Annotated in this window: 61 protein-coding genes and 2 pseudogenes (1 of these 63 only partly in view); 10 read left to right on the top strand and 53 right to left on the bottom strand. The window is 43.3% G+C overall.

All coding sequences use genetic code 11. The features are described 5' to 3' along the window. Positions 1-115 carry the 5' portion of a hypothetical protein gene (locus ACQRCC_RS07915; protein ID WP_427850271.1) on the bottom strand. 83 nt of this gene lie to the left of the window's left edge, so the window shows 115 of its 198 coding nt (coding positions 1-115); its start codon is at positions 113-115; the stop codon falls past the left edge of the window. A gap of 213 nt (positions 116-328) precedes the next feature. Between ACQRCC_RS07915 and ACQRCC_RS07910 the strand changes: the two genes are divergently transcribed. Then, positions 329-1,087 carry an IclR family transcriptional regulator gene (locus tag ACQRCC_RS07910; protein ID WP_427850270.1) on the top strand — a complete coding sequence of 253 codons (759 nt, stop codon included), beginning with the start codon at positions 329-331 and terminating at the stop codon, positions 1,085-1,087. A 76-nt stretch (positions 1,088-1,163) separates the two neighbouring features. Here the strand turns inward: ACQRCC_RS07910 and ACQRCC_RS07905 are convergent, their stop codons facing one another. The 10 genes from ACQRCC_RS07905 to rhaB all read right to left on the bottom strand — a co-directional run bounded on the left by ACQRCC_RS07905 (position 1,164) and on the right by rhaB (position 11,034). Then, complete coding sequence (locus ACQRCC_RS07905) at positions 1,164-2,597, bottom strand: aldehyde dehydrogenase family protein (RefSeq protein WP_427850269.1); 1,434 nt, start codon at positions 2,595-2,597, stop codon at positions 1,164-1,166. A 28-nt stretch (positions 2,598-2,625) separates the two neighbouring features. Further along, positions 2,626-3,792, bottom strand: coding sequence for an FIST signal transduction protein (locus ACQRCC_RS07900; protein ID WP_427850268.1), 1,167 nt, complete (start codon positions 3,790-3,792; stop codon positions 2,626-2,628). A 152-nt stretch (positions 3,793-3,944) separates the two neighbouring features. Next, entirely contained in the window at positions 3,945-4,724 is a 780-nt protein-coding gene (udp, locus tag ACQRCC_RS07895) for a uridine phosphorylase (protein WP_427850267.1), read from the bottom strand. Positions 4,725-4,802: 78 nt separating this feature from the next. Continuing rightward, a complete protein-coding gene (locus tag ACQRCC_RS07890) occupies positions 4,803-5,423 on the bottom strand; it encodes a peptidase C39 (RefSeq protein ID WP_427850266.1) in 621 nt (206 codons plus the stop codon). Positions 5,424-5,439: 16 nt separating this feature from the next. After that, positions 5,440-5,886 carry an RrF2 family transcriptional regulator gene (locus ACQRCC_RS07885; RefSeq protein WP_427850265.1) on the bottom strand — a complete coding sequence of 149 codons (447 nt, stop codon included), beginning with the start codon at positions 5,884-5,886 and terminating at the stop codon, positions 5,440-5,442. A gap of 41 nt (positions 5,887-5,927) precedes the next feature. Next, positions 5,928-6,860: a cysteine synthase A gene (gene cysK, locus ACQRCC_RS07880; protein WP_427850264.1), complete on the bottom strand. Its 933-nt coding sequence runs from the start codon at positions 6,858-6,860 to the stop codon at positions 5,928-5,930. Between the two features lie 96 nt (positions 6,861-6,956). After that, complete coding sequence (locus ACQRCC_RS07875) at positions 6,957-7,367, bottom strand: RrF2 family transcriptional regulator (RefSeq protein ID WP_427850263.1); 411 nt, start codon at positions 7,365-7,367, stop codon at positions 6,957-6,959. Between the two features lie 125 nt (positions 7,368-7,492). Beyond that, positions 7,493-8,320: a rhamnulose-1-phosphate aldolase gene (gene rhaD, locus ACQRCC_RS07870; protein ID WP_427850262.1), complete on the bottom strand. Its 828-nt coding sequence runs from the start codon at positions 8,318-8,320 to the stop codon at positions 7,493-7,495. 25 nt (positions 8,321-8,345) lie between these two features. After that, entirely contained in the window at positions 8,346-9,602 is a 1,257-nt protein-coding gene (locus tag ACQRCC_RS07865; protein ID WP_427850261.1) for an L-rhamnose isomerase, read from the bottom strand. A 22-nt stretch (positions 9,603-9,624) separates the two neighbouring features. Further along, a complete protein-coding gene (gene rhaB / locus ACQRCC_RS07860) occupies positions 9,625-11,034 on the bottom strand; it encodes a rhamnulokinase (protein ID WP_427850260.1) in 1,410 nt (469 codons plus the stop codon). Positions 11,035-11,198: 164 nt separating this feature from the next. On the opposite strand from rhaB, the gene ACQRCC_RS07855 reads away from it, so the two are divergent. Then, positions 11,199-12,155 (top strand): AraC family transcriptional regulator, encoded by a 957-nt coding sequence (locus ACQRCC_RS07855; protein ID WP_427850259.1) that lies wholly within the window; start codon positions 11,199-11,201, stop codon positions 12,153-12,155. Between the two features lie 16 nt (positions 12,156-12,171). Here ACQRCC_RS07855 and ACQRCC_RS07850 read toward each other — a convergent pair whose 3' ends face one another. From ACQRCC_RS07850 to ACQRCC_RS07815, 8 genes and pseudogenes are all read right to left on the bottom strand, one after another. After that, a complete protein-coding gene (locus tag ACQRCC_RS07850; protein ID WP_427850258.1) occupies positions 12,172-13,179 on the bottom strand; it encodes an alpha/beta hydrolase in 1,008 nt (335 codons plus the stop codon). Between the two features lie 37 nt (positions 13,180-13,216). After that, entirely contained in the window at positions 13,217-14,911 is a 1,695-nt protein-coding gene (locus ACQRCC_RS07845; protein WP_427850257.1) for an AAA family ATPase, read from the bottom strand. A 23-nt stretch (positions 14,912-14,934) separates the two neighbouring features. Next, positions 14,935-15,348: a hypothetical protein gene (locus ACQRCC_RS07840; RefSeq protein ID WP_427850256.1), complete on the bottom strand. Its 414-nt coding sequence runs from the start codon at positions 15,346-15,348 to the stop codon at positions 14,935-14,937. Between the two features lie 81 nt (positions 15,349-15,429). After that, positions 15,430-16,098 carry a hypothetical protein gene (locus tag ACQRCC_RS07835; RefSeq protein WP_427850255.1) on the bottom strand — a complete coding sequence of 223 codons (669 nt, stop codon included), beginning with the start codon at positions 16,096-16,098 and terminating at the stop codon, positions 15,430-15,432. Beyond that, positions 16,061-16,372, bottom strand: a complete 312-nt coding sequence (locus tag ACQRCC_RS07830) for an AAA family ATPase (protein ID WP_427850254.1) — start codon at positions 16,370-16,372, stop codon at positions 16,061-16,063. Before ACQRCC_RS07830 ends, ACQRCC_RS07835 begins: the two co-directional genes overlap by 38 nt. 90 nt (positions 16,373-16,462) lie before the next feature. Then, positions 16,463-17,911 (bottom strand): annotated as a pseudogene (locus tag ACQRCC_RS07825) (MFS transporter). 1 nt (position 17,912) lies between these two features. Then, entirely contained in the window at positions 17,913-20,477 is a 2,565-nt protein-coding gene (locus ACQRCC_RS07820; protein ID WP_427850253.1) for a family 78 glycoside hydrolase catalytic domain, read from the bottom strand. A 50-nt stretch (positions 20,478-20,527) separates the two neighbouring features. Continuing rightward, on the bottom strand, positions 20,528-22,885 hold the full coding sequence (locus ACQRCC_RS07815) for a glycoside hydrolase family 3 C-terminal domain-containing protein (protein ID WP_427850252.1): 2,358 nt from the start codon (positions 22,883-22,885) through the stop codon (positions 20,528-20,530). A gap of 128 nt (positions 22,886-23,013) precedes the next feature. Here ACQRCC_RS07815 and ACQRCC_RS07810 point away from each other — a divergent pair, with 128 nt between their 5' ends. Further along, positions 23,014-24,219 (top strand): helix-turn-helix domain-containing protein, encoded by a 1,206-nt coding sequence (locus tag ACQRCC_RS07810; protein ID WP_427850251.1) that lies wholly within the window; start codon positions 23,014-23,016, stop codon positions 24,217-24,219. A gap of 11 nt (positions 24,220-24,230) precedes the next feature. On the opposite strand, the gene ACQRCC_RS07805 is transcribed toward ACQRCC_RS07810, so the two are convergent. The 3 genes from ACQRCC_RS07805 to ACQRCC_RS07795 form a co-directional block, all read right to left on the bottom strand. Beyond that, the gene (locus ACQRCC_RS07805; RefSeq protein WP_427850250.1) at positions 24,231-24,803 is read right to left on the bottom strand and encodes a chromate transporter; all 573 of its coding nucleotides are present in this window, start codon (positions 24,801-24,803) and stop codon (positions 24,231-24,233) included. Next, complete coding sequence (locus tag ACQRCC_RS07800; protein WP_427850249.1) at positions 24,800-25,399, bottom strand: chromate transporter; 600 nt, start codon at positions 25,397-25,399, stop codon at positions 24,800-24,802. Before ACQRCC_RS07800 ends, ACQRCC_RS07805 begins: the two co-directional genes overlap by 4 nt. A gap of 133 nt (positions 25,400-25,532) precedes the next feature. Next, entirely contained in the window at positions 25,533-25,724 is a 192-nt protein-coding gene (locus ACQRCC_RS07795; protein ID WP_427850248.1) for a hypothetical protein, read from the bottom strand. 176 nt (positions 25,725-25,900) lie between these two features. Here ACQRCC_RS07795 and ACQRCC_RS07790 point away from each other — a divergent pair, with 176 nt between their 5' ends. After that, positions 25,901-26,065: a hypothetical protein gene (locus tag ACQRCC_RS07790; RefSeq protein WP_320813286.1), complete on the top strand. Its 165-nt coding sequence runs from the start codon at positions 25,901-25,903 to the stop codon at positions 26,063-26,065. A gap of 95 nt (positions 26,066-26,160) precedes the next feature. On the opposite strand, the gene ACQRCC_RS07785 is transcribed toward ACQRCC_RS07790, so the two are convergent. Both ACQRCC_RS07785 and ACQRCC_RS07780 read right to left on the bottom strand, forming a co-directional pair. Further along, on the bottom strand, positions 26,161-27,867 hold the full coding sequence (locus ACQRCC_RS07785) for an AAA family ATPase (protein ID WP_427850247.1): 1,707 nt from the start codon (positions 27,865-27,867) through the stop codon (positions 26,161-26,163). A 90-nt stretch (positions 27,868-27,957) separates the two neighbouring features. Continuing rightward, the gene (locus ACQRCC_RS07780) at positions 27,958-30,015 is read right to left on the bottom strand and encodes a glycoside hydrolase family 31 protein (protein ID WP_427850246.1); all 2,058 of its coding nucleotides are present in this window, start codon (positions 30,013-30,015) and stop codon (positions 27,958-27,960) included. 180 nt (positions 30,016-30,195) lie between these two features. Between ACQRCC_RS07780 and ACQRCC_RS07775 the strand changes: the two genes are divergently transcribed. After that, complete coding sequence (locus tag ACQRCC_RS07775; RefSeq protein ID WP_427850245.1) at positions 30,196-31,122, top strand: AraC family transcriptional regulator; 927 nt, start codon at positions 30,196-30,198, stop codon at positions 31,120-31,122. Between the two features lie 47 nt (positions 31,123-31,169). On the opposite strand, the gene ACQRCC_RS07770 is transcribed toward ACQRCC_RS07775, so the two are convergent. The 16 genes from ACQRCC_RS07770 to ACQRCC_RS07695 all read right to left on the bottom strand — a co-directional run bounded on the left by ACQRCC_RS07770 (position 31,170) and on the right by ACQRCC_RS07695 (position 46,798). Next, on the bottom strand, positions 31,170-32,183 hold the full coding sequence (locus ACQRCC_RS07770; protein WP_427850244.1) for a hypothetical protein: 1,014 nt from the start codon (positions 32,181-32,183) through the stop codon (positions 31,170-31,172). Between the two features lie 201 nt (positions 32,184-32,384). Continuing rightward, on the bottom strand, positions 32,385-32,966 hold the full coding sequence (locus tag ACQRCC_RS07765) for a nucleotidyltransferase family protein (protein ID WP_427850243.1): 582 nt from the start codon (positions 32,964-32,966) through the stop codon (positions 32,385-32,387). Then, positions 32,959-35,250 (bottom strand): xanthine dehydrogenase family protein molybdopterin-binding subunit, encoded by a 2,292-nt coding sequence (locus ACQRCC_RS07760; protein ID WP_427850242.1) that lies wholly within the window; start codon positions 35,248-35,250, stop codon positions 32,959-32,961. Before ACQRCC_RS07760 ends, ACQRCC_RS07765 begins: the two co-directional genes overlap by 8 nt. Positions 35,251-35,253: 3 nt before the next feature. After that, complete coding sequence (locus tag ACQRCC_RS07755) at positions 35,254-35,712, bottom strand: (2Fe-2S)-binding protein (RefSeq protein WP_427850241.1); 459 nt, start codon at positions 35,710-35,712, stop codon at positions 35,254-35,256. Then, positions 35,709-36,509, bottom strand: a complete 801-nt coding sequence (locus tag ACQRCC_RS07750; protein ID WP_427850240.1) for an FAD binding domain-containing protein — start codon at positions 36,507-36,509, stop codon at positions 35,709-35,711. The genes ACQRCC_RS07755 and ACQRCC_RS07750 overlap by 4 nt, the downstream gene beginning before the upstream one ends. Positions 36,510-36,543: 34 nt before the next feature. Continuing rightward, a complete protein-coding gene (locus tag ACQRCC_RS07745; RefSeq protein ID WP_427850239.1) occupies positions 36,544-37,944 on the bottom strand; it encodes a uracil-xanthine permease family protein in 1,401 nt (466 codons plus the stop codon). 85 nt (positions 37,945-38,029) lie between these two features. Then, complete coding sequence (gene yqeC / locus ACQRCC_RS07740) at positions 38,030-38,725, bottom strand: selenium cofactor biosynthesis protein YqeC (protein ID WP_427850238.1); 696 nt, start codon at positions 38,723-38,725, stop codon at positions 38,030-38,032. Between the two features lie 132 nt (positions 38,726-38,857). After that, a complete protein-coding gene (locus tag ACQRCC_RS07735) occupies positions 38,858-39,436 on the bottom strand; it encodes a xanthine phosphoribosyltransferase (RefSeq protein ID WP_427850237.1) in 579 nt (192 codons plus the stop codon). A 68-nt stretch (positions 39,437-39,504) separates the two neighbouring features. Then, positions 39,505-40,566 (bottom strand): sulfate/molybdate ABC transporter ATP-binding protein, encoded by a 1,062-nt coding sequence (locus tag ACQRCC_RS07730; RefSeq protein WP_427850236.1) that lies wholly within the window; start codon positions 40,564-40,566, stop codon positions 39,505-39,507. A gap of 13 nt (positions 40,567-40,579) precedes the next feature. Beyond that, positions 40,580-41,275, bottom strand: a complete 696-nt coding sequence (modB, locus tag ACQRCC_RS07725) for a molybdate ABC transporter permease subunit (RefSeq protein WP_427850235.1) — start codon at positions 41,273-41,275, stop codon at positions 40,580-40,582. 39 nt (positions 41,276-41,314) lie between these two features. Further along, the gene (modA, locus tag ACQRCC_RS07720) at positions 41,315-42,196 is read right to left on the bottom strand and encodes a molybdate ABC transporter substrate-binding protein (RefSeq protein WP_427850234.1); all 882 of its coding nucleotides are present in this window, start codon (positions 42,194-42,196) and stop codon (positions 41,315-41,317) included. A gap of 32 nt (positions 42,197-42,228) precedes the next feature. Further along, the gene (locus ACQRCC_RS07715) at positions 42,229-43,281 is read right to left on the bottom strand and encodes an XdhC family protein (RefSeq protein ID WP_427850233.1); all 1,053 of its coding nucleotides are present in this window, start codon (positions 43,279-43,281) and stop codon (positions 42,229-42,231) included. 15 nt (positions 43,282-43,296) lie between these two features. Then, entirely contained in the window at positions 43,297-44,319 is a 1,023-nt protein-coding gene (locus tag ACQRCC_RS07710) for a molybdopterin-binding protein (protein WP_427850232.1), read from the bottom strand. A gap of 126 nt (positions 44,320-44,445) precedes the next feature. Continuing rightward, positions 44,446-45,120, bottom strand: a complete 675-nt coding sequence (locus ACQRCC_RS07705) for a Crp/Fnr family transcriptional regulator (protein WP_427850231.1) — start codon at positions 45,118-45,120, stop codon at positions 44,446-44,448. 29 nt (positions 45,121-45,149) lie between these two features. Continuing rightward, positions 45,150-46,070: a LysR family transcriptional regulator gene (locus tag ACQRCC_RS07700; RefSeq protein WP_427850230.1), complete on the bottom strand. Its 921-nt coding sequence runs from the start codon at positions 46,068-46,070 to the stop codon at positions 45,150-45,152. 11 nt (positions 46,071-46,081) lie between these two features. After that, positions 46,082-46,798 carry a Type 1 glutamine amidotransferase-like domain-containing protein gene (locus tag ACQRCC_RS07695; RefSeq protein WP_427850229.1) on the bottom strand — a complete coding sequence of 239 codons (717 nt, stop codon included), beginning with the start codon at positions 46,796-46,798 and terminating at the stop codon, positions 46,082-46,084. A 288-nt stretch (positions 46,799-47,086) separates the two neighbouring features. Between ACQRCC_RS07695 and ACQRCC_RS07690 the strand changes: the two genes are divergently transcribed. Then, positions 47,087-47,527 (top strand): Hsp20/alpha crystallin family protein, encoded by a 441-nt coding sequence (locus ACQRCC_RS07690; protein ID WP_427850228.1) that lies wholly within the window; start codon positions 47,087-47,089, stop codon positions 47,525-47,527. A 124-nt stretch (positions 47,528-47,651) separates the two neighbouring features. Here the strand turns inward: ACQRCC_RS07690 and ACQRCC_RS07685 are convergent, their stop codons facing one another. The 13 genes and pseudogenes from ACQRCC_RS07685 to ACQRCC_RS07625 form a co-directional block, all read right to left on the bottom strand. Further along, entirely contained in the window at positions 47,652-48,257 is a 606-nt protein-coding gene (locus ACQRCC_RS07685; protein WP_427850227.1) for a helix-turn-helix domain-containing protein, read from the bottom strand. 150 nt (positions 48,258-48,407) lie between these two features. Continuing rightward, the gene (locus ACQRCC_RS07680; protein WP_427850226.1) at positions 48,408-49,070 is read right to left on the bottom strand and encodes a pentapeptide repeat-containing protein; all 663 of its coding nucleotides are present in this window, start codon (positions 49,068-49,070) and stop codon (positions 48,408-48,410) included. 443 nt (positions 49,071-49,513) lie between these two features. Further along, on the bottom strand, positions 49,514-49,726 hold the full coding sequence (locus tag ACQRCC_RS07675; RefSeq protein WP_427850225.1) for a helix-turn-helix transcriptional regulator: 213 nt from the start codon (positions 49,724-49,726) through the stop codon (positions 49,514-49,516). 2 nt (positions 49,727-49,728) lie between these two features. After that, positions 49,729-50,133, bottom strand: coding sequence for a hypothetical protein (locus tag ACQRCC_RS07670; RefSeq protein WP_427850224.1), 405 nt, complete (start codon positions 50,131-50,133; stop codon positions 49,729-49,731). Between the two features lie 238 nt (positions 50,134-50,371). After that, positions 50,372-50,788 (bottom strand): helix-turn-helix domain-containing protein, encoded by a 417-nt coding sequence (locus tag ACQRCC_RS07665; RefSeq protein ID WP_427850223.1) that lies wholly within the window; start codon positions 50,786-50,788, stop codon positions 50,372-50,374. Between the two features lie 310 nt (positions 50,789-51,098). Next, positions 51,099-51,320 (bottom strand): hypothetical protein, encoded by a 222-nt coding sequence (locus ACQRCC_RS07660; RefSeq protein ID WP_427850222.1) that lies wholly within the window; start codon positions 51,318-51,320, stop codon positions 51,099-51,101. Between the two features lie 124 nt (positions 51,321-51,444). Further along, positions 51,445-52,032: pseudogene (locus ACQRCC_RS07655) on the bottom strand (TCP-1/cpn60 chaperonin family protein); the annotation flags it as partial. A gap of 25 nt (positions 52,033-52,057) precedes the next feature. Then, entirely contained in the window at positions 52,058-52,342 is a 285-nt protein-coding gene (locus ACQRCC_RS07650) for a co-chaperone GroES (protein ID WP_427850221.1), read from the bottom strand. Between the two features lie 211 nt (positions 52,343-52,553). Continuing rightward, complete coding sequence (locus ACQRCC_RS07645) at positions 52,554-52,895, bottom strand: MarR family winged helix-turn-helix transcriptional regulator (protein WP_427850220.1); 342 nt, start codon at positions 52,893-52,895, stop codon at positions 52,554-52,556. Between the two features lie 267 nt (positions 52,896-53,162). Then, positions 53,163-53,927 carry an arginase family protein gene (locus tag ACQRCC_RS07640; RefSeq protein WP_427850219.1) on the bottom strand — a complete coding sequence of 255 codons (765 nt, stop codon included), beginning with the start codon at positions 53,925-53,927 and terminating at the stop codon, positions 53,163-53,165. Between the two features lie 64 nt (positions 53,928-53,991). Continuing rightward, positions 53,992-54,120, bottom strand: a complete 129-nt coding sequence (locus ACQRCC_RS07635; protein WP_427850335.1) for a TfoX/Sxy family DNA transformation protein — start codon at positions 54,118-54,120, stop codon at positions 53,992-53,994. Positions 54,121-54,320: 200 nt separating this feature from the next. Further along, on the bottom strand, positions 54,321-54,731 hold the full coding sequence (locus ACQRCC_RS07630; protein ID WP_427850218.1) for a peptide deformylase: 411 nt from the start codon (positions 54,729-54,731) through the stop codon (positions 54,321-54,323). Between the two features lie 21 nt (positions 54,732-54,752). After that, positions 54,753-54,935 (bottom strand): hypothetical protein, encoded by a 183-nt coding sequence (locus ACQRCC_RS07625; protein WP_427850217.1) that lies wholly within the window; start codon positions 54,933-54,935, stop codon positions 54,753-54,755. Between the two features lie 447 nt (positions 54,936-55,382). Between ACQRCC_RS07625 and ACQRCC_RS07620 the strand changes: the two genes are divergently transcribed. From ACQRCC_RS07620 to ACQRCC_RS07605, 4 genes are read left to right on the top strand one after another with little or no spacing between them, the layout of a single operon-like run. Further along, entirely contained in the window at positions 55,383-55,769 is a 387-nt protein-coding gene (locus tag ACQRCC_RS07620; RefSeq protein WP_427850216.1) for a plasmid mobilization protein, read from the top strand. Then, positions 55,747-56,265, top strand: a complete 519-nt coding sequence (locus ACQRCC_RS07615) for a relaxase/mobilization nuclease domain-containing protein (RefSeq protein WP_427850215.1) — start codon at positions 55,747-55,749, stop codon at positions 56,263-56,265. Before ACQRCC_RS07620 ends, ACQRCC_RS07615 begins: the two co-directional genes overlap by 23 nt. Positions 56,266-56,291: 26 nt before the next feature. Continuing rightward, positions 56,292-56,630 carry a hypothetical protein gene (locus tag ACQRCC_RS07610; RefSeq protein WP_427850214.1) on the top strand — a complete coding sequence of 113 codons (339 nt, stop codon included), beginning with the start codon at positions 56,292-56,294 and terminating at the stop codon, positions 56,628-56,630. A 5-nt stretch (positions 56,631-56,635) separates the two neighbouring features. Next, on the top strand, positions 56,636-56,830 hold the full coding sequence (locus ACQRCC_RS07605) for a hypothetical protein (RefSeq protein WP_427850213.1): 195 nt from the start codon (positions 56,636-56,638) through the stop codon (positions 56,828-56,830). Positions 56,831-57,111 lie beyond the last annotated feature (281 nt).

Here is a 57,111-nt window from a genome sequence, read left to right as displayed (position 1 = left end):
GTCCGTTGTTTCCCATATCTATCAGTCCAAAACAATCTGTAGCTGACAGAAAACTGGCAATAACTCCTATGACCCCTACTACTATAAATATGATTCCTACTGTCTTATAACTCATATTTTTCCCTCACTTTCTTTTCCTTCGTATTGTTTATCTATTATAGCACAGCTTTTCGCCTCACGCCAGTAGAACCGAAACATCTGATTGTCATCACATTTAAATGCCGGGAATTTTTCGCCCCGGTCAGATAATGATAGCCTGTCAGACACCTGCGTGCTATAATAATCTATGTATTCAAACTGTTTTTTACAATCGAAACGAGGGATTTATATGGAAGAAAATGTTAGAGTCGTTGACCGTGTATTTGATATTATCGAGCAGCTTGCCGCCTCCCATTCACCTATGGGACTGTCAGATATTGCAAAAGCTACCGGCATGAGCAAAAGTACGGTTCACAGACTGCTCTCCTCCATGTGTGCCCGCCATTATGTAGAGAAAAATGCAGACAACACCTACTCCATTGGTTATAAATTAATGGAAACGGTCAGTCTGCACATCAACAATCTGGAGCTTCTGACGGAAGCCAAACCATTTCTGACTGAAATCATGCGCGACTTACATCTGACTGCACATATGGGTATTCTGGATGGATGTGATGTGGTCTATCTTGAAAAACTTGACATTTATCCCAATACCAGGCTCTATACTCAGGTGGGTTTTCGTTCCCCGGCATACTGCTCTTCTATGGGAAAATGTCTCCTTTCCTGTCTGTCCGGCGATGAACTGGATGATGCGCTGTACGGATGTGATTTTAAACGCTATACCCCGAATACTATCACCGATATCCGGGAATTCAAACGTTATTTAAAGGTTGTCCGCCGTCAGGGGTGGGCTATGGACAATGAGGAGTATCAGGCCGGTCACCGCTGCGTAGGGGCTCCTGTGTATGACTACCGGGGCACTCCCGTAGCCGCTATCAGTGCCAGCGGCTCCATTACCCAGCTGTCAGACCAGAATCTGGAATCTGTCATAAAGGAAGTAAAAAAAGCCGCCGAAAGCCTGTCCCGGAAAATGGGATACGTAGGATAAATGGTCACACTTCAAAAAGACGAAGAGGTTTTCAGCCCCTTCGTCTTTTCTGACATTTTTTTGTTTCTTTTTACACTTAAATAATATTTTTCAATACAATAGTTTTTGTTCTTGTAACTTCGTCAAATGTTGACATGACACCCTCTGTTCCGATTCCGGAATATTTGTATCCGCCAAATGGCATCTCAAAGCTTCTGAAGAAACTTGCTCCATTAATAACAGTACCGCCGCACTCCAATGCATTGCAGACTTTCATAGCCGTCTTCATATTCTCTGTAAATACACATCCGCACAATCCAAACTTGGAGCCATTTGCAATCTCAATAGCTTCGTCTACTGTATCAAATGTAATGATCGGAACTACGGGTCCGAATATCTCCATATCGCCTGCCACATCTGCTGTCTTAGGAACATCACCAATTACAGTCGGTGTGATAAATGCTCCATCTCTGGTTCCGCCTAACAGAATCTTACCACCCTGTTCTACGGTCAGATTGATCTGGCGCTCTACTTCGATTGCTGCCTTTTCACTGATCAGGCATCCGATCTGTGTACTTTCATCAGAAGGCATTCCCTGCTTAAGCTGTTTGATTCTGGCAATTGCTTTCTCCGTAAATTCTTCCACACGATTCTTCTGAATCAGGAAACGCTTAGATGCACAGCATACCTGTCCTGTATTATACATACGTCCCCAGATGAGTTCTTCTACTGCAAGATCCACATCTCCGTCTTCCAATACAATAAATGCATCATTTCCTCCAAGCTCCAGAGCGATATGTGCCAGATGATCAGCAGCTGTTTTTGCCGTTTCAATACCGACCTCTGTAGAACCTGTAAGTGTAATAGCATGTACATCCTTATTTGCACACAGCCAGCTTCCGACTTTGGATCCGCGTCCGGTTACAATCTCGATTGCACCCGGTGTGACACCTGCCTCGCCCAGCATTGCAGTCAGTTTGCAAAGAGTCAGCGGATTATCGGTAGATGGTTTCACGATTGCAGCATTTCCTGCAAGAAGTGTAGGTGCCACCTTCTGATCAAAAAGATCACACGGGAAGTTGAATGGAATGACACATGCGATCACGCCGATCGGCTCTCTCTTTGTAATAAGCACATTTTTATCCTGACCTGCCTCCATTCCGGCCGGAATTGTCTCTCCGTAAAGATGTTTTGCTCTCTCTGAAAATGCCTTAAAAGCAATCGGAATATTTCCGATCTCTGCTCTTGCCTCTACAATAGGTTTTCCGGTTTCTGCGGATAATGTCTGAGCCAGATCCTCTTTTCTCTCCTCAACCAGTTCCAGGAACTTATACATAATCTCCACTTTTTCATAAACCGGTACATCTTTCCATATTTTCTGTGCAGCTTTCGCTTTCTCCACTGCAAGGTCTACGTCCTCCTTCGTTGCGGAAGGAATGGTATCTACTACGGCACCAGTTGCCGGATTTATAACATCGATAGTCTGTCCGTCAGAAGCGTCTGTTGCCAGACCATTTATAAACATCTTCATACTGCAAATCTCCTTTCCGTATCCATCCTTATGCTTCAAATGCTGTAAATGAAAGCATCAGTCCACCACAGGTATTCAGTCCATCTGCCTCAAATCCATATTCTCCAAAGGTAAATTCTGCGATAAACGGTACATCTCCCGCCTCTTTCTTAAGCTGTTCTGCAACTTCACCGATCCGCGCATCGATTCCGGCTCTTCTTCCTCCGCAGTGTACCAGATGATATGCTCCTGCCTGTGCCGGCATCTTCTCTTTCAGTTCTGCCAGTGTCTTTCCGGTAGAATCAACGAGCTCATCCACCGTTCCTTCCATACGGATGACAGCTGTCCCCTCTGCCAGATTATTTCCTATATTCATAGTCAGATCATCATTTCCATTCATCGGATGACGGATAGCAACCAGGTCGCCCAGACGATCCTTTACGCCGAGAGGAGATGTGATTGTCTCAGCCAGAAGTGCTCCGCCTTTCACTGCCTCGATATCCATGCCTCTCCACTCTGCATATTTCTGCAGTGCCGGTACTCCATCAATCTCTGCAAGTACACGATTATCGATTACTTTGGTAATAATACCCATGTCTTTCGTCTCACGGTAAGCGCCTGTGAATTTGTTGGTCATTTTCTTGTCTGTGTAGAAGAATGCCACGGCTACACCATCTGCAAATGCACCCTTGTCCGTATATAATTTCCACTTTCCTTCAATACTGTTGTCAGCAGCACTTCCTCCATAAAAAGGAACTCTTCCGATTACCTTCGTAATTCCTTTTACATAGAATTCCTCCAGTCCCGGAGGTGCTACCATATAATAATAATCCGGAGGCGTTGTCTTACCGGCTCTCTCCATGGCAAGCTTAGCTGCCGCCTCACCTGCATCTACCGGGCAATCTGTTCTCTCAACTGCAGCCACACCAACTGCCATATCCGGATCTGATACAGCCATAATGCCGACAAATCCGTCTTCTGAGCTTATATAACCTTCCGGAGTGATAACACCTGTAAATGAGGTATTTCCAATTACCGGAACTCCCGGAAGCTCTTCTGCAATTCCTGCCAGCATTGCATCCAGATCATAATCACAACTTGCATACACATATGCCATACTCACGGAATCCAGGCCTGCTTTAGCCTTTGCAGCTGCTTCTGCTCCCGCAATCTTCGGGTTACCGTTTATACTGGAACCAGTATTTCCTTTCATCATTTTTATTCCTCCTTTTTGTCTAAAACGAACAATTATTTGATTAATTCTAATTATAATTTATTCATTTTCACAAACAATATACCTATCCCATCAAACGGAACGGGCGTTCCACCAGGTGGAACGCCCGTTTACAAACATGCTATATAAAATATTTACTCTTTTTCCCGGTCTGCACGGATCAGATTACGGATTGCCTGCACAGCCACCCGGATAGCCATATCCGTATCATGAACCACCGGATTATCCAGTCCCTCCTTCTCCCTCTCCTGATTGGCCATTACCAGAAAACAGGAACCGGCTCTTACCCGCAGACTACTGGCCACAATATACAGTGCGGCAGATTCCATTTCAGAAGCAAGACACCCCATCCTCTTCCATGCTTCCCACTTGTTGAGCAATTCATAACTGACTGATTTAGTTTCCGGTGAATGCTGTCCGTAAAATGAATCCTTGCTCTGCACCACTCCCACGTGGTAATTCTGCTTCAGCTCTCCCGCCGCGGCCATCAGTGCATTCGTAACTTCCATATTGGCAATCGCAGGAAACTCAATAGGCGCATACTCTCTGCTCGTGCCTTCCATGCGGATCGCCCCGCTGGCAATCACAATATCGCCGCTCAGAACATCCGTCTGCATTCCGCCACAGGTGCCAATACGGATAAAGGTATCCGCTCCCGCCATCACAAGCTCCTCCATGGCAATCGCGGCTGAGGGGCCTCCGATACCGGTCGAGGTCATACTGACCTTCACTCCATCCAGATACCCTGTATAGGTGACGAACTCTCTGTTATCCGCAATCAGTCTGGCATCCTCCAGATATTGTGCGATCTTCGGGCAGCGCTTGGGATCACCCGGTAAAATCACATATCTTCCCACATCTCCCGGTCCCACCTGAATATGATACTGCTTGTCTGAATTTTCTGAATATTTCATCTGCTTCACCCCGCCTTCCTTACTTTTTATTCTATTCCATTTCGGGATTTTTAGCAAATAAAAGCGCTGCGGTTCCTGCTAAATAAAATATTCTATCGTCCTTTCTGCCGTTTTCTTCGTATTTTCATTAAAAATAATAACTGCCTCTCTGTCCTGTACCGGACCCAGGGCATACAGTTCCATCGTTTCTCTGTTGAAACACTTCTCATCTACAATCCGGTTATACCGGAATGGCTGATCTTCTGCCATAGTGATTCCCGACTCTTCGAAAGGCTCTTTCACATAATAGGGATCGAACATCAGGACTTTTCTCCCCTGTATCCCGGTCAACAGCACATAATGAGCGCAGTCGAAATACAGGCGTACTACCACTGCACCTCCCCGGCAAAGTGCATCATTGATCACACTTTCCCTTCCGATCCAGACACTTTCTCCCGAAATATATTTGCTGGAAACCGGCAGTTGACCAATTTTACCAAATCCATTCAGCCAGTTGCTAAGAAACATCATAGCCGCCCTGGATGTCCCACTCTTTCCCATGACACCTTCACAGTTATAACAATCAAGACAATACAGCATAATATTTCGAATGACCACCGGAGAGATCTCCTCCCGCTCAAAAAGAAAACTGATGGCATTCAGCATCGATGTTGGTCCGCAATCGTATTCTGATTGCTGATAATGCAGTGGATTTTTCATAATGATTTCCTGTTCTCTAAATATAATACATATCCTGATCATATTCTTTATTATCTAAATAGCTCTTTCTCAAATCGTCCAGCGTAATATCCGTCAGTATCTGCTGAAGTTCTTCATTTAGCCGGTCAATAACCAGCTTCTGTATACTTACCGCAACCCCGCGTCCATGGATGTCTTCCGGAACTTCCTCTTCCTCGATCTGATAATTTCCATCCAGAGTCTCTATGATCTCCGATACTGTAAGCTTCTTTGGATCCACATTCAAACGGTATCCGCCCTGAGAACCTTTGATCCCTTTTACGATCCCTGCCCTTCTTAATGCCGCAAATACCTGCTCCAGATACTGTGGAGAGATGCCATTTCGTTCTGCTATACTTCCCAGCACCATGTATTCATTTTCCGCATTTGCCGACAAATCAATCAGAGCTCTGAGACCATATCTGCATTTTTTTGAAATCTTCATACCTGCCTCCACATTGAATACTCAAGACTCGCCCCGGCATTCTACTCTGTAAATAATGGTGTGGAATAGTATCTGTCTCCGGTATCCGGAAGCAGTGCTACAATTGTTTTTCCTTCATTTTCCGGACGCTTTGCCAGCTCGATTGCCGCATATAATGCTGCTCCGGAAGATATTCCCACCAGTACTCCTTCTTTCTTCGCAAGAAGCTTGCCGGTTGCAAATGCATCGTCATTTTCCACTTTGATAATCTCATCATAAATCTCTGTATTTAATACATCCGGAACAAATCCTGCACCAATACCCTGAATCTTATGCGGACCGCCTTTTCCTTCGGAAAGAACCGGAGAACTTGCCGGCTCTACTGCCACAACCTTCACATCCGCATTCTGGGATTTCAGATATTCTCCTGTACCGGTCAACGTACCGCCGGTTCCTACACCCGCTACAAAGATATCGACTTTTCCGTCTGTGTCATTCCAGATTTCCGGTCCCGTTGTCGCTTTATGAATGGCCGGGTTAGCCGGATTCACAAACTGTCCGGGGATAAATCCACCCGGAATCTCCTTTGCCAGTTCTTCCGCTTTTGCGATGGCACCCTTCATACCTTTTGCTCCTTCTGTGAGGACCAGCTCTGCTCCGTATGCTTTCAGGATATTTCTTCTCTCGACGCTCATGGTCTCCGGCATGGTAAGAATGATCCGATATCCTTTTACTGCTGCGATGGACGCAAGACCAATTCCGGTGTTTCCTGATGTGGGCTCGATAATAACAGAACCTTCTTTGAGGATTCCCTTCTCCTCTGCATCCTCAATCATCGCTTTTGCAATTCTGTCTTTTACGCTTCCTGCCGGGTTAAAGTACTCAAGCTTCACCAAAACAGTAGCCTTAAGTCCCAACTCCTTCTCCACATTTGCCACCTCTACAAGTGGAGTATTTCCGATCAGTCCAAGTGTTCCTTTATAAATATTAGCCATTGCTTTCTCCTTTCCTACTAAGTAGATATGTTTTATATGTTTATTACGATTATATTCCTGGTTTTCCTACCTGTCAACTAGTTTTTGATCATATTTTTACATTTTTTCCTTTGCCAGATCTGCCAGTGTTATACCATCCACGTATTCATTGATCACACTCCACAGCCCTTCCCAAAAAGAAAGCGTGGTACACTTCTCCTTCCTCGGACATCGATTCGGATGATCCTCAACACACGGAATCGGAGCAAGGCTTCCCTCTGCCGTGCGCAGAATCTCACCTGCAGTATACTCCTCCGGTGTCCGCGCAAGCATATAGCCTCCGTTATTCCCCCGGTAGCTTTTCACATAGCCCGCTCTCGTGAGAAGGGGCATGATCTGCTCCATGTATTTCAGCGTAATCCCCTGTCTCTCGGCAATATCCTTCAATCGTATATATTCTCCGTTATCATGAATGGCCAGATCTGCCATAATGCGCAGCGCGTATCTTCCCTTTGTAGAAATCTTCATATTCTCACCTCTTAATTCTTATCGATTTACTATGAAATACTAATTTCATTATACAGAATCCCCTTCTTTTCGTAAAGTAATAAAAATACCCCCGGCATTGCCAGAGGTATTTTTCATGCGTACGTTTATTTCTCATACAGGAACTTTTCCGGCAAGGTCACATGAAAATCTTTTGCCAGGTCGCGGAAATCCTGTGGTTCAATAGTCTGCCGCTTTTTCGGGCTCATGGATAGTACTTTCACCAGTATCTCTGCCGCTTTTTCTACTGTGTGCATCAGACCGAAGGTCAGATCAAAATCCTCTCCGGAGCAGAACATGCCATGGTGTGCCCAGATAGCTACATCATATTCTTTCATTAATTTGCTGGTCTCCACTGCGATGTCGCGTCCGCCCGGAACCATCCAGCCTACTACTCCGATTCCGTTCGGAAACACTACCGGACATTCTGTTGCCATTTCCCAGAGTTCCCGCGTAAAGATCTCATTCTTAAGAGGAAGCACAAAGGTAAGTGCGATTACATTGGCCGGATGAGCATGGTAAATCACTCTGTGTTTTCCGCCGGACACTTCTTTCTTTACTTCGTGATTCATCAAGTGACTCGGAAGCTCGCTGGTCGGTCTTCCGCCATTCACCAGCCCCCAGCGAATACGATATTTCTCACCGGCTTCATCCAGTTCAATGATGCAGATGCTGTCCTCCGGATCCAGGATGGCATTGCGGAAATATTTTCCGCTTCCGGTTACCATGAAATACTCGCCTGCAAGCTTTGGAACACCGGTTCCGATTTCCTTCCATTCTCCATCCTCTGACAGGAATTCCTTCACTTCCTCTACTTCCTCCGGTTTCATACGATAGGAGAGATTTCCTCCGTTTCTCTCATGCCATCCCTGTTCCCATCCATCGTTACACATACGGATAAAACCCTGAACAAATTTTACATCTAATATACTCATATCTCTTTCCTTCCTTTCCGCTTCACTATCCACGTTTTACAAGAACTTCTTCTTCGTATTTCTTTACTTCATCATACCATGTCTCACGTACCGGCACCTGACTGCTCTCGCAGAAGTAATCCCACACATCGCCAAATGGGCAGGTCTTTATCTCTTCCTGAAGCATGAGAACTTCGGTAAGTTTTCCCTCTTCCTGAAGATTTGCCAGCTTCTCATTCGGGCACAGCAATGCATACAGAAGTGCTTTCTGGAAATTGCGCATTCCGATAGTCCATGCAGCGATACGATTGATACTTGCATCGAAGAAATCCAATCCGACTTTTACACGGTCAAGTGCATTATTTCTTACAATTTCCTTTGCAATCTCTCTCGTCTCATCATCAAAGAGTACTACATGGTCTGAATCCCAGCGGACCGGACGGGTAACGTGAAGCGCAATCTGATCAAAGAATAACAGCATAGAAGAAATCTTGTCAGAAACTACTTCTGTCGGATGGTAATGTCCGTTGTCCATCAATGGAAGAATTCCCCGGGATGCCGCATAATTAACCGTAAACTCTGAAGAACCTACTGTGTAGGATTCCATTCCGATTCCAAATACTTTAGACTCCAGGCATACCAGTACCTTTTCTTTATCATAAGGAATGCTCAAAATCCTGTCCAGTGAATCTTTAAACCGCGCACGCGGTGCCATTCTGTCCGCCGGAATGTCTTTATATCCATCCGGAATCCAGATATTCATTACACAGGGCTGTCCCAGCTCTTCTGCAAAATACTGGGAAATGCGGATGCATGCCTGGCAGTGGCGGATCCAAAAATCCCGCACCTCCTGATCCGGATGAGATAAGCTCAGGTTATTCTTTACCATATCATGAGAAAAGATGGTCGGATTGAAATCCAGCCCCAGTCCTCTTTCCTTTGCAAATTCTACCCATTTTGCAAAATGCTTTGGCTCCAGTGCATCTCTGTCTACAAATTCACCCTTTTCAAAAATTGCATAATTTGCGTGGAGATTGATCTTGTGTTTTCCCGGCACCAGGCTTAAAACCTTATCAATATCCGCCATCAGCTCTTCCGGTGTTCTTGCTTTTCCCGGATAATTTCCCGTCGTCTGAATACCTCCGGTAAGCGGACCCTCGTGGTCAAATCCCGTTACATCATCTCCCTGCCAGCAATGCATGGAAATGGAATAATTTCTTAAAGTCTCTACTGCTTTCTCTGCATCAACGCCCATCCCGGCATACCGCTTCTTTGCATCCTCAAAACGCTCTGTGATCGTCATTTTCTTCTCCTCCATTAAAATACTAATTCTCTGCTGTATATGTCTGAATATCAAAGGACTCATATACACATTTTCTTGCTTCTGCAAGACTGTTGAATATACCTCCCCTTATCATCTGTGCCATCAGGTTACCGATTGCTGTCGCCTCACCGGGTCCTGCATAAACCGTCTTACCGGTCGCTTCCGCCGTTAAACGATTCAGGTATCCGGCATTAGAACCGCCGCCGATTACATGGATGCTTCCATAGGACTGCTCCCGAATGCGTTCAATCTCCCGGATCGTCTCGCCATAGCACTTTGCAAGGCTCTGATAAACAACCGCTGACAGCTCTCCCGGGGTCTCCGGAACCTGCTGCCGGCTTTCCCGACAATAGTCCTGAATTGCCTGAATCATACTCTCCGGTGCCATGAAACGGTTGTCATTTACATCGACTCTGGATGGGAAATCCCTGCAGGCTTCTGCCATCTCACACAACTGCGCAAAGGAATATCTGTCCTCCAGCTCATGCCGTACTGACTGGATCATCCAAAGTCCCATAATATTCTTCAAATAACGGAAACGATGTTCATATCCGCCTTCGTTTGTGAGATTTGCCTGTCTGCTCACCTCGTCACACCGGGCCTCCTTCTGTTCTGTTCCCATAAGAGACCATGTCCCGGAGCTGATATAAATTGCATCTTCCCCGGAAGCCGGCATCGCCATAACCGCTGATGCAGTGTCATGACTTGCACAGAGCACCACCTTACAGTTGAATCCCACTTTCTGCTGTATCTCTTCTGTCAGTTCTCCCACTTCCGTTCCCGGCATCTGAAGCGGCAGGAATACCTCCTCCGGATAGCCCAGCATGCGGATCAGCTCCATATCCCACTGACCGGTCTTCGGATTTACAAGCTGAGTGGAGGTTCCGTTCGTATATTCTGACATTTTATTTCCCGTAAGCCTGAATTGAAAATAATCCGGAAGCATCAGAAACGTTTTCGTTTCTCCCAGTACCTCAGGTGTTTCTGCCTTCACTGCCATCAGCTGATAAATTGTATTGAAATTCTGCTTCTGAATTCCGGTTCTGTAATACAGTTCCTTCTCCGGTATGATCTCATACACGGATTTATCTGTTTTCATAGTTCTCTTGTCCCGATATCCATAGGTCTCCCCTGTGATCCTGTCATCTTTATCCAAAAGCACATAGTCCACTGCCCAGGTATCGATAGACATACTGACCGGAATCTTTCCAATCTCACGACAACGCTTCATACCATTCAAAATCTCGTCAAAAAGCTTCTCTGTATCCCACAGCAGTTTTCCGTCTTTATTTGTCATGCCGTTTTCAAACCGGTAGATTTCCTCCAGCACAAGCCGTCCGTCTTCTTTCATCCCCAGCATATGACGTCCGCTGGAAGCCCCGATATCCACCGCCAGATAATATTCTGCCATATGAATTTCCTCCTTTTTTGATGACTGTTCTTTCCTTTGATATTCTAATACTAACATCCTCACATGAGAAAATTAAGGACTTTCTCCGATAATAAATGGGACCTTATTTGCAATCTATGATATAATGATTCAAAAGGTACAAAACACAGAAACGGGAGGATACCATGAGACCGGAGCTATTATCACATCTATGGCCTATTACTGCCGAGGAACAGACCATCCTCTCAGGCCATACAGATATTGAAAAATCATTATATACTTCGCGGAAAGATTTTGTAATCGACAGCCGCAAACTTCTGGAAAAGGGACGTCTTATTGAAATACGTCCGCATACCAGATTTGCACATTTTCCAAAGCACCGTCACAATTATATTGAGATGGTGTATATGTGCAGCGGAACCACCACCCATATCATTAACGACAGTGATCGTATTGTATTAGAGGAAGGAGATCTTCTCTTCCTGAATCAGAACGTAACCCAGGAAATTTTACCGGCAGGACAGAATGACATCGCCGTCAATTTTATCATATTGTCCGAGTTTTTTGACCGCTCCGTCTCCATGCTCGACAAAGGGGATATTCTGTATGATTTCCTGATCTCCTCCCTGTCCGGCGACATTTCCCGGTCAGGTTATCTGCATTTCCAGGCCAGAGATATTCTGCCGGTTCAGAACCTTCTGGAAAACATGATCTGGACGCTGATACACAAACGTTCCCAGACCAACGCTATTAATCAGGCCACCATGGGACTCCTGCTTATGAATCTGTCCTCCTTTGCGGAATCTCTGAACCAGAATGATCCTAACCAGTATGAGCAAAATCTTGTATTTTCCGTCCTGAAATATATCGATTCCCATTATAAGGACGGCTCTCTGGAACAGATATGCGCAGAAATAAAGCAGCCCACATACTATGTGAGCCGCTTATTGAAAAAATATACCGGTCAGCATTTCAAAGCACTTCTCCAACAGAAAAAGCTTCAGCAGGCTGCCACCCTTCTGTGCCGTACTCCGCTCTCGACAGAGGCTGTTATGGAAGCGGTAGGGTATGAAAACAGCAGCTATTTTCACCGAAAATTCCGGGAGAAATATGGATGTTCACCAAAGGAATACCGTTCTTAATGCATACTATTGATATCTAGCGGAGAATCTTATTCAGCCATGTAAGAGCCAGATCCGGCCACTGCATAGCGGATGCATCCTTATGCTGTTCTTCCTGCTTCGAAGGGTCTGTCGTCGCTTCCGTCCATTTAACTGCAAAATCCGGAAGGCTCTCTGCCTTCGCAGAAGATACGAACATCTTCGGCACCATATCCGGATTCTGCCCGTAGAGTGTCTTCAATGTCTGCCACTGCTGCATCATCGTATATATGCTGTCTTCTCCAATATTGTTCGTTGCCCAGTCTTCATTTGCAAGGCTCATTCCATGTCTTCCTTCCATAAACAAATGAAGTTCGCACAGAACTCCTGCCTCCCGGCAGGCCTTTGTATACATGATACTGTTTTCTACAGGAACCGTTGCATCCGTCATGGTCTGCCACAGAAAAGCCGGAGGTGTATCCTCTGTCACCTGCTTTTCCAGACTTGCCCATATAAGCTTCTCTTTTGATGCATCCTCGCCCAGAAGCAGATCAAAACTGCCGCGATGTGCTTTTTCCCCGCTCGTGATTACCGGATAACACAAAAGCACCGCATCCGGACGATTGGAAATCTCAGCATACGGCTCATTCGCAAGCTCTACATCCTGATAATGAACTGCAAGACTTCCGGTCAAATGGGCTCCTGCCGAGAATCCACAACAGACAATCTGGTCACACTTTACATGCAGGCTTTCCGCATGATAACGAATATAGCGCACAGCCCTGGAAATATCCCGAAGCGGCTGCTTCCCTAATGGCTTCAATTGAAACATATTGATTGTATAAGTCAACACAAAAGCCTGATATCCCGCCTCGTAGAATCGCTTTGCCACAATTTCTCCCTCCGTTGGACTTACGAAGGCATAGCCGCCTCCCGGAACCACAACCATCGCCGGACGCACCGTCTCATCCTCATGGAGATAGGTTGTAATGTTTGGAAGAAATTCTCCCGCATACGGATAACGGTATTCTTCTTTTTTCCATAAATTGATTGTCTGCTTTTTCATCCTGTTACTCCTTTATTTTCAATTTTGTTTCCAACCATTATCCAATAAGCACCTGTTTCCCCCGAAATGCAAATCCATAACTTCTGATTCGTTCTTTGGGAATTCCACGCTCCGACAGTTTTTCCGCATACTTCATCTTCTCAATCTGCTCAAGCGCTGCCTGAACGGTATCTTCCAGACTATTTTCTCTCCGGGCATTAAACACTTTAAACTCCAGAATAATAGCGTCATCTTCCTGCGGATGTCTTGGTTCCAGCATTATATCATATCTGCCAAACCCACTTTCACCATTAGACGTGATTATATACCTGCTCTGCAAATCTACAATCATTCCCAGCACAAATCCATGGTAAAATCTCTCAGGCTCCGCACCGGACGGATGATTACCCGTATCAAAATAACTGAATGTCTTCAGAGCCACGCGATTCATATACTCATTCATGGCATCCAGGTCATCTAACAGCATCGCCCTGACAAAATCATTATAATCCGCCTGTGCATCCCGGAACCATCCTCGTACCATCGAGTAAAACATGCGCTTCACCTCATAATTGGTAAGTGCCAGCTCGTACTCCGGCGCTTCCCCATATTCCATCAGTTCTTCCTTCTCACAATTCAATACTTTCAGATAGCCGCTTGCCAGAAGAAGACTCCAGATTGCAGACTCATCGTTATCGAGCTGACTGTATACAATCTGTTCATCAATGGGTGAGTAAATACTTTCGCCCTGAATCAAGGCTTCAAATCTTTCTTTCAATCTTCGGTTTCCCTCACGGAGAAGTTTACCCACCAGGCTATTAGAACTGGTATTGGCCCAATAAGTTGTTATTTTTCCAGTATCTAAAAGATTTAGAATAGACCATGGATTGTAAATATCTTTATGCGTTCCAAAAATGAAACCATCATACCAGAATTTTACAATCTCTTTTTTGTCAGATAATCCTCTTTCTTCCAAAGCATCAAATACTTCTTTTTCTGTAAATCCAAAGGCTTCTGCATATTCATCTGAAGTTGTAGTAACAACCTTCAAATTGTTCAAATCCGAAAAGATGGATTCCTTACTGACTCTTGTTATCCCCGTCATAAGTGCTCGTTCAAGCCACGGATTCGTCTTGAAGGCAGCGTTAAACATACTTCTTGTAAATCTGACCAGTTCATCCCAGTATCCGTCCACATATGCTTCCTGCATCGGAGTATCGTATTCATCTAAAAGGATAATAACCCTTTTTCCATAATGCAAATACAGGAACTTAGATAAATAGTGAAGTGCCATCGCAGCATCTACATCATCCATATGAACACTGATCCGCTTGAAAATCTCTTTATCCCCAGCTTCAAGTGCAGGACTTTCCAATAAGAAGGATCGGTCTGTATATAAATCTGTCAGCAACTGACAGATTTTCTTCCTCACGTTCTGATAGCCCCTCTCCTTCACGTTAGCAAAAGACAAACTGATCACAGGATATGTGCCTTGCAGCTCCCTGTATTTTTCTTCCTGCCATATAGATAACCCTTCAAACAGATCCTCTCTGTCCGTATACTCTAAAGAAAAGAACTCTTCCAGCATACTCATATTCAGTGTCTTTCCAAATCGCCGCGGACGGGTAATAAGGGTTACATCATCTCCACTTTCCCACCATTCTTTGATAAATGATGTTTTATCTATATAAAAATAGTTATTATCTCTGATTTTATCGAAGCTCTGTATACCAATCGCTACCGTACTCGCCATAATAACCTCCATAAAACAATTCTCTAATTTACATGCTTTTTCAGTTCATTCAATCGTAATCGGAACATCTCTGCTTCTTTTTTCATATTTCCGAATTTACTCATATCCATCTCACGAATTTGCCTTAACCCAATATGTTTGACAGCCTCTATCGCCGCCTCTCTTTGTGTTAAATGCTCCAGCAAAACAGTCTGGCAATTTGCCCCATCCAAACTATCATATGACAAAAAGCACTGATTAAAATCCATCAGCGGATACAGGGAAATATACTGATTATTTCTGTTATTAATCAGAAATCCCCAGTTTTCCGGATGCCTGTCCGTGTTCCCGGTTAAATAGTCAAGAATATTCATTCCATAATACGTAATCGGGTCGATTTCTTTACAGACATTTAACGTATCCAGATCATGATTACAGGCATAAACATCAAACGCCATCCTTTAACTATTATCCATAGAATAGAACAATTCTATTGAATCACCGATTCAATCTTACATTTATGCTCTTTTGTCTTCTTATCATAACTGATTCCACTTTAATTCTACCAAAAGTGCCGGTTTATCCAAAAACTGCTTTCTCGGCAAAAAAACAATATCTGCCCTTCCCTTTCCGGTCGGCATTTCTTTTACAACCGTATAATAATTTCTCGCAGCATATAGCGCAAGGGATATCGTATAGCTCAGTGCATTTTCATCATTATATTGAAAATAAGATGTCTCTAAATGGGATTGCTCTATTGCTCTTTCTACAAATTTTTCGTTTTTATTCCATATGGCTTGAAGAGTATCCCGGGATAATTCCAGCGCTTTCGTGACCTCGCCCCAATCTGAATTGCGTACTGCACTTACAAATTCATTCAATATCTCATTATTCGGTATAAATGCCTCCTGGTACTTTGAATCATATCCCAGATATCCAAGATGAATCAAAAGAGTAATAACATCATCACGCGACGCAAATGAGGTCAGGTCGTTGTTAAAACTTCCGATATCTATGCCAACCGTTTCCCCCTGTATCATACGAATAATCTGATCTTTCAAACCATCATAATTTAAATCAATATAGATTTTCAGTGCCTCATATGTTTCTGTCTGATTCCAGTAATTGCCAAACTCTCCTGACAACACGCTGAATACCACGGATTGTGGATTATAAACTGCCCCAACATTCCGCAAGTTCACCGGCATCTGTCATAGAAAATTCCCTGAACATGTTTAAGGCAGAATGTGTTCCGTATTTTTTTATAGGCAGGATTCCTGTCATATATACAAGATGAATATATCCTCTGTCTTTGAGAAAATCCAGGTAATGTTTCTGTCCTGACAGATCATCCTTACATTCTCTCAGAACACAGTCCCACTCATCAATCAGAATAATAAAATTCCGTCCTGTTTCTACATAAATCTCCGAATTTCTGGCTTCACTGAATTTATCATTAGTCGGGTTTAAATAAATCCCCATTCAGCCTCCTCCCCAAAATACTTTCACTGATACATTTAGTATAGAGATTTTCTGTTAAAAAAACAAGTTTCTCTCTACTTCATTTTCTCTCTACTTCTGTCTGCGTTCCTGGATCTCGTCCTGTTTTCTTCCGATATCCTTCTCCACATTCAGGAAAAAGAGTAATAAAATCAAAATAATCCCGGTAAATACTTCCAGTCCTACAAACCCAAAGGTGATTACATTCTGTACTGCCTGTGACTGTACAGCAGCTACTGTTTCACCATTTACAATCTCCGGTGCCACATAGCCTACCTTTGCCAGAAATCCATTGAAGATTCCCTGACAGATTCCCACCATTGCTACTGCTATGATATTGTATACAGACATGGCAATTCCATCGCTTCTGAAACCGGTCTTCCATTCCAGATGATCCAGTACATCTGCAAATAATGCCATAAATACATATGCACATGGCAGTCCGCCAATATTTTTGACAAACTGCCCAATTAACATAATTGTCATGCTCTTAGGGAACAGCCAGCAGATAAATCCTCCAATCGCATACAGGATAAACCCTGCCATTGTCAGATTCCGCTTTCCAAATTTCTTTGCCAGCGGCCAAACTGCGAAAATACCTATTCCCATAGGAATTCCTCCAATGACAGAGAGCATCGTCTGCGTTATACCATCATTGTATGTGCCAAGAACATAATTACAAAAATATACAAGACTCATATTCTTAATTGAAGAGCCAAACGTAAAAACCAGAAAATATACATATATAATCAACATGTATTTATCCGTAAAGATTGCCTTCAACTGCTTTGAAAAAGGAACAGACTCTACTGCTTCATCCTGCGTTTCTTCCGTTACACGCTCTTTTGTGAAATAATATTCCATCAATGTCAATGGCAGTACGAGGATAGAAAGTACAGACATTAATGTAATCCATTTTCCCTGGTCAATTCCAAGCTTTGGCATAATGACCATTGGAAATACAAGAGCCACCAGAATTCCACTCATCATAATCGTTGCAATCTAATTAAAAACGGACAAACTTCCTCTCTGCACAGTATCTCTGGTAGAGAGCGGCACCATCAGATTATGGCTCATGTTAAAAATCGTATAAGCAAAAGAATAGTAGAGATTATAGGACACCATGACCCATATAATCTTTACCGTCTCGGAACCATTCGGCACAGTAAATAAGAGAATACCGGAAACAGCAAGCATTGGAGCTGAAAGAAGCAGCCACGGTCTTGCCTTTCCCTGTGCCGTATGGGTTCTGTCAATCACATATCCCATTACCACATTTGTAATCGAATCAATGACCTTTGATATAATCGGGAACACAACAAGAAATGCCCCGCCCCATACAGATGTCAGCTTCAATACATCGGTATAGTACACATTCAGATATGTTGCCAGTACTGCATTCAAAAGCAGTGCTCCTGCCGGTCCCAATAGATATCCCAGCCATTTTTCCGTTTTTTTCACATTCGCCCCCGTTATCCGACTGTGGAAAATCGGCTGATCAAGTTTTTTTCTTTTTTCCATCTTACGCTTTCCTCCTGTATGTTCCCGCGCCCACATTCTCTTCTTCCATTCCCGGCAGACAAATAGTTGCCGTGCAGTTTGCCGGTATAACAATTTCAAATACTGTTTCCCCGTTTTCTATTTTCCATCCGCTCTTAACTTTTCCAAATATACTGTCGTATTCAGCATTTGCAAAGGTAAAATGTCCGCCCGGTCTCGGCTCAATGCGAAAGTGATTCTCTCCATCTATCCGGATTCCACACATGGTCTTAAAAAGCCACTCACAGACCGCTCCCTTTGAATAATGGTTCAGGGATGCGATTCCTCCCTGAGCTTCGATTCCTTCCCAGGACTCCCAGATGGTAGTTGCACCATTCTTCGGCATGAACAGCCAGCTCGGCATTTCTTCATTTTCCAGAAGCCGGTATGCACTGTCCAGATCGTAGGCTGCCAGAACATCCAGAATCAACGACGTTGATAAGAATCCGGTGCCCAATCTCCATCCATAGTTTTCCAGAGCTTTTATAAGACGCTTTCTTGCAAATTCTGTCTGCTTTTCATTCAGCAGGTCAAACGCCAGAGGACGGACAAGCTGTGCCTGCCGGTCGGTGTCCATACTGAATTCTTTTGTCTCCACAAGTTCCTGATAAGCTTTCTTACATCCTTCGCTGTAAATACGGAACTGTGCTTCATCCTCCATTTTTCCAAGTTCACCGGCAATATCCGCCATAATGCCAAGAACATAGGCCGTGTACGCGGTAGATACTTCCGGATGCGGAGCCGCACAATCCTTCCAGTCCATCTTATGAACCTCTTCCGGTTCTGCCCACTCCCCATAACTCTGGCCGCAGTTTACCAAATATTTCTTTGCCTCACCCGACAGACCTTTTACCCGTTTTGCAAGAGGACCGCCCCATTTTCCACATCGTCTCATCATAAAATGAGCATATTTTTTCATACAGTCATAATATTCTTCCAATATCTGTCTGTCCCCATTGAGCTTCCAGAACCGGTATGGAATCAGAATTCCCACATCTGACCAGCCCACACTTCCGTTCATGGCATCCATATAAAAATCTACACCACCCGAAGGTGCAATCTGTGGAAGCTTTCCATCCTTTTTCTGCCAGTCGTAAACGTCATTTAAATATTTCTTTGTAAACGCTGCATAATCAAAAAGGTAGGATGCTGTCTCAAAGAAAATCTGGGCATCACCCGTCCATCCATGACGTTCTCTGGTAGGACAGTCCGTAGGAATGTCCAGGCTGTTGCTTCTGGTAGACCATGCGGTGATGTCAACCAACTTATTAAGAAGAGGGTTGGAGCTCTCAAAAAATCCTGTCTGTTCAATATCTGAGTACACCGCAATTGCTGTGATATTTTCCGGTTCGATTTCTACATCTGTATCTACTTCCGCATATCGGAAACCAAATACCGCAAAAGTCGTCTTATAATGATTGTCCCCTTCCTTACAGATATATTCTATCTGCTGGAGCGGTGTTGCATAATCCTTTCTGGTGCACTGGATATTCTTCAGTGTCAGATTTCCATCCTGATCCAGAAGCTCTCCGCAGCGGATATTGATTTTCTGTCCTTTTTTTGCAGTAACATGAAATTCCAGATATCCGGCCATATTCTGTCCGAAATCAAACAGTTTCTTCCCATTCGGTGCTATGTTCATCTCCGGTACAAACCGTTCTCTCTCTACCACCGGGACATTATTGGAAGCCGTCGGAACCACCGGATGATCAGTCATCTTCGAAATCTGACCATAGGAAGGTCTTCGCCATGCCTCGATAATCTCACCATCCTTATTATCCGCAAAGCGGATCGGGCCGTCGTTTGACCATTGCCATCTTCTGTCTGTCGCTATAATTTTTCTGGTTCCATCCTCGAAAAACAGTTCCAGCTGTGCCAGAAGTTTTGTCTCCGTACCATACTGATTCTTAAGTCCCCACGCACCGGTGCTTCCCCGGTACCATCCGTCGGCGATCTGAACACTGAGTTCATGCTCTCCCTCGGACAGCATATCCGTCACATCATAAGTCTGATATTGCACTCTTTTTCTATAATCCGTATGTCCCGGTGCAAGACAGAAATCGCCAATCTTTACCCCATCAAGCCTTGCCTCATACAGACCGCATGCAGTAATATACAATCTTGCACGCACAACTTTTTTATTGATTTCCAATTCCCTCAGGAAACAATCCACCGGATATCGATCCTTTTTGTTAACTTTATAATTTCCTGTGATCCATTTTGCTTTCCAATTTCCAGGTGATAAAAGCCCCATTTCAAACACAGCTTCCTCTGACCAGTCTCCGGGTTCATCCTGTTCATCCCAGATGCGGATCTTCCATTTTACCCGCATACGGCTTTTCAGTTTTTCTCCGTTGTATTCCATTCGCATGGCACTCCCCGGAATTTTACCGGAGTCCCACAACGTATGATTTTCCTCATCCGTACAGAGAATCTGACAGGCAGTCTGTGAAATTCCACCTTCACATTTCCACATAAGATACGGATTTTTGATATCGATTCCCATAGGATTTTTCAGATATTCTGTTCTTAAGTCTATTGCATACATTTTTCTTTATCTCCCTTCTGACCTTCATTTCATTCTGTTTCCGAATAAAATCAGGACTTTTTCAGCATTGCTGCGATTCCCTTCAGATAGTGTCCGTTTGCCATATGAAGCAGTCCATTTGCTATAGAATCATTCATGGCTCCTCCGCTGTTAATTACTACTCCTCGAAGCGGGCAGTCTACCGCACAGATCAGGGTCATGCGATAGGAAGGATTCGACATATCTTTTTTTCCTCCATAGCTTTTTGCAACAATATTCTCCGTCACTTTATATTGAATTCTCATAATGAGCGAACTGTTTTTCATTTCCAGACAGGTATTATCCAGTGTAAATTCCCCCTTCTTAGGCTTTGATACAACCGGAACCGGGTGTCCCATCATTTTCTCCCATTCCTCCCGCTTCGGAAGTCCGGTCAGATGCTCATACCAGCTTCCCTTCTGCCATTCAGGTGGATCTGCCTTCACTCCGTCCACTTCTATCTCTTCCGTAAGCCGGATATCGCGGCTGGAAGCACCGATCATCACAGTATAGCTGCCCTTTGGAACGATCCATCCGTGATTCCAGATGGCAAAGCTTCTCTCGTTCAGTTCAAACTGTACGGTCTTCGTCTCTCCCGGAACCAGTTCTACACGCACAAATCCCTTTAACTCTTTTTCCGGCCGGAAAATTCCATCCTTCGGAGGTGCTATATAGAGCTGTGCCACCTCAGCACCTGCCACACTTCCTGTATTGGTAATATTGACAGAAACTCTGTTGTCCTGAATTTTCATATCGCTGTAATCAAAACTTGTATAGGACAAGCCATACCCGAATGGATAGCGCACATTTTTACCCGCTTTATCGTAATACCGATATCCCACATAGATACCTTCCCGGTATTCCACATTTCTTTTTCCAAATGTTCTCTTTGAAACCACGTCATCATAAGAGACCGGCCAGGTCTCCGTAAGCTTTCCGGACGGAACTGCCTTTCCGGTCAGAAGATTGTATGCCGCTTCTCCCCCTGCCTGTCCGGGAAGTCCCATGTAGAGGATTGCCTTCACTTTATCTTCCCACGGAATTTCCATTGCACTTCCTCCGAGGAGAACAACCACCGTATTCTCATTTGCAGTTGCCACTGCTTCAATCATCCGGTTATGACCATCCGGCAGTCTCATGTGCTTCCGGTCAAATGCTTCCGACTCATATATCTCCGGAAGCCCGGCTACTACCACCGCGATTTTGTGCGCTGCCGCCTCTTGGGCTGCTTCTTTCAGCGCTTCCTCCGTCACATTTCCTTCCTCGTCACAACACGGCAGGTAAGGTACCCCTGTAAAAACATCTGTAAGATTCACCAGTTTCGTAGGATTAATATGACTGCTTCCGGTTCCCTGATAGCGCATATTCTCTGCCATATGGCCGATCAGAATCACATCCGGAGTCGTAAGAGGCAGAATATTTTCTTCATTTTTTAATAATACCGCACCCTCTTCCGCAATCTTTTCTGCCAGCTGATGATGGGCATCCATATCCGCCGGTCCGACTTTCCCTGCCTTCAGTGCCTTCTGGCTTTTTTCTACCTGCTTCAGAATACGCTCTACACACGTATCAATCACTTTTTCATCCAGCGTTCCATTCTTTACCGCCTCCCGTGCAGCCCGGTTCATAAACTTAGAACCTCCAGGCATACACAGTTCACATCCCGCTTTCAGCCCTTCAATCCGGTCATTTAACGCTCCCCAATCTGTAACTACCATTCCATCGAATCCCCATTCAGTCCGAAGAATATCGGTAAGCAATTCTTTGCTGTCACTGCAGTGTACCCCGTTAATTTTGTTATAAGCACACATGACAGTATCCGTTTTTCCTTCCTTTACCGCAATTTCAAATGCCGTCAGATAAATCTCCCGAAGTGTCCTCTCATCCAACTGACTGTCACCATTCTGTCTCTTATGCTCCTGACTGTTCACTGCAAAATGCTTCAGGCTTGAAGATGCTCCTGTACTCTGCTGCCCCCGGATAAAAGCGGCTGCCATCTTTCCCGCCATATAAGGATCCTCGGATATGTATTCGAAATTTCTGCCGCAAAGAGGATTTCTCTTGATGTTACATCCCGGTCCCAGGATCATGGTAACTCCCTCTGCAAGACCTTCTCTTCCGATAGCCTCTCCTTCTGCTGCATACAATTCCTCATTCCAGGTAGCACCTGCCGTAACCGCAGGCGGAAAACAGGTCGCCGGGACAGACTTATTTACCCCGACCATATCAGCCTCTCCCTTCTGAAAACGAAGTCCATGAGGTCCATCTGCCATGGTCATTTGCGGTACGCCATACTTCGGCATTGCTTTCGTATGCCAGAAATCAGCACCTGTACAGAATGCAATCTTTTCTTCCAGTGTCATTTTTGAAATAATTTTCTTTACTTCCATAGTCATCTTCCTCTTTAAACTCTATTTACATACAACATTTCTATTTTGATAATACCACACTTTATTTTTCTCCACTTGTACTATTGTATGAATAACAGTATAATTGTAATAACATTAGGAGGTGTCACATGGAAAATCTTGATCTGCATTACATTTGCACTACTTTAGGTAATCTGGCCGGTATTCCCATTCGCATTTTTAAAAACAGGGAACTTCTCTACTATTATGATCTGGTCCGGCTTCCCAAAGATCCACTGTGCGTCTACTATGACGAAGTCATGGCAATCGAAGATCATGTGGGTTACTTCATTACCAACCACTTTCATTATTATGGTGTTGTAAATTCCGGCGATGTGAAACTGATTCTCGGACCTTCACGCCAGGTGGCCGCAAATGAACAGGAATTTAAAGAACTGGCTTTTCGGGCAGATATCCCTTCTGAAGATGTGGAAGACTTTGTGAACGGCATGAGAGATCTTGTTCCCATGCCATTTGAGAGTGTTTTGCAGATTCTTTGTACCATCAACTATATAATGAACGGAGAAAAACTGGAGCTGAAAGACATTACGATTTACGACAATGAACAGAGCAGCCTGAAAGAACTTCTTGACCGGCAGCAGGCAACCCTGCGTATGGAAGCCCTCTCAGAAGAAAGAGGCTCCCACCAGGAAATCCATAATTCTCTTTCTCAGGAGCAGCTTCTCATGGATTTTGTGCGCAAAGGTGATACCGCCGCCCTCCGGGAATGGATAGCATCAGCCCCTGCTGTCCGAGCCGGTACTATTGCAGGAGACCAGCTCCGACAAATGAAAAATACGCTGATTGTCTCTGCAACTTTAGTTTCCCGCGCTGCCATCCGCGGTGGAATGAGCCCGGAGGAATCACTTTCTCTGAGCGATGCCTTTATCCGAAAATGTGAACTTCTGAATACACCACAGCAGATCAGCAACCTCCAATACCATATGGTATTAGACTTCACCGAACGTGTTGAGAAAATCCGCCGGGGAAAATATCCCTCCCGGCTTGTTCTTGATGTGGCAAATTACATCCGCCATCACCTGTCCGAAACGATAAATACCGATGATATGGCAAAAGAACTCTACATCAGCCGTCCCTATCTCTCAGCAAAATTCAAAGAAGAGACCGGGGAAACTCTGACCGATTTTATTCTCAGGGAAAAAACGGCGGAAGCAAAACGCCTCCTCCGCTATACGGATAAAACTGCAACTATGATAGGCTCTTATCTGGGATTTTCCTCTCAGAGCCATTTTTCACGGGTATTTAAAAAATACACCGGAAGAACCCCAGCAGAATACCGGAAAAAATATGAGTAATTTTTTACTTTTTAAGATACTCCCAATGCCAGATACACCACTGTTCCCACAATCCCCGATCCAAAGATAATCACAATCGGATTCATCTTAAACTTTCGCAGCAGTACAAGACACACTACAAAAATCACTCCCTCCACTGCTCGAAAATCAGACAACACCACATCCGAAAGAGACGCATTGAAAAGTGCCAGCAGAAGAAGAGAAAGTCCGGCTGATGCAATCATCGCTACAATTGCCGGTCGAAGCCCGGTGAGGACTCCCTGCACCGTACTTAAGTTACGGAATTTCATATAGAGCCACGATAACACAAGGACAATAACCAGAGAAGGAAAAACAGAACCCAGGGTACAAACAATGGCTCCCGGAAGTCCCGCTATCTGCTGTCCTACAAATGTTGCACAGTTGACCACGATTGGTCCTGGGGTCATCTCTGCAATCGTGATCAGATCTGCAAACTGGCTCATATCCAGCCAGTGATTCGCCTCCACAATCTGGCTTTGAATCAGCGGAACAGCCGCATATCCGCCTCCAAAACTAAAAAGTCCGATTTGAAAAAATGCCCAGAATAATCTCAAATATATCATTTGCTTTCGTCACTCCTTTTACATCTGATACTGTCAAAAAGACCAACAACGGCACATATTAATATCAGCACGATTGCACTGACATTAAAAAATACAGTAGCTATAAAAGCAGCGACCATTAGCAGAATCCACAAAATATTCTTCCTCTTAATAATATTAGATGCCAGATTAATAACCACATCCAGAATCACAGCTGCAACCCCTGCTCTCATAACCTGAAGAGCAAGTGCGATGACCGCATTATCTTTAAACTGATTGTAAAAAATAGAAATCACAGAAATAATAATCAATGGAGGAAGTACTGCTCCCAAAGTACACACCAGAGCTCCCGGTATTTTTCGGATACGATACCCCGTAATAATTGCCATATTAATCCCCAGCGGCCCCGGAGCTGACTGTGCAATTGCTGTCATATCCAAAACTTCCTCTTCTGATATCCAGTGAAGCTGTTCTGTAAATGTCTGCTTTATCATTCCTATAATCACAAAACCTCCGCCAAAGGTACATGAATTAATCACAAAAATATTTTTGAACAACTGCCAGTAAATCTGCAGGGCAGACAACTCCTCCAACGGCCTGTTTTCCTTCTTTTGCAATATATATCACCCTTTCTCATGAATCTGCTTCTATTTTACAATTATTTTCCCTGGTATACCAGAGTAGCCGCCATAAAAAAGAAGCACATCGAATCTGATGCACTTCTTTTCACGCTTTCTTAATTCGCCATTATCATAATTCTTCTTTCGCCAGCCGGTCCACCAGTCGCTCCATTTCTGCCTTCGACTTCACCCGGCTGCTTTCTTCTTCAACTGCTTTTCGCTGTGATTCATCCATATCCACAAATCTCTTCATCGCCTTTTCATTCATTGCAAGGCTCAGCATAAAACCTACCGGAAGTTCATTAACACTTTTTTCCTGCATCGTATCCTCTCCTGTCTACTAAAATTCAAGATGCTGCCATACAGTTAATTATTCCGACTTTTTCAGAAATTATAACCCTTATTTTTTGCTCTTTGATAATTTAATAAGGCTTTACACTATTTCATATTTTCCCTATAATATAAGTATCAATCTTATTACGGAAGGGACGTGAAAGGATGAATGAATACATGCCGACCGACATTCAATTCAAAGATGAATTAAGAAAAGAGGAAATCCGAATTGAGAATGAACTTGAATTACTCGAAAATAAAGAGTATGAAAAGCTAAAAAAGAAGCTGGAGCGTGATTTAAAAAGGGTCCGTGAAAGTTTGCAGGATTAAACTAAAATAGCTACTAATAACGCAGGTGTAAAGTCTTATTAAATTATCAAGACCTTACACCCTGTTTTTTATCTCACTTCAATTCCAGTTTCTTCCTATGCTTTCTCAATCAGCACCGTCTTCCCCTTAAAAGCCAATCCGTAACTCCGAATATGTTCCTTTTCAATACCACGTGCTTCCAGCTGCGCTGCGTACTGCTTTTTCTCAATCTGGTCAAGTGCCGCATTTACCGTATCCTCAAGCGATTGCTCTCTTCTTTTGTTAAATACCTTGAATTCCAGGATGATGGCATCATCTTCCCGGGGATTCTTTGGCTCAAGCATAACATCGTATCTTCCAAATCCACTCTCCCGATTAGAAGTGAGCACATATCGATCCTGCATATCTACCATAAGACCCAGTACAAATCCATGATAAAATCGCTCCGGCTCATCACCTAAAAGACCTCTGCCAGTATCAAAATAACTGAATGTACTAACTGCAACCCGATTCATGTACTCATTCATTGCATCAATATCATCTGAGAGCATCGCTTTTATAAAGTCATTATAATCTGCTTTTGCTTCCACAAACCAGCGCCGCACCATTCCTTCGAACATACGCTTAACCTCGTAATTCGTAAGCTCCAGGTCATACATCTGTTCTCTGCCTTCTTCCAGCAGATCCAGACGCTCGTAGGAAAGGACCTTCAGATACCCGCTTGCCAGAAGCAGACTGCACACAGCTTCTTCGCTTCCATCCAACTGATTATATACAATCTGCTCATCAACCGCCGTACGGATCACCTCACCCTTAAGGAGCCTTTCAAAGGTTTCCTTAATCCGACGGTCACCTTCGCGGATCAGTTTTCCTACAAGACTATTTGAGCTTGTGTTTGCCCAGTAGGTTTTGATTTGCCCTGTATCCAGTAAATTCAAGATTGACCATGGATTATAAATATCTTTGTGGCTGCCGAAGATAAAACCATCATACCAATACTTAACTTTTTCTTTCTCCTCTGTCAATTCAAATTTTTCCAGTGCATCAAATACTTCTGCTTCTGTAAATCCAAAAGACGTGGCATACTCATCTGATGTGGTCGTTACAACTTTTAGATTATTCAGATCCGAAAAAATAGATTCTTTACTGACTCTCGTAATTCCGGTCATCAGTCCCCGTTCCAGCCAGGGATTCGTCTTGAAAGTAGAATTGAAAAGACTTCTGGTAAATGCTACCAGTTCTTCCCAGTATCCATGCACATAAGCTTCCTGCATCGGTGTATCATATTCATCCAACAGAATAATCACCTTTTTTCCATAGTAGCGGCAAAGGTAATCTGATAATTGATAAAGCGCAAGGGTTGCATCCGTGTCCCTCATATCAACCGGAGACAGCATCCGGTCAAAAAATGCCCTGTCCGCATCTGCAAGCACATTACTCTCTTTTAAAAAAGAGTATTTCACATATACGTTTGTAAGAAGCTGACAGATCTTTTCTTTCGTATTTTGAAACGTAGTTTCCTTCACATTGGCAAAGGACAGGCTGATCACCGGATATGTTCCCTGAATCTTCCGATACTCTTCATCTTCCCAGATCTTTAGTCCTTCAAACAACTCTCCCTTATCCGCATGATCCACAGAAAAAAACTGCTCTGTCATACTCATGTTCAGTGTCTTTCCAAATCGTCTGGGACGGGTAATCAGTGTCACACTGTCTCCACTTTCCCACCATTCCTTAATGAAGGATGTTTTATCAATATAAAAATAGTTCTTTCGAATCAAATCTCCGAAATCCTGAATTCCAATCGCTACTGTTTTTGCCATAACTTCCTCCATAAAAATCCGCTATACTAAAGTCTACCTTTCTTTAGTATAGCGGATTCCAAATCAAATTACAATTCTACTTCTATATCATCATTTCTTTGTTTTCGCCAATTCCTCTTTTGTTAAAACTACCTTCTTCCAGTTTTCCTGCGGTGTATAATTTCTGGACATTCCATCATCGCTGTACAGCATATACTCCGCAGATTCTTCTGCAAACCCTATCCACTCAATCCGGTTCTCATCAACATCCGCGATAGTCTTCACATTCTGGTCAAGAACTGCCAGTGGAAGCATATGATTCTTCTTTACGAAAATCACAACCTCATCCAGAGCAATATCTATATAATGATGTCCTTTATGAAGTACCTCACAGCTTTTCTCCTCCAGAGATTTCATGCGTACCATCATCATATCCTCCGGCAGATATACATAACGCCCTTTTGCATTCTGAACATAAACCGGGGCAATCATAATACTCTCTCCAACCATCAGCTGATCTTCTACACGGAATGCCTGGCTGTCATCCGGATAGTCAAATGCTATCGGTCTGAAATACATCTCATTGTTCAGCACTGCCTTCATATATTCGCTGTAAATGTACGGAAGCAATCCATAACGCATGCGGATGATGTTACGGAACGCATCCGTATTTTCAAACTGATATGCTTCCTGATATCTCGTTCCTATTGCCGCATGATTTCTCATCAGCGGTGTAAAAATTCCGAATTCGAGCCAGCGCATTACCAGATCTTCTGTCGTGTCACTTCCGAATCCTCCGATATCGGAACCTGTGTACAGGAAACCGCACATGTTCAGTCCCGGCATCTGCTGAATGCTGAGAAGCAACTGCCCCCACCATGCATTATTATCACCGGTCCAGATACCTCCGTAACGGTGCATTCCCACATAAGAAGAACGTGAGAATAAGAGAATTCTCTTGTCAGGCTCTATCTTGTCGAAGGCCTCTGAAGCAGCCCTGGTCATATTGAATCCATACAGGTTATGCACCTGATCATGACGGATTTTTTTGCCATCCATATCATGATAAAAGCTCTGATAATCTACCGGATTATTGGACAGGCCCACAACAAGATTCTTCATCTGGAAAAATGCATGAAGATCCATATTTTCATCCTTCTTAAGCATGATCTCATCAAATACTTTTTTCAGGTTTTTCTCGGAATAAAAGATAGCAGGCTCATTCATGTCATTCCAGAAACCGTCGATTCCCTGCTCGATCAGCCATCTGTATTTTCCGCCGAACCACTCTCTTGCTCTGGAATTCAGCACATCCGGAAAATGCACCTTCCCCGGCCACACAGCTGCCACAAAATCTTCTCCATCCTCATCCTTGCAGAAATAGTTTTCCCGGACTCCTTCTTCATAAGTCGGATAGTCTTTCTCTATTTTCACACCCGCATCAATGATCGGCACCAGATGTACGCCCTGCTCCTTCATCTCCGCTGTGAACTCTTCAAAATTCGGGAATTTCTCCTCATCTACGGTGAAATCTTTATAGCTTTCCATATAATCAATATCCAGATATACTGCATCTAACGGAATTCCTTTTCCGTGATGACCTTCCACTACAGAACGGACTTCCTCAGCCGTCTCATAGCTCCAGCGGGACTGCTGATAGCCAAATGCCCATTTTGGTGCCACATAGCTCTGTCCGATCAGTTCCCGGAACTGCTTTACCATATCCTTCAGATTATTTCCTTCAATTACGTATATTACACAGTTCTTTCCTGCTGTAATCACAAGTTTATCCAGATCTGTCTGTCCCACATCAAAAATAACCGTTCCCGGATCATCCACAAAGATTCCAAAGGACTTCTGCCCATCGCTATCTTTTTCACATCTGTGTAAGATCATAAAATTATGAGCTCCATACAGAGAATGCTTATTTTCCGTATGCGCCGGATCATCGGTAGCATTGCTGATGTATGCAAATCCTCTCTTATTCATTCCACGAACCTGCTCTCCAAGACCGTAAACAATATCATTTTCCGCCATATGACAGGATAATTGAATTGCATTTTCCTGCACCTCAAGCTGCATCACTGAAAAATCTGCCTCACTTTGTGTAAGCTCCATAACAACCGCTCCTGTTTCAATTGGTTCTCCGAAAATATACTTGCTGATCATTTTCTTTCCTCCTGATATCTTCTGATTTTTTATTCCTTTTGTTCTGATTCAAATTCTGTCTTGAGCTATTTTCAAACATGTATTATACTGCTATCATAAAATATAATTTAGATTTTTTCTTGCAAAATATTTGCTTATTATAACACAATACTGCTCTCTATAACAAAAAGGGGAACTATTATGAAAAAATTACATTCACCTGCATTAGAACAAAGAGAAAATGCAAAACATGGAGAAGCTTTCTTTCCCATGCAGAAATATATTACCGGATTTTCTTCTGACTATCCGGCCGTTACTACGCACTGGCATGAAGAGGCAGAACTTACCCTGATCACATCCGGGCACTGCCTTTATCAGATTAACCTGATTGACTACGAAGTAAACGAAGGGGATATCTTATTCGTTCCTCCGCTTTTGCTTCACTCCATCGCCATTGATCCCGGAGAAGCGGCGATTTCAGAAACTTATGTGTTTCATATGAACTTTCTGGGCGGCAATTCTACGGATGTCTGCTCCACCCGCTATCTCACACCGCTGATAAACCAGGAGCTGGCTCTCCCCTGCCTGATTACTCCGGCTCACCCTGTCTATGGCTCGCTGCGCAAAATTTTCGGACAGATTACTTCCTTATATGACGAAAAGATTATCGGATATGAGCTGGCCCTGAAATCCCTGTTCTTGCAGGCAATCTTTCTGCTGCTTCAATACAGTGAAAAAACTCCCTCCTCCAATGCGAAAGCTTCTTCCGATAAGCTTAAGCAGGTACTCGACTATATTGAACTTCATTATGCAGATTCCATTTCTGTTTCAGAACTGGCAAAGCTGTGCTATTTCAGCGATTATCATTTTATGCGCTTTTTCAAAAGACATATGAACATGACCTGTGTGGAATATATCAATAATATGCGCCTGGAAAAGGCTGTGGAACTGTTTAAAGAGGGAGAATCTTCCATTCTGGATGTGTCCCTTTCGGTAGGCTTTCACAATCTCTCCTATTTCCACAGAGCCTTCAAGAAAAAATATCACGTAACGCCTCTTACTTTCATAAATGAAATCAAAAGGGACAGGTTCCTCGACTCAGTGAGTCGAGGAACCTGTCCCCTCTAAAGAAAACACCCGCAGATACCTGCGGGTGTTAAAAAGTCTTATCTTAATTATGCTCTTCTCTTTCTGCTGTAAACAACGGTTCCAGTTACTGCAGCTCCTGCAAGTGCCATTAACAGAATCCACTGATAAACTGAGTTCTCATCTCCTGTCTTAGGAGTAGTGCTCTTAGCTTTTGCATTTGCAGCTGTATTTGTCTTGTTTCCTGCATTTCCGTTATTTCCCTGTCCCGGTTTTGATGGATCAGCCGGTTTTGACGGGTCTGTCGGATCTGACGGTTTTGATGGATCTTCCGGATCTTCCGGATCTTTCGGATCTTCCTTTGGAAGTTTGTCAAGTTCTTTCTCTTTCTGGTCTGTATATGTCTTCTCCTCGAATGTTACAGTTGCAGTATATGTCTTGATTCCTGTTTCTTCCGTTGTAGGCTCTTTTGTAATTTCGCTGGTTACATCACAAGGCAGTGTAGTTACATGAGATGCATCTCTGTTACATACGAAAGTTGCCTCACAGCTTTCCAAATCGTCTGACCAGTTGAATGTCGGCTCGCCCCAGTCATGACCAAGTGGATCAATAGTCTCTGTTCTTGTAGTGCCGTGGCAGTATATACATCTATATGTAAGAAGTCCCGGCTCTGTGCATGTCGGCTCCACTACTTCAGGCTCCTCACCCTCAACACATGTATGGGTCATGTTTACAGTCACATCTGTTACATTACACAGGGACCAGATTGTATATGGTCCATATCCCCATAAATGTCCGCGGTTGCTGTCTACACTGTCAATCGTAAATCCTTCTTTTGCGCAAAGACCAATATAATACTGATTGTAAATATCATGGATTGATCCCTTAACTGTTAAATAATCTGCACTGTTTCCGGACAGCTCCCCATCCTCCGGAATACCTGTTACATTTACAGAAACATTTGTTGCATACCTTGATGCAGGTGCACGCAGAGTCTCTGTCACAATTGGATCCAGTTTTGCATCTTTAGCGAAGACTGTTGCAGGAATCATTGCTGCTGCAAGACAAGCCGTCAATAAAGAAGCGATAATTTTTTTCTTCATAAATCATGATCTCCCTTCCGCTGCAAATATAGCAGCTATAATTTCCTTGTTATTAACCATTCATATTCCCTTGCCTCGTTTTCATGTATATTTACTCTCTTATTCCCAGAAATATCCACGGTTATTATGATACTAGCACACTGGAAATTTTTTTTCAATTATATTTTTAATTTTTTCTTCTTTTATTTCCATAATTATTTTTTATAAATGTTCCTTTAAAATCTTTAGTGTATCCACATCCCGAAGCTCCTTTTCTTCCGCTGCTTCCACGTAAATACAGGTATGATTCCGTATTACTTTCCTCCCGCCTTCATCTCCCTTAAGGCCAAGTAATTCCGGTATCAAACACGCCGCAAACACGGCCGGATTGCCGGGTGTCCCCCTATAGGACAGAGAAATAGTCTCTACATCCCCAGTCGCACGGTCCAGCAGACATTCCAAAGTCTCAGCCTTCAGATACGGCTGGTCAGCCACCACGAATATCAGAAAATCTTCTTCCTGGATATTTTCCAGTGCTTTGATGGCAGCCTTGATCGTATATGACATTCCCTCTTTGCTCTGAGGGCTGTTTACCGCCATTATTTTCTGTTCACTGGCATATTGAAGTATTTCTTCATACTGTGAAACCACATACAGCATACAGTCTTCTCTTTTTCTGCATACTTCCTGCAGCATATCAAGCCCGTATCGATACAACGGCTTCCCATCGAAACAATATAACAATTTATTTTCACCAAAACGGCGGCTGTTACCAGCCGCCAGATAAATGATATGCTTATTCATCTTCTATCCCCATGAGAATCTTCTCCGGAGTGATCGGCAGAGTTCTGTGCCATACTCCGGTTGCATTATAGATTGCGTGTGCCAGCGCCGGAGCCGGGGTATTGATAACAATCTCACCGATAGATTTTGCTCCGAATGGTCCCGTAGGCTCATAACTGGACTCAAATTCCACCTGAAGATGTCCCATATCCAGACGAGTCGGGATCTTATACTGCATAAAGGAATTTTCCAGAATATTTCCCTTCGGTCCATAGGTCACATTTTCGGAAAGTGCCATACCGATACCCTGTACAATTCCTCCCTCTGCCTGGATGCGTGCCAGATTCGGATTGATCGGTGTTCCGCAGTCTACCACTGCCACATAATCCAGAATCTCAACTTTACCGGTCTCTTTATCCAACTCGATTTCTACCATACCTACCATGTAAGGCGGAGGTGATACCGTTGAGGAATGACTCGCTGTAGTCTGTGCGGAAATGCTGTTGTTCAGCATGGATTTCGTTGCAATATCAAATCGGGATACGAATCCACTTCCGTCCAGCCTGCGGACACCATCTCCTGTGAACTCTGTCTCTTCCGGACTGCAGCCCATCATCTCTGCAGCTATTTTACACATATTCGTTTTCAGCTCTTCGCAGGCCATCTCCACCGCTTTTCCCGTCAGATAGGTGGTGGAGGACGCATAGGAACCGGAGTCATATGGGGAGGAATCCGTGTCTGCCCCAAACACCTCTATCTCGTCTACCGGACAATCCATACACTCTGCTGCCATCTGGGCAAGGATCGTATCACAGCCTGTACCCATATCCGCAGCACCGATCATCAGATTATAGAAACCTTCGTCTCCCAGCTTCATGGTAGCGGAACCTACGTCCAGATTCGATATACTGGAGCCCTGCATGGCGAGAGCCATACCTGCCGTCCGCACCTTTCCATTTCCCATATCCCGAACCGGGAACTTCTCATCCCAGTGGAAAATATCTTTACATTTTGTAATACAGCGATCCAGTGCACAGGCATCCGCTTTCTCTCCGTAATATGCCGGCATAACCATGCCTTCCCGCACAATATTCTTTTCGCGGAGTGCGATAGGATCCATGCGAAGCCTTGCGGCCAATTCATTGACAGCACTCTCTACCGCGAAAAGTCCCTGCGTTGCGCCATAACCGCGGTATGCTCCGGCCGCCTGGACGTTCGTATAGACCACGTCATAGGCAAACCGGTGTGCCTCCAGACCTCCGGTGTAAAGAGGAATGGATTTATGGCCGGACAGCCCTACCGTTGTCGGTCCATGCTCGCCAAATGCTCCCGTATTAGACAGGGTATACACATCCAGCGCACGGATCTTTCCTTCCTTTGAAGCCCCCAGCTTCACTCTTACTTCCATCTCATGACGCGGAGTTGCTGCTGTCTGACATTCTTCTCTGGTATAGATCATCTTTGCCGGACGCTTCGTCTTCCATGTGACGAATGCCGGATACACCTCTGCCACTACGGTCTGCTTTGCACCAAATCCGCCGCCGATACGTGGCTTCTCCACTCGAACCTTTGATTTCGGAATATCCAGCGCATTGGCAATAATACGACGACAGTGGAATACAATCTGCGTAGAACTGATCACATGGAGTCTTCCGTAGCGGTCAATCTCCGTATAAGTGCGGAAAGTCTCCATCATAGCCTGCTGACATGCCTTCACATGATAAGTATGCTCCACGATTTCATCACAGTCTGCAAATACTGCATCCACATCTCCGTCTGAAGACACCTCACTGGCACATAAGTTTCGCTTATTATCTGCTCCAACCGGGCAGAGCGACTGCCAGTTGTCCTCCGGATGTACCAGAATCGGATTATCCTTCGCCGTTCTGAAATCCAGCACAGGCTCCAATACCTGATACGTAACCTTGATCATCTTCAGTGCCCGGTCTACCGCTTTCTCCGTCTCTCCTGCTACGATGGCAACCGCATCTCCCACGAAGCGGACTCTCTGGTCCAGAAGCAGACGGTCATAAGGTGAGGGTTCCGGATAAGTCTGCCCCGCCATGGTGAATCGCTTCTGCGGAACATCTTTGTAAGTATAAATTCCTACAATTCCCGGCACCTTAAGAGCCGTATCCATTTTAATATTTTCAATCAGCGCATGGGCATGCGGGCTTCGCAAAACCTTTACCACCAGCGCATCAGAAGGTGTAATATCATCTACATAGACCGGTTTTCCCAGAAGGAGCTGCATGGCATCCTTCTTGCGCACCGGCTTTCCTACCGACTTCAGATTCTGTTCCATGCCCTACACTCCTTTCTTCCAGTCTAAATATGCGCGGATTCCGCGGAGCTGTCCCTCATATCCGGAACAGCGGCACAGATTTCCTGCCAGAAATGCCTTAATCTCCTCATCGGACGGATCCGGGTTCTCCCGAAGCAGAGCAATGGTATTCATCACAAATCCCGGATTACAGAAGCCACACTGCTCCGCTCCCTGATCTGCTATAAATCCTACGAATTCTTCTGCCTCCTCCTGAAGTCCCTCAAGGGTCTGAATCTGATGCCCCGCTGCACGGGCTGCCAGCACGCTGCAGGAGAGCACCGGCACACCATCCATCAATACCGTACAAAGACCGCAATTGGCTGTTTCACATCCCCTCTTCACCGAATAGCATCCATGAGCTCTTACAAAATCTATCAAAAGCATATCCGGTTCTATCTCTGCGGAAATCTTTTTTCCATTTAATGTAAGTTCTATATTCATACTTCCATTTCCTCCTGCAATGCAAGCGCAGCACGGCGTACCAGCACCGCACATATTTTCTTACGATATTCTGCTGTTCCACGCATATTGCTTCCGAATTCTGCCCGGGATGCAATATCCTGTCCAAATGCTTCCGCCGATTCCGAATGAATTCCTTCTGCCAGAATATTCTTCTCATCCTCATAAATCTTCGCCAAAGATGGGCGTGCACCAACGACACAGGTATATTTTCCCTCCGAAAGAGAAAGAGCACAGGTCAGGACAGGAAAGTCCGTCTCTGTATTTCTCATGGATAGATATACGGTCCTCTCTGCCTTCTTCGGCACAATCACCCGAACCAGAATATCACGGGTTTTTCTTGGAAAATCAGCAAATTTCTGCATGCTCATAACGCCTGCGTGATACAGCTCCACCTTCGCATTCAACGCCATGAACAGAGTCATGACATCCGAAAAACCGAACCGTCCGTAAATGCTTCCCCCCACGGTCGCCAGATTACGGAACTGCACTCCCACAATATGCTTTACAGCCTCTGCCATCGCCCCCTGTGTAAATGCACTGAGACCTTCATGCATCTCCAGTGCCCTCAGGGACACCATGGCACCAATACGGTATTCCTCTGCCGTTTCCTCAATCTGGTCAAGTCCCAGATCACACAGATCGATCGCCGTCCCCTTTGTCCCATTCTGCATTTTCAGCCACAGCATACCGCCCAGCACTACATTACTTTTTTTCTGACATAATTCATACGCTTCTTCCAGACTTTTCGCCCGAACATACTGATTAAATGAAAGCATCTTCTCCAACCTCCCATTACGAATGCTGCTAATCCTAGTTTTCCTCTTTCGGAAGCAATACATTCAAAATAATTGCTACAAATGCAGCCGGAACGATTCCTGAACCGCCAAACAGAAGCTTCACCAGCTCCGGAAGTCCGGACAGAACTGCACTATTGGATCCGATTCCGTATCCAAGACCAAGTGCAACCGATACGATCGTCATATTACGGGCACTCAGCGGCTCCTTTGTAATCAGCTGAATACCACTCATAACGATGGATGAGAACATGATAACCGCCGCACCACCAAGTACCGGCTGAGGCATCATAGATACCAGTGCCGCCAGCTTCGGAAGAAGACCGCAGAGAATCAGAAAAACAGCTCCGCAGCCCAGAGCAAAACGGTTTACAATCTTAGTCATGGTAACAAGACCAACATTCTGACTGAAGGAAGTATTCGGAAGCACGCCAAAAAATGCGGCAATGGAAGAACCGACACCATCACACATAACACCGCCGGAAAGCTCCTTGTCAGTAGCCTCACGTCCCATACCTCCTTCAATACATCCGGAAATATCACCTACCGTCTCCACTGCAGTAACAATAAACATAATCATAACCGGAACAATCGCACGAAGATCAAATATCGGCTTTACAGGCATAAACTGTGGTACAGCGAACCATTTTGCCTGTGCAACCTTGTCCCAGTTCAGAACCCATGCCTTGGTAAATTCCACTCCTTCCGCATTCACTGCAGTAGTCGGAAGAAATGCTCCCAAAACTGCGCAGATAATGTATCCGGCAATAATACCAATCAAAATGCAGGATGAACTTGTCAGTCCTTTCGTTCCGTGCTTCAGCACCAGAATAATAATCATAACCACCAGTGCAATCAGGAGATTCTCTGCAGAACCATAATCATTTGCTGCAGAACCGCCTCCAAAGGAACTAACTCCCACACCAATCAGAGACAGACCAATTGCCAGAACGACCGTTCCAGTAACAACAGAAGGGAAAAAACGGCGGAGCGGCTTTAAGAATGCACCCAGCACTGTCTCGAAAAGGCCGCCGATCAGGCTGGCTCCCATAATAGCGCCATAGGCTACAACACCGCCTCCCATAATATTTACAATACTCTGAAATACTCCGATAAATCCGGAACTGGTACCCATGATAATCGGAACCTGACCTCCGATTGGTCCAATTGCATACAACTGAATCAATGTAACAACACCTGCGATCAGCATTGCATTCTGAAGCAGAGACACCTGGATCCCTGCGAAATCTTCAGCACCGCATGCCGCAGTAATAATCAGAATCGGGGTCAGGTTACCGACAAACATCGCAAGCACATGCTGCAGACCCAGCGGAATTGCCTGTTTCAGAGGAAGTTTTCCCTCAAATTGATACGGACTGCCCATCGCAGCATCCGTGTTCATAAGTTTCTTTTCCATACTCTCTTTCTCCTTAAGTTTATTCGATTTGCTTTTTCATTATATCAAATGAAGCTCCATTTATGGAAGTCATCTATCATAAATATTATAAATAAGATGTAAGAACTACTTTGGCATGATATCGTTCAGGAAGCAATTTAATAATTTCTTTTCCTGCCTTAATATTTCTTTCCGAGTCACATTGATTCAGAACCACATAATATTCTCTCGTTCCCACATTCTTTCTGGTACCTCGATCTGATGCAAGAATTTCCGCCATCATCTCCTCTGAAAGGCTTTCTTCCAAAGTTACACCCAAAAGCTTCGCTGCCTCTTCGGAACGGAAACATACCTCATTCAGAGTCTTCCCCAAAGCGCTCATTCCCATCACACCGATTACAATATCACTGAAATCCGGTATGACCGGTTCATGGGCTGCCGGTATTTTGCAGGGCAATCTTCTGGCTCCGTCTGCTTCGATCAGAACCACATCCGCCATCTTCATACAGGACTTAAGTTTTTCTTCCGGAAGTCCGGTTAATTTTCCGTTTCCGTCAGGTGTTCCCATCACTGCATAGGTTCCGCGACTCCAAAGTCCTGTTAGCTCCCGGCAGTTCTTCGCCCAATGCTCTTCCTCCGGCTGGTAAATATGCGTAGTTGTCGTGACAAGTACACGGGCTCCATTTTCGGCAAAGGTTTCGGCAAGCCAGTACATCAGAGTCGTCTTTCCTCCGGCCCCGACAATCGAAATGACGTGCCCTTTTTCTTTTAGAAATGAAAATTCACCCTCAACCAGCTTCATTTTCCACATTCCTCCAAATATACCATTACTAAAACAGGTCCTCCGGACCTTTTTGGCGTATGCATGGTAACGTAAATACAGATGGACACTGCTGCCCATCTGATATGATAAATATTATAAACTTCAATACTTCTATTCACGGAATGTAATGCTCTGAGTTTCAGCATCCATCTCATCAATAATTGCGAGAGATTCCACGCGAATACCTTTTTTCCTGAGCATCGCACCTCCCTGCTGCTGCCCTTTCTCAATAACAATGCCAATTCCCACCAGATTCGCATGAGCAGCTGCCACAAGATCTGCAAGCCCGACCGCCGCACAACCATTTGCCATAAAGTCATCAAGGATCAGAACATTTTCGCCCGGCTGAATAAAACGGCTTGCCACGATCACTTCATACGTTCTCTTATGTGTAAATGATTCTATCTGTGTTGAAAGCATCGTTCCGTCCAGATTGATAGACTGTGTCTTCTTGGCAAATACCACCGGACAGTCAAAATACTGCGCTACGATAGCCGCAATACCGATACCGGAAGCTTCAATTGTCAGAATCCGGTCCACCTTCACATCCGCGAAACGGCGCTTGAATTCCTTTCCGATTTCATTGAATAACTGAATATCCATCTGATGATTCAGGAAACTGTCAACCTTTAACACATTACCCGGCTTAATGATACCATCTCTTCGAATACGCTCTTTTAAAAGTTCCATGCTCTTTTCTTCCTTTTGTATTTTTTATTTAAGTATCATTGTACCAGTTTCCATATTTGTTGTAAACACTACTCCTCTAAGAATAACAGACTTTCCTCCGGAAATTGCAGGTAATCCGGCATTCCTCTGTTCTCCAGTATTTCCCACTGCTTTTTCTGCAGAAACCAGCAGATATTTTCCATACCCGAAGCATCCTCTGTCTCCGGACGGATATAGAAGTTTTTTTCAAACGGAAGCTGTGCACTGCCGGCTATTTCTGCTCTGATACAGTTATTCTTTCGCTCTCCCCAGACCGGCAGGAACTCGTGAGCCCGGAAGCCCACATGGGTAACACCTTCCGGTATCTTCTGCTCCGTACACAGTTCCACACCCCAGTCAAGGGCAGTCAACGCATGCTCCCCCTGCCTTTTCGCTCTGGAAATATTCTTGCAGCCAGTCAGACGTGCCGCCTCCACCTTCCCCGGATTTTGAAAGATTTCCTTCGTTTTTCCGCTCGTTACCACCTTTCCCTGATCCATAATGACCAGATCCTCACTAAAACGGTAAATCTCATCTCTGTCATGAGACACCATGATGATCGTTCCCTCATAATCCCTCAGCATCTCCATAAGCTCCTGCTGAAGCCGGTCTTTTAAAAACATATCCAGCGCTGAAAATGGTTCATCCAGAAGGATGACCTCCGGCTCATAAGCCATAATCCTCGCCAGCGCCACTCTTTGCTGCTGCCCGCCGGATAACTCTCCCGGAAGCCGTTCTTCCAGACCTTCCAGGCGAAATCTCTGAACCATCTCCCTAACCCGTCTCTGATTCTCCTGTTTCGTTCCTTTCAGTCCCGCGGCAATATTTTTCTCAACCGTCATGGTTGGAAAGAGAGCATAGTTTTGAAACAGATACCCGATATTTCTCTTCTGAGGCTTTACATTTACCTTCTGATTATCATGATAGAGCACCCGGTCATGAATGACAATTTCTCCCGCATCCGGGGTTTCAATCCCTGCGATGCTCTTAAGCGTCATACTTTTTCCGCATCCTGAGGCCCCCAGAATACCAATGCGGGAAGCTTCGCTTTGAAACTGTACATTCATGCAGAAGCTTCCCAGATTCTTCCTGATATTAATACTTACTCCCATCTTCTTCTCTCCTCTACCACCGCTTCACATGCTTCATCTTCCTGCCGGAAATCAAATTCATGAGAACAATAATTCCAAAAGCGATGACAATTACGATAGCAACCCAGATTCCCGCAGTCACATAATCTCCATCCTGTATCACCATGGCAATCTTCTGGGAAATCGTTCCCGTCTTCCCCGGAATATTCCCGGCAAGCATGGAGGTTGCCCCATACTCTCCCAGCGCTCTGGCAAAGGTAAGTATCGTGCCGGACGCAATTCCCGGGCCTGCAGAAGGCAGAACCACCTTCCAGAAGATCCTGGACTCAGACATGCCCAGAGTCCTTGCCGCATAGACCAGATTCACATCAATCTGCTCAAAAGCCGCCCGGGCATTCCGGTACATAAGAGGAAACGCAATGACCGTTGCCGCAATAATACACCCAAGCCAGGTCTGTACCACCTTGATATCAAAGTTTTCATATAAAAAAATTCCCAGCGGTCTCCTCCTGCTGAATATCAGAAGCAGGAAGAATCCCGCAACGGTAGGCGGAAGCACCAGAGGAAGGGTCAGGATTCCATCCAGAAATGCCTTTTTCCCCGGCGCTGCCTTTATCACCTTCCTTGCCGCAAATATCCCCAGAAAGAAGGAAATTACGGTCGCTACCACCCCTGTCTTCAGGGAAATGAACAGCGGACTCCAGTCCAGATTTTTCAAAATCTCAGCCATCGTTCTCTCCCGCGGGCATTCGCCCGGCTTTTCCTCTGCCTACTCCACATCTGTATCAAAATAATAGGAATCAAATACTGCTTTTGCCTGATCAGACAAAATAAATTTCAGAAAATCTTCTGCCGCCTTTGCCTGTGCATCATCTGCCTCGTCATTTTTTACCCGGGCAATAGGATAAATAACATTACCAGTCAGATCATAGCTGACTTTCTCCAGAATCACCAACTCATCTTCATATCCGTAAGTATCGGAATAATAAGTCGTTCCCACCTCACAGGAGCCTTCTGCCACTGCTGTCAGTACCTTACTTACATTATCCTGCTCACTGATTTCCACACCGCCGAGTGCATCCGATATTTCCTTTGTGGAAATGGCAGACACATCCTCTGCCGCATTCAGCATACCAAGATTCACCATTGCCTGTCTGGTATACTTTCCAACCGGAACGCTGCCGCCCGCCAGCGCAATACTGCCCGCATTTCCGATATCTTCAAGACCGGTCACCTTCGTTCCGCTGTCTTTAAGTGTCACAACTACAACCTGATTATTCACAACATTTGCTCTTGTATCATCCACCAGGAGTTCGTCCTGCTCAAGCTGGTCCATCTGTTTCTGTGCCGCAGAAAAGAAAATATCACATTCATATCCCTCTTCAATCTGTGTCATCAGAGTACCTGAACTGTCTGCATTATAGGTGATCTTAACCTCCGGATGCTCCTCATTATACATTTTAGCCAACTCTGTCATAACTGTATTCAGACTGGCTGCGATAAACACCTGAATCTCCGTTTCTTCTGCCTCTGCCGTTTCTTCCTTTTCGTTTTCCTGTGTACTCTGTTCTGCCTTCTCGCTTCCACATCCCATAAGCATACTTCCTGCCATTACCGTCACTAATAAACTGCTTACAATCTTTTTAAACATTTTTATTTTTCCTCTTCTTTTGTTATTTATTTTTATTCTATTATTTCCAGTAACACCTCAATAACGCCGCCGCATACCATTCCCTCTTCTTCGGCATCTGCTCCGGTCATATCCACCTTATAAATACCGGGCTCTGTTCGGCCGTTCCGGATAAACTCCAGTGCTTTCCGATAAATCTCCGCCTCCGCACATCCGCCCCCGATTGTCCCGATACACGTTCCATCCGGACAGATGAGCATCTTTGTCCCCACCTTCCGGGGTGCCGAACCTTTTCTTCCAACAATGGTCGCCATCACCTGATGACATCTTTTGTCGCCTTCACCGGCACAGCCGGATTCCTCCCGGCAGATTTCCCTGAGAATTTCCTTCGGATACCCACCGTCACATTTCTTCCGGTTCTTTACCTCGATAATTTCCGCCATAATTGCAATGGCAATCTCCTCCGGGGTTTCTGCGCCGATATCCAGTCCGATGGGCGAGTAAATTCCTTCTATAACCGCAGGATCTCCTCCATTGGCAATAATGGTTTCCTTTACAAGCTTAACCCTCTTTCTGCTGCCGATCATCCCAATATAGGCATGTTTTTTCCGGGCAATATTCTCCAGACAGACCTGGTCATAACGGTGTCCTCTCGTTACGATGATGAAGTATGTGTCTTCATCCCCTTCTATCCGCCGGAGCCCATCCTCGAATGGCTCACAATAAACAGCCGAAGCACCTTCTCTTCTGGCATTATCAGCAAACACAGGCCGGTCTTCCAACACCGTAATATGGAACCCGAGCATCCGTCCCATCTGAATAATCGGAATCGATACGTGTCCGCCGCCGCAGATTACCATCTTCTTCTCACGGCCGAGAATCTCACAAAACACTTCCTGGTCATCGATTCGAAACCGTCCGCTCTCTTCAATGGCTTCTGTCTCTTCCCGATGTTGATCAAAAAAGCCATTTTCGCAGGATTTCCAAACGATTTTCCGATTGCATATCAGTGCCTTTTCACCAATACTCTCCCCGGACAACACCGTTGCCACCAGATTCTGCTGATTCCTGTCCGCTGATTCCACAGCCTTATAAAATTCCAGCATTGTTTTGCCTCCCTGTTACTTTCCAAACCCACAGTTCGGGAATGTACATACCGGACAGGAGAGACACAGGCCGCCCTCTCCCAGCAGATCCAGATCTTTCTTCTCCAGGATTTCTCCTGCCATCACCCTTGGAAGCACCAGATCAAAAATCGTCCTCTTCGCATACATGACACATCCCGGAAGTCCCATGACCGGAATATTATTCTCCCCATAATAAGCCAGAAGAAACATCGCTCCCGGAAGCACCGGTGCCCCATAGCTCACTATCCTCGCACCGCAGTTACGGATAGCAAGTGGCGTTCTGTCATCCGGATCTACGCTCATTCCTCCGGTACAGATAATCATATCCGCTCCCGCATCCAGCATCTTCTGTATCCGCGCAGTTATATTCTCATGATTATCATCGCTGATCTCATGGGCAATAATCTCTGCATCGTATTCTGCCAGTTTTTCCTCAATTACCGGTGTAAATGTATCCTGAATTCTTCCATAGAAGACCTCATTTCCGGTAGTAACAATTCCAACCTTCCGTTTCTTAAAAGGAAGTATCTCGAATATGGGCCTGTCCCCCGCTTCCTCTTTTGCTTTCTCCATCTTCTCTTTCTCAATGACCAGGGGGATAATCCTTGTTCCTGCAATCTTATCCCCTGATTTCACAGGAAAATTTCCGTGGCGGCTGGCTATCATCATTTCTCCCAGAGAATTGATGCGATTCAGTTTCTCTGTGTCCACCTTTAACAGCCCGTCACACTCAGCAATTAATTCAATCTTTCCTTCTTTTATCTCTGAAGGACGCATGTGTTCATTCTTACAGATATCATAGAGAATCTGCGCCGCATCATTTTCATGGAGCATCTTCTCATCCTTCTCCCAGATATAGAGATGATCCTTTCCCACAGACAGGAGCACCGGAATGTCCTCCTCCGTCACCACATGTCCTTTACGGAAAACCGCATCCTTCGTAACACCTTTGATAATTTGTGTAATATCGTGACACAGCACCTGCCCAACGGCATCTTCTGTTCTCACCAGTTTCATTTTCTCCACTCCCTTGTGACGATATTCTTTCTTTTTATGAGTATAACAACATTTTATACTTTTTAAAGTTGTCCAAACAACATTTTTACACAAAAAAATAGATTGCGTAAAAAAAGAGAGACAGGCTCAGGAAACCCATCTCTCGTCCGATAAAATAAAATGATTTTTCTTTACGGTCAATATACCTTCTTTTTCCATCTTCTTCAGCTCATGTGACAGCACACTCCGGTTCAATCCCAGATAATTTGCAAGCTGCTCCCGGTTAAAATCTATGTAAAAATCATCGCTCTGATAGCGCAGCCTCTGTATCTTCAGATACTTCTCTATCTTTTCTCTTACATTTCCGGAGGACAGAATCTCTATCTTGCGGTACTTACGAATATCTTCATTTGCAAGAAATTTCACGATTCTCTGATAAAACCAGATTCTGTCCCCATCCTCCAATGTTCCCGGCTGCTCGATACATCTGACCGGAAACCAGTATACACTGGACGGCTGTGAGGCATACATGGAATACGGGCTTGTTTTCTTCACACTGACTGCTATCTCCAGCCCTACTACGTAGGAAGGCTTAAGCTTCTGGACCATCTGTTCTGTCCCATCTGAATAAAACTGCACCTTACAGATTTCTCCGGAGAGAAGAACTCCTATTTCGTTTACCATGCTTTTCTCAGAAATAACCATCTCATTTTTCTGATATTGTCTGATTCTGCCTCCAAGGGAGGAAATAATACTCTCTGCTTTTTGCCTGTCCATCTCCCGGAACAGAAGGCAATTATAAACTTCTTTATTCAAATCCATTAGCAACTCCCTGTTATCCAATATCAAGATCAATTATCTATTAAATACCGTTTTAATTTCTCAACGTACAGTTCACCCATCTTACTCAGCAGCGTATTTTTTTTTGTGATATATCCAATTTCCATCACACTGTTTTTATTATTTTCATCATCAGCAAAGGGAACTGCAACAAAATCACTTCCGTTCAATTCTTCACATATAATACCTGAACAGAGAGTATAGCCATTCAACCCCACCATCAGATTCAGCATCGTGGCTCTGTCATTTGCCTTAATCACCTGAGAATATTCATTCGTAGAGAGTATTTCCTCTGCAAAATAAAAAGAACTGTTATCCCCCTGCTCAAAAGACAGACACGGATATCCTTCCAGCTGCTCAAAGCTGATTGCCTTTTCGCCCGCCAGCGGATGATTCTTCCAGATATAAACATATGCCTGACATTCTATGAGATGAGAAAATTCAAGCCCGGCAGATTGTAGCAATTTTCCCATAGATTTTCGGTTAAAATCACAAAGATAAAGAATTCCTATTTCACTTTTCATCGTACTGACATCACTGATAACTTCTGCCGTTTTTGTTTCCCGGATAGCAAATTCATATTTTGACATATCGAATTCCTTCGCCATATCTACAAATGCTTTCACAGCAAATGAATAGTGCTGAGTAGATACCCCAAACTTCTTTTTATAAGAACCGCCTTTTCCATATTTTTCAAGAATATTTTCATACTGCCCATAAAGCTGTTTTGCATAAAGAAGGAATTCTCTTCCATCATTAGTCAGTGTAACCCCTCTTCCACTCCTGTTAAATAAAGTAATCCCCAACTCTCTTTCCAGCTCTTTCATAGAATTAGTCAGAGATGGCTGTGACACATACAGCTGCTCTGCAGCCTTATTCAATGATTTCGTTTCTGCAATTGTTATTAGATAGTTCAACTGTGTTAATGTCATTTTCCATCCTCTTATTTTGTCCGTTTTTCCAAAAGAATCCCATCTTTTAATGTCCAGGCTTCGCCCCGGACCGTCTCCACTCCATCCACAATGCTCAGATAACTTCCATCCGGAAGAATCAGAAATTCCTTTCCCATACTATCCGGATATGTGATATCCTCATACAGTCTCTTTCCATCCAGAATACTGTTTTTCACCATCTGATAATGCGGAAGAATCATGATTTTTGTAAGATTCAACCCCTGCAGATAACGCTGATAATTCTGATCCAGAGATTCTCCCTCCAGTTCCGGCTGCGCATATACGACATCCGCGCTGTTCATACTGCCTGCACTGATTCCTATAATAATGCCTTCAAAGTCCTGTATCTTTTCTCTCAGACCAATTCTCCGGAAAAAAGCATTCTGCGTCGGCACATGACCTCCTCCGAGGAAAATCACATCATAAGAAGCCAGGATCTCCTGTGAAAAATCGATTGTCCTGTCATCCCACAAATCAAAGTCGCTAATACTAAGACCTGATTTTTCTACTGCTCCGGCAAAAAAGGCTGTCATCTCATCATTTTCCCAAAAACAAGCCGGAAATGCCGTAATCATCAAACATCTGGAATCTTTCTTCCACAATTTCTTCAGATTAATCACAAAATCATTCATTTCATCCAGACCTTCGGCCGGTCTGCTTCCATCCAGCGGTCCGGTAGGACTGCTTGTAAGAAATATGCTCTTCATATACACTCCTCCTCGTATAAAGCTAGTATTACTATAACGTGTTATTTTCTATTTGTCTATGTCCTTTCCACCGCATATCCTCGCTAATAAAAAAGTTCTTTCATCTAAATTCACAGAATTTTCACACTTTTTATTATCACTCGCTATTGACGAGTGATAACATATGTGTTATAGTACAAATAGAACATGGGAAGAGAAATAATTATCTTCCCGATATTCATAAATCAACACTTCGGATTTCTCCGATAGTGCAAACTTCAGTTTATGTCATGAAAGGAGATATGACTTATGTTAATGCCTAGTATTTTTGGAGAAAGTTTATTTGATGATTTTATGGATGGTTTTGCTTTTCCGGACATCGATAAGAAATTATACGGTAAACATGCTTCCCATATTATGAAGACCGATGTCAGAGAAAAGGACAACACTTATGAAGTGGATATTGATCTTCCGGGATTTAAGAAAGATGAGATTCAGATTCAGCTTGAAAAAGGCTACGTAACAGTAAGTGCTGCAAAAGGACTGGATAAAGATGAGAAAGATAAAAAAGGTAAATACATCCGCCGTGAACGTTATGCCGGAAATGTAAGCAGAAGTTTCTATGTAGGTGAACATGTTCAAAAAGAAGACATTCATCCGAAATTTGAGAATGGTATTCTATCCTTTACTGTTCCGAAAGAACAAAAAGTATTGGAGAATGACCCCCACTCCATTTCTATTGAAGGTTAATAATTCAGACAGGCAGGACAAAATGTTCCTGCCTGTCTACAGTCTGAACCCTTCTTTGTGAGAAGGGCTATTTTATGTCTTTTATTCAGATATAATCTTGTGTTTTACTTTCCACTATAATTCTTTATTTTGTCAGCACTTTTTTACAATACTTGTGTGCTCCACAATTTGGACAAACCAGTTTACGTTTTGTAAGGGTATGGGGTCCCATAACATAATCCTTCATAGTTGGAATAAATCGAGTTTTACATTCCGGACATTCAAATGCTCCTGCATCTCGGTCAAGAACACAGGCAATAACAATCCCGATTACAAGTATACATAACCCCCAAATAATAAGAAATAGCCGCATCCAGGATTCCATTGCCAGTACTCCCGACAAAACAAACAAAGGGATAGCCGCAATTGAAGTAAGTAACGCTACCATTGCTGATAAAATAATTTTCTTTCTGTTTTCCTGTGCTTCTTTTACTAAATTCACCATATTTTCCTCCGCTTTCTTTTGATAATCTTCTTCAGAAACTCTTTCTCCGGATAAAAGTTCATTCACTGTTATTTCTAACTCATTGCACAGAGGCAATAGCAATGATACTTCCGGAAAACCATTTCCACGTTCCCATTTTGAAATTGTCTTATCACTGATTTCTAATTTTTCAGACAGCTGTTTCTGTGTATATCCTTTTCGCTTTCTCTCATCAGCAATAAATTTTCCAATTTTTATTTGGTCCATTTGATTTCCTCCTTTCTGAATTGATTATCCTTCAATTTTATTTAACTTCACACCCACGCCTCGTAGATAATGGTGAATTTCAGCGGATTCTACGCTGCGTAGATATGCTCCACACATATTCCATAATACTTTATGAGCGCATATTGTCTGTTATTTCCATGTGACAGGATATTTCAAATGCTTTGGGAGCTTTGTTCTGCGACTCCCTTTAGCTGCGTTTATCTGTCCCTGCGACAGAAACACAGCTTCCCTTAAATCCGCCCCATCAAAATTTGCATCTCTTGTGTCAGTCCTAATAAAAGTTGCACCTTTCAATTTGCAATTATGAAAATCAGATGCAATCAATGGTTTCATATTAAAATCAAAACCACTCAAGTTTTTCCCTCTAAAATTCCGGTTAAGAAAATTTGTCTCTGTTACTTTTTTTACTCCGAGAAATTTTTTTAATTCAACACAAGACTTTTTCAAAATATAATTAACCTTGTCCTGGTAAGAATCGATAGGATAATGAAGCATTTCCTCAATGGATAGCTTGCAAATTGCATCATTCTTCTGCAGAAGTTGTTCTATTTCCGGCAATAGTATCTCAGATGAAGCCAGCTTCTTACTCTCATATAGGAAAAAACGCAACTGAAACATTCTATATATCAAATTTATACAAGGTTTTCCTATCGGTTTATTCTGTGGGAATCCATCTGATTTAAAACAGTACAATGCGATACAACATAATCCACTGCACCTTGAACAATCTGAAACTAATCTATATGATTCATTTCTATCTTCAACAATAATATTCCTCTGATGTTTTTCCATTGAATGCGTTTCTCCTAACATTATTTGTGCTCAATAAATTGGAATCTAACTTGAGATCTTATGCAATTCTTGATTGACCTTCCAATAAACAGCAAGTGAGATTGCCATGGTAATGCAGTCCGGCACAGCCTGTGAAGCAATCTGTTTTTTATTCCGTCCTTTAATCTTATAAGATATATTTATAACAAGTATTTATACTTTGTCAATCACAGACTGGGCATGTTCCATTTTTTCTGAATGATTGCCCCCTTTGGATAACTTATAGCATGAAGAAATTCATGTAACGGCATCGCAACAAAAAATCCAATAATAAAAGACAGCGGCATAAACCATAAATTAAATATAAATTCATCCGATTGCGCCTTTTTTGTAAAAAAAGAAAACCTCCGTATGAAATGATATCATACGAAGGTATCATTATTGCAAATGAATATAATTTAGTTTTAATTTTTCTCATCATCTACAAACTCAAACAATTCTTCAACAGTAACCGAAAAGACTTTTGCGATATCCATTGCTAATTTCAATGATGGATTGTATCTTCCATTCTCCAAATGAACGATAGTTTCACGCCTTGCATGTACCAATTCTGCCAAATCAGCCTGTTTCAATCCTGCTTTTTCACGATATTCCTTAACTTTCGTTTTGAGAGCCATACTTAGACCCCCTTACTGTCCATAATACAGAAAATGATAAACCGAATAATTGCCAGAAGAAGGATTGCTCCGACTAGTGCATATCCTGCCATGACGCCATCTAAGATTGTAATTGCCCCTGCAAAGGCAATAACGACAGTAACAACGAGCATAATTTTCAGGCAGATCGAATCTGCACGTCTTAAGTTACAAATAGCCAATTCATCCTTTGTTTCCTTGCTATACTTACGAATACGGTCTGCTTGCATTACGAAAAATATGATTGTGAACCCGGCAACAGCATATTGAATGGACATATAGTAGTCATGCCAATCCCGCCTTGCCCACATCCAATAATAACAAAACAGTAAAAGCGCATAAACAATTTTCGTTCCAACTAATTCTTTCAATGAGACTTTTGATTTCATAACTAAAACCTCCATGTGATATATTTATAACTTATGCGTGTTATAAATATATCACATGTTTTATTCTAAGTCAATAATCAAGTGAATTATTTCTAACATTATAATGTTAGAAAAAGTCGATGGTCTGTATGTTCTCACAAATCCATCGACTCTGCTTCACATCATATTAGTATTTGGTAAAATTCCAGTTTCCGATTTCAAATTTAAACACTTTCAGTTGGAAATACAGTCATCTTCCTCAGACCATTTCTTGTTGCTGACGGTATATTTTCTCCTTTATAAAGATCCTTAGTTCAAAAAAGAGCATAAACAGTGTTGCAATCAAAAATCCAATCATCAAAATCCTATGGCAGACTGCAAAATAGGCAACATATGCCACAATAGCCAATAAGTACACAATAACCAATATGTGCCATTTCTTAGCAGAGCTATCGGCAATTATTTTCTTTTTTACGGTAACATTTCCCTTAATCAATTCGTCCAGGCTAAGCTCAAATTCATCACTGATTGCAATCAGGTTGGCAACATCGGGAATACCTTTGTCCGTTTCCCATTTGGTAATTGCCTGTCTGGACACATTTAACTTTTCAGCAAGCTGTTCCTGTGAAAGACCTGCTTGTTTTCTTTGTTCTCTGATTTTTTCTCCTAAACTCATTTTTGAATCCTCCTCATTTTTGTTTGCACGCTCATCATAGCGATTCTGCAAGAATTCCACAAGAAACAAGCGATTACATTTATGCTACTTAACGTAGCAAGTGCAAAATGTTGCTCAATTTAAGAAAATGTGTTTCAACAATCCAATCAAAAAACTAATCGCCGCCGTAACAACAGTACTAATGATAGTCTCTGTCCGAGAAAAGAACTGGAATCTGTCGTATTAGAGATACCAAACCAAGCCATTTTCTGTTGCCTGAATCATTGCCCCCTTTGGATAGCTTATAGCATGAAGAAATAAGAGATAAGCCTTATAAAAACAGCTTAATTATCTCTTTTGCCCACGAAAGGTAGGTCGGAACAATTGTATCAAGCGATTTCTTTACAGCAGCAATGTCCTGTGTGGAAAACTCTCCGATTTTTTGAAATACATTTCCTGTGGCTTCGGTATCTCCCAAAGCAATTAAAGCCCGTGCGTTATCACCTATATGCCACAGAGGCATACCCCATATAGCTTTTTCGCCTAATGTCATAGTGCGTCCTCCTATCTGAACAACTTGTTCGTATTAATGATACCTGTTTAATGTCTGAAAGACCACCACAATCGAAGTTCTAAATGTAAACTACAGGTTGCATTGATAGTTTTTGAGGCTTTTATCCATTATCGAACTGCATACCTTCGACTAAGTCAATCTCCGTCTTCATGGTCTTTGATTCTTCAATCGTAATGACGCCGTTCTCTCCGACTTTTTCCATTGCATCGGCAATCATCTCACCGACTTCTTCATTACCGGAAGAGATTGCAGCTACTTTTGCAATATGTTCCTTACCTGTAACAGGATGGCTCATTTCTTCAATCGCCTGTACAGCTACATCTGCTGCCTTCTTCATTCCTTTTCTTAAAACAATTGCATTTGCACCTGCTGCAATATTTTTCATTCCTTCTTTCACAAGTGCCTGTGCCAGAACTGTAGCGGTTGTTGTTCCATCTCCTGCAATGTCGTTTGTCTTGGTAGCCACCTCTTTTACAAGCTGTGCTCCCATATTTTCAAAACGATCTTCCAATTCAATCTCTTTTGCCATGGTCACGCCATCGTTTGTAATTAATGGTACACCGTAAGATTTATCCAATACAACATTTCTTCCTTTTGGTCCCAATGTTACCTTTACTGTATCTGCCAGTCTGTCTACGCCGGCTTCCATCTTTTTTCGAACATCAATATCAAAACTAATCTCTTTTGCCATGATAATTTCCTTCTTTCAACAGTTATTACTCTACAATTGCCAGAATATTGTCCTGGCTTACAATTTTATATTCTTCGTCGCCAATTTTTACTTCTGTTCCGCCATATTCAGATAGAATGACTTTATCTCCTTCTTTTACCTGCATGGCAACCTTCTGTCCGTCTTTACATTTTCCCGGACCAACTGCGATTACTACAGCTTCCTGCGATTTTTCTTTTGCGCTGTCTGGCAGAATGATTCCTGATTCTGTCTTTTCTTCAACATCCTGATACTGAAGAACTACTTTGTCACCCAATGGTTTTAATCTCATGTGAATAACCCGCCTTTCTTTTGTTTGCACTCTTTTTAGTTGAGTGCCACCGCGTTTTGCAAAAAAATATGTTTCTGCCGAAACACATTTTGTTTTTAAACTTTTTAATTTTAAAACATTATATCGCCTGTATTTTTCTTGTCAATAGTTTTTCGGAATAATAAAAAAAGATGCAAAGCACTTTAATCATTACTTTGCATCTTTTCATCAATTAAATTAATTCATTTATATTATTCCTGATTTTTTCCGATACTGCCCAAAAAACCTTCAATTCTTCTTCCGACACACCTTTTAAAATCATACTGTTCATTGCTTCCCTTCTATTCGTCATTTCTGTTACCAGTTCCTTCGCAAAATCAGCTATTTCATAATGAATACATCTTCGATCATTCTTATCCGGTATCGCAATAAGATAATTTTTCCTGCAGAGACTGTCAACTGCCTGTGAAATATGTCCACGATTCATCATTAACTGATGGTAGATATCCGTAGCGGTATTATGTGTTCCGCATTTTGAGAGGAAGTATAATATCTCCAGTTCTGCTCTTTTCATATTATATTTTTCCCGTAATTCAGTGCTCTGTTCCTCATAATCTGAGATCAGTAATTATTTCATTTCGCAAAGTTCACAAAATCTCCACATATTTTTTAGCACTCTCTATTGACGAGTGCTGATATTCGTGTTATATTGCACATAGAACAAAGGAAGGAAAAAGATTTTTCTTACAGGCAGGCAGGGCATAAAAGGCCCTGCCTGTTTCTAAAAACCAATTATATTCCGAAGGAGGTTTTTAATATGAGTACAAGCATTAGGAATTAACTACTGTTTGGAAAACTGTGCCTGCAAAAATTCATACAGTAATCGGTTGGTCGTACGGTTGATCCGCTCATCCTCCAGAAGTTCCCCAAATGGTTCGGAAAGGTCACACTCCCCACAGATATCCACTCCGATCACTTGTTGGCAAAGAAAGACTTCTTTCAATATCCTCTCTAGCATTGCAACGGACATCGTTCCCTGACTCCAGTTTGTACGGGCACTATAGCGGTCCAATACATCCTTGTCAATGGAAATATAAACCGGCAGATTCTGTCGGATTTTTTGGATTTCTTCCTCCATATCTTCCACCTCAATTTCCTGCATGCTTATACAAACAAGTTTTTCCATCCGTTCCTTCGGAATTTTCTTCAGGCTTTGGCGCGACGGACCAATGAGGATCAGTTGCTTTAAAAATTGATTTTTCTGCAATAGTTCCCCAGCCCAGCTTCCACAACTGGTCAGGTCATGAATCATGGGCTGCTGCATATCAGAATGATGATCAAATAAAACTAATGAAAATGGCTGTTTTATCTTTTCCACGAAAAACTTCGTAACATAATGATAATTCCCATTATCCAGAAAGTGGATTCCTTCCGGACCATTTTTCTCAAGACGGTGCCTGATTTCTTCTTCGGCCTCCCTGGTACAGTACATAGTAGTCCCATTGATATCACTTAAGTCCAGTCTTCTTGCTTCCTGAACCCACTCTTTCGTCTCTTCACTGTATATATGAGAAAAATCCAGGAACACTACTTCATTATTCTTCATTGAATCCTCCTCTTCCATACCCCAAATAAAGTTCGCACCTTAGAGGTGTGGGAAGTGTTAATATTTATTTCTTGTTCCGCTGATAAAACTCTTTCAAATCAGCTTTCACTTCATCTGGCAGTATTGTTTTCTTTATCCCTTCAATAGCACCTTCCAGTTCCATTAACCGATTGATACAAGCCGACTCATCAATTTCTTGTATTTTTTACCAAGCTGCCTTAGCACCAACTTTCTTTAACTCATCAACAGAGTATATGCCTACCTGTATTCATATTATTATAGGATATTTTCGCACAGAACTCTTTAGGATATCCTCTGTCCAGCAATACCTTATATAATTCGTCCGTTCGTTCCGATGCCATTAGCATTCACTCCTGTTATTTCAAAAATCCGCTAAATTAAAATTCCTTCCAGATGATCCAGCTCATGCTGACAGATCTGTGCCGGCCAGCCACTCAGTTTCTGTCGATGTTTTTTCCAGTTCATATCATAATATTCCACTTCGATATTTTCATATCTCGTAGTTTTTCTCACACCGGTAAGAGAGAGACATCCTTCTTCCGTCTCATACGGAGTATCCTTGCTTAGCAGTACCGGATTAAACATCACAATATCTATAAATCCCATATTCACAATAATGACTCTCTTTTTCACACCGATCATATTTGCAGCCATACCCACACAACCGGAACGATTTGCCTGTAAGGTATCCTGCAGATCTTTCCCCACCTGCAGATCTGCCTTTGTAGCAGGTTCTGATTTTTGTCCCAGAAAGAACACATCTTTCATTATCGGTTTTACCATCTATCATTCCTCCATGTCATATCATCTCTTTTTCTGTGAGTTACTGAATTCATCCACCATATAAGAAAATCCGGTAACTTCCCAAAATGCCTCGTGTTTCCTTTTTCTTTTTTGCCTTGCATTTTCTTTCAGCATATCATTCTTGATTTCAATCTGTTGATTCAGAGAACCAATCTGATCCATTACTTCATCATATAAATTCAATTGTTCAGAATCTGCAAATGGGAGGAGAATTTTCAAGTGTTGATATCTTTCTTCAATCAATTTCTTCCTTTTTTCTTAAACAATCCCATTTGATCAATCCCTCCGAACTATATAGTGATTATATCAACAAAATCATATTTCTACCATAGCGAGGTTTTTTCATTTCCATGTTGTATAAGGGACTCTCTTTTCCCATATAAGTGAAAGGTTCTTTTTCTAAGAGCAAGATCCACCCGTGTTTAACAGTAGTGCCATTTTGGCAACTATTCCACTTACGGGTTTTCATCTTGATGGGGATTACGGTCTTCGTTCCACTACGGTCCGCGCTAAACGCAGGTCCACTGGACCTGCAGCGCCCCCATGCCCTCGTTTTTGACATCACAGATGTCTTCTGGCTTCCACTAAAAAGTGGTCGCAGCAACATAGGTGCAAATGGAAGGGAGGAATATGCATAGAACAAATAAAAGGAAAGATGTTACTCATCCACATTTTGTAGCTGTAAGACTTACTGATGCAGATAAGGCTCTTTTAGATCAGGGGGCATCCACACTTGGCATTTCCAGATCGGAGTACTTGAGAAAATTACTTCTTGAAAAGGAAATTACAAACAGAATCGAGGTTGTAGCTGACATGGATGAACTAAGAAACTTGGTCAATGAATATGGAAAAATCGGATCAAACCTTAATCAGATCGCAAGATATTTTAACACTGGTGGGGAAATCTCTGCGGAAATGAAAGATGAAATCCGGCAGTGTATCTCTGATCTGTTTTCCTTAAGAAAAGAAGTACTACGAATGGCAGGTGTATTGCATGGCCATAATCAAACACATTAAAAGCAGAAATGCAAATTATTCCGATGCACTGGAATATCTGCTTTTCCAACACAACGAAAAAACAGGAAAACAGATTCTTGATGATTCCGGTAGGAAACTGTTGAGAGAAGAATTCTATATGGACGGACTGCATTGTGACCCAATAGCTTTTGACAAAGAGTGCGAAAAGACAAATACATTTTTTCACAAAAATCAAAAAAGAGGGGATATCAAAAGCCACCATTACATCATCAGTTTTGACCCTGCCGATGCAACAGAATGTGGACTCACCGGAGAAAAGGCACAGGCATTATGTCTGGATTTTGCCAGAAAAAACTTTCCTGGTTATCAGGCACTGATCGTCACTCATACGGATGGGCATAATGGCTCCGGTAACATTCATACCCATATTGTCATTAACAGTGTCCGGAAATATGCAGTTGACCGGCAGGATTACATGGACAAGCCACATGAGCATGAAGCCGGATTAAGCACCGTTCCACAACAAGATTTCTAAATCATTTAAAAAAAGAAGTCATGGAGATGTGTGACCGGGAAGGGCTCCATCAGGTGGACCTGCTTTCTCCGGCACCTGCAAAAATGACAAGAGGAGAATACTGGGCAAAGACGCATGGACAAGAGAAAACGGATCAAGTGAATGAGAAAATCCGTGCTGCCGGACTAAAACCGGCTTCGAGTGTATTCCAGACACAAAAGCAATTTCTGCAGAATGCCATTAATGACTGCTCGCACTTATCCGGAAGTTTCGATGAATTCCAATCTCTGCTTTTGGACAAATACAATATTTCTGTCATTGAGAAAAGAGGAAGCTACCGATATTTTCATCCGGACAGGGATAGACGGATCTCCAGACAAATGTAAAGGCAATGCAGAATCAGTCTTATGCCCGGAAAGTGAAGATCAGCAATCTGCAGCAAATGGCAGATACCTTGATTTATATTCAGGATCACGGTTATGACACCAGAGAAGATCTGAGAAAACAGGAAACTGACATCCGGTTAAAGATAGAAGAAGCGCAGGAACATCTTTGTTTTTTGCAAGCACTTTTTGGAGAAAAATGAAAAATATTCTATTTTACAATAAACATGCACATACCTTCTCATACGTCGGTTATCAGTTCTTCCGGAACCGTCCGATAGCCTTTTGCCAGGATCCGAATTCTCCGCCTCTCTCTCCTTAATGTCAAGTTCAGGTTCATCCCGGCTTTTCTGGCTGATTTTTTTGACAGAGCTTTCTCGGAACGTTTCTTCCGTCAGTCCTTCTCTTGTCATTTTAGAAAAGATCTTGTCTTTCGCTGTATATTCTTTTCCTGCCATCTTTCCTCCTTTCCATCGAAATAGAC

Source organism: Sporofaciens sp. SGI.106 (assembly GCF_050314255.1).
Lineage (GTDB): Bacteria > Bacillota > Clostridia > Lachnospirales > Lachnospiraceae > Claveliimonas.
The sequence above is the reverse complement of the archived record's forward strand: the minus strand, read 5'-3'. Positions and strand labels throughout refer to the sequence as shown.

Excerpts from the sequence above, each read along its gene's own strand:
- ACQRCC_RS07885 (WP_427850265.1), bottom strand. The coding sequence starts at position 5,886 with ATGAAGATTTCAAAAAAATGCAGATATGGTCTCAGAGCTCTGATTGAT.
- ACQRCC_RS07670 (WP_427850224.1), bottom strand. The coding sequence starts at position 50,133 with ATGAAATCAAAAGTCTCATTGAAAGAATTAGTTGGAACGAAAATTGTT.
- ACQRCC_RS07840 (WP_427850256.1), bottom strand. The coding sequence starts at position 15,348 with ATGGCGTTTGATGTTTATGCCTGTAATCATGATCTGGATACGTTAAAT.
- ACQRCC_RS07650 (WP_427850221.1), bottom strand. The coding sequence starts at position 52,342 with ATGAGATTAAAACCATTGGGTGACAAAGTAGTTCTTCAGTATCAGGAT.
- ACQRCC_RS07790 (WP_320813286.1), top strand. The coding sequence starts at position 25,901 with ATGAATGAATACATGCCGACCGACATTCAATTCAAAGATGAATTAAGA.
- ACQRCC_RS07830 (WP_427850254.1), bottom strand. The coding sequence starts at position 16,372 with ATGGGGATTTATTTAAACCCGACTAATGATAAATTCAGTGAAGCCAGA.
- ACQRCC_RS07750 (WP_427850240.1), bottom strand. The coding sequence starts at position 36,509 with ATGCTTTCATTTAATCAGTATGTTCGGGCGAAAAGTCTGGAAGAAGCG.
- ACQRCC_RS07765 (WP_427850243.1), bottom strand. The coding sequence starts at position 32,966 with ATGAATAAGCATATCATTTATCTGGCGGCTGGTAACAGCCGCCGTTTT.
- ACQRCC_RS07755 (WP_427850241.1), bottom strand. The coding sequence starts at position 35,712 with ATGAATATAGAACTTACATTAAATGGAAAAAAGATTTCCGCAGAGATA.
- ACQRCC_RS07705 (WP_427850231.1), bottom strand. The coding sequence starts at position 45,120 with ATGGATTTGAATAAAGAAGTTTATAATTGCCTTCTGTTCCGGGAGATG.
- ACQRCC_RS07690 (WP_427850228.1), top strand. The coding sequence starts at position 47,087 with ATGTTAATGCCTAGTATTTTTGGAGAAAGTTTATTTGATGATTTTATG.
- ACQRCC_RS07610 (WP_427850214.1), top strand. The coding sequence starts at position 56,292 with ATGTGTGACCGGGAAGGGCTCCATCAGGTGGACCTGCTTTCTCCGGCA.
- ACQRCC_RS07875 (WP_427850263.1), bottom strand. The coding sequence starts at position 7,367 with ATGAAGATTTCTACAAAGGGAAGATACGCGCTGCGCATTATGGCAGAT.
- udp (WP_427850267.1), bottom strand. The coding sequence starts at position 4,724 with ATGAAATATTCAGAAAATTCAGACAAGCAGTATCATATTCAGGTGGGA.
- modA (WP_427850234.1), bottom strand. The coding sequence starts at position 42,196 with ATGTTTAAAAAGATTGTAAGCAGTTTATTAGTGACGGTAATGGCAGGA.
- ACQRCC_RS07900 (WP_427850268.1), bottom strand. The coding sequence starts at position 3,792 with ATGATGAAAGGAAATACTGGTTCCAGTATAAACGGTAACCCGAAGATT.
- ACQRCC_RS07640 (WP_427850219.1), bottom strand. The coding sequence starts at position 53,927 with ATGAAGAATAATGAAGTAGTGTTCCTGGATTTTTCTCATATATACAGT.
- ACQRCC_RS07620 (WP_427850216.1), top strand. The coding sequence starts at position 55,383 with ATGCATAGAACAAATAAAAGGAAAGATGTTACTCATCCACATTTTGTA.
- ACQRCC_RS07695 (WP_427850229.1), bottom strand. The coding sequence starts at position 46,798 with ATGAAGAGCATATTTCTTACAAGCAGTCCTACCGGACCGCTGGATGGA.
- ACQRCC_RS07785 (WP_427850247.1), bottom strand. The coding sequence starts at position 27,867 with ATGGCAAAAACAGTAGCGATTGGAATTCAGGATTTCGGAGATTTGATT.
- ACQRCC_RS07715 (WP_427850233.1), bottom strand. The coding sequence starts at position 43,281 with ATGCTGGAATTTTATAAGGCTGTGGAATCAGCGGACAGGAATCAGCAG.
- ACQRCC_RS07710 (WP_427850232.1), bottom strand. The coding sequence starts at position 44,319 with ATGAAACTGGTGAGAACAGAAGATGCCGTTGGGCAGGTGCTGTGTCAC.
- ACQRCC_RS07680 (WP_427850226.1), bottom strand. The coding sequence starts at position 49,070 with ATGGAAAAACATCAGAGGAATATTATTGTTGAAGATAGAAATGAATCA.
- ACQRCC_RS07605 (WP_427850213.1), top strand. The coding sequence starts at position 56,636 with ATGCAGAATCAGTCTTATGCCCGGAAAGTGAAGATCAGCAATCTGCAG.
- ACQRCC_RS07700 (WP_427850230.1), bottom strand. The coding sequence starts at position 46,070 with ATGACATTAACACAGTTGAACTATCTAATAACAATTGCAGAAACGAAA.
- ACQRCC_RS07795 (WP_427850248.1), bottom strand. The coding sequence starts at position 25,724 with ATGCAGGAAAAAAGTGTTAATGAACTTCCGGTAGGTTTTATGCTGAGC.
- ACQRCC_RS07805 (WP_427850250.1), bottom strand. The coding sequence starts at position 24,803 with ATGATATATTTGAGATTATTCTGGGCATTTTTTCAAATCGGACTTTTT.
- ACQRCC_RS07905 (WP_427850269.1), bottom strand. The coding sequence starts at position 2,597 with ATGAAGATGTTTATAAATGGTCTGGCAACAGACGCTTCTGACGGACAG.
- ACQRCC_RS07810 (WP_427850251.1), top strand. The coding sequence starts at position 23,014 with ATGGAAAATCTTGATCTGCATTACATTTGCACTACTTTAGGTAATCTG.
- ACQRCC_RS07780 (WP_427850246.1), bottom strand. The coding sequence starts at position 30,015 with ATGATCAGCAAGTATATTTTCGGAGAACCAATTGAAACAGGAGCGGTT.
- modB (WP_427850235.1), bottom strand. The coding sequence starts at position 41,275 with ATGGCTGAGATTTTGAAAAATCTGGACTGGAGTCCGCTGTTCATTTCC.
- ACQRCC_RS07745 (WP_427850239.1), bottom strand. The coding sequence starts at position 37,944 with ATGGAAAAGAAACTTATGAACACGGATGCTGCGATGGGCAGTCCGTAT.
- rhaB (WP_427850260.1), bottom strand. The coding sequence starts at position 11,034 with ATGGCAGAATATTATCTGGCGGTGGATATCGGGGCTTCCAGCGGACGT.
- ACQRCC_RS07770 (WP_427850244.1), bottom strand. The coding sequence starts at position 32,183 with ATGAAGAAAAAAATTATCGCTTCTTTATTGACGGCTTGTCTTGCAGCA.
- ACQRCC_RS07685 (WP_427850227.1), bottom strand. The coding sequence starts at position 48,257 with ATGGACCAAATAAAAATTGGAAAATTTATTGCTGATGAGAGAAAGCGA.
- yqeC (WP_427850238.1), bottom strand. The coding sequence starts at position 38,725 with ATGAAGCTGGTTGAGGGTGAATTTTCATTTCTAAAAGAAAAAGGGCAC.
- ACQRCC_RS07820 (WP_427850253.1), bottom strand. The coding sequence starts at position 20,477 with ATGTATGCAATAGACTTAAGAACAGAATATCTGAAAAATCCTATGGGA.
- ACQRCC_RS07775 (WP_427850245.1), top strand. The coding sequence starts at position 30,196 with ATGAAAAAATTACATTCACCTGCATTAGAACAAAGAGAAAATGCAAAA.
- ACQRCC_RS07850 (WP_427850258.1), bottom strand. The coding sequence starts at position 13,179 with ATGAAAAAGCAGACAATCAATTTATGGAAAAAAGAAGAATACCGTTAT.
- ACQRCC_RS07890 (WP_427850266.1), bottom strand. The coding sequence starts at position 5,423 with ATGAAAAATCCACTGCATTATCAGCAATCAGAATACGATTGCGGACCA.
- ACQRCC_RS07835 (WP_427850255.1), bottom strand. The coding sequence starts at position 16,098 with ATGCCGGTGAACTTGCGGAATGTTGGGGCAGTTTATAATCCACAATCC.
- ACQRCC_RS07845 (WP_427850257.1), bottom strand. The coding sequence starts at position 14,911 with ATGGCGAGTACGGTAGCGATTGGTATACAGAGCTTCGATAAAATCAGA.
- ACQRCC_RS07910 (WP_427850270.1), top strand. The coding sequence starts at position 329 with ATGGAAGAAAATGTTAGAGTCGTTGACCGTGTATTTGATATTATCGAG.
- rhaD (WP_427850262.1), bottom strand. The coding sequence starts at position 8,320 with ATGAGTATATTAGATGTAAAATTTGTTCAGGGTTTTATCCGTATGTGT.
- cysK (WP_427850264.1), bottom strand. The coding sequence starts at position 6,860 with ATGGCTAATATTTATAAAGGAACACTTGGACTGATCGGAAATACTCCA.
- ACQRCC_RS07760 (WP_427850242.1), bottom strand. The coding sequence starts at position 35,250 with ATGGAACAGAATCTGAAGTCGGTAGGAAAGCCGGTGCGCAAGAAGGAT.
- ACQRCC_RS07630 (WP_427850218.1), bottom strand. The coding sequence starts at position 54,731 with ATGGTAAAACCGATAATGAAAGATGTGTTCTTTCTGGGACAAAAATCA.
- ACQRCC_RS07665 (WP_427850223.1), bottom strand. The coding sequence starts at position 50,788 with ATGAGTTTAGGAGAAAAAATCAGAGAACAAAGAAAACAAGCAGGTCTT.
- ACQRCC_RS07645 (WP_427850220.1), bottom strand. The coding sequence starts at position 52,895 with ATGAAAAGAGCAGAACTGGAGATATTATACTTCCTCTCAAAATGCGGA.
- ACQRCC_RS07855 (WP_427850259.1), top strand. The coding sequence starts at position 11,199 with ATGAGACCGGAGCTATTATCACATCTATGGCCTATTACTGCCGAGGAA.
- ACQRCC_RS07865 (WP_427850261.1), bottom strand. The coding sequence starts at position 9,602 with ATGACGATCACAGAGCGTTTTGAGGATGCAAAGAAGCGGTATGCCGGG.
- ACQRCC_RS07730 (WP_427850236.1), bottom strand. The coding sequence starts at position 40,566 with ATGGGAGTAAGTATTAATATCAGGAAGAATCTGGGAAGCTTCTGCATG.
- ACQRCC_RS07615 (WP_427850215.1), top strand. The coding sequence starts at position 55,747 with ATGGCCATAATCAAACACATTAAAAGCAGAAATGCAAATTATTCCGAT.
- ACQRCC_RS07815 (WP_427850252.1), bottom strand. The coding sequence starts at position 22,885 with ATGGAAGTAAAGAAAATTATTTCAAAAATGACACTGGAAGAAAAGATT.
- ACQRCC_RS07660 (WP_427850222.1), bottom strand. The coding sequence starts at position 51,320 with ATGACATTAGGCGAAAAAGCTATATGGGGTATGCCTCTGTGGCATATA.
- ACQRCC_RS07735 (WP_427850237.1), bottom strand. The coding sequence starts at position 39,436 with ATGGAACTTTTAAAAGAGCGTATTCGAAGAGATGGTATCATTAAGCCG.
- ACQRCC_RS07675 (WP_427850225.1), bottom strand. The coding sequence starts at position 49,726 with ATGGCTCTCAAAACGAAAGTTAAGGAATATCGTGAAAAAGCAGGATTG.